At 71.0% G+C, this 55559-nt stretch carries 52 protein-coding genes (1 of these 52 running past the window's edge); 35 read left to right on the top strand and 17 right to left on the bottom strand.

Annotated elements, in window-relative coordinates; translation table 11 throughout:
- Positions 1-59 precede the first annotated feature (59 nt).
- The 4 genes from dgoD to QWG60_RS03605 are packed head-to-tail and all read left to right on the top strand — an operon-like array spanning position 60 to position 3709.
- A complete protein-coding gene (gene dgoD / locus QWG60_RS03590) occupies positions 60-1208 on the top strand; it encodes a galactonate dehydratase (protein WP_146907836.1) in 1149 nt (382 codons plus the stop codon).
- A gap of 11 nt (positions 1209-1219) precedes the next feature.
- The gene (locus QWG60_RS03595; RefSeq protein ID WP_146907838.1) at positions 1220-2200 is read left to right on the top strand and encodes a 2-dehydro-3-deoxygalactonokinase; all 981 of its coding nucleotides are present in this window, start codon (positions 1220-1222) and stop codon (positions 2198-2200) included.
- Between the two features lie 16 nt (positions 2201-2216).
- A complete protein-coding gene (locus QWG60_RS03600; protein WP_146907840.1) occupies positions 2217-2822 on the top strand; it encodes a 2-dehydro-3-deoxy-6-phosphogalactonate aldolase in 606 nt (201 codons plus the stop codon).
- Positions 2819-3709: an SMP-30/gluconolactonase/LRE family protein gene (locus tag QWG60_RS03605; RefSeq protein WP_146907842.1), complete on the top strand. Its 891-nt coding sequence runs from the start codon at positions 2819-2821 to the stop codon at positions 3707-3709. Before QWG60_RS03600 ends, QWG60_RS03605 begins: the two co-directional genes overlap by 4 nt.
- A 6-nt stretch (positions 3710-3715) precedes the next feature.
- Here QWG60_RS03605 and QWG60_RS03610 read toward each other — a convergent pair whose 3' ends face one another.
- Positions 3716-4579, bottom strand: a complete 864-nt coding sequence (locus tag QWG60_RS03610) for a MurR/RpiR family transcriptional regulator (RefSeq protein WP_146907844.1) — start codon at positions 4577-4579, stop codon at positions 3716-3718.
- 229 nt (positions 4580-4808) lie between these two features.
- On the opposite strand from QWG60_RS03610, the gene zwf reads away from it, so the two are divergent.
- The 4 genes from zwf (at position 4809) to QWG60_RS03630 (ending at position 8434) form a co-directional block, all read left to right on the top strand.
- The gene (gene zwf, locus QWG60_RS03615) at positions 4809-6317 is read left to right on the top strand and encodes a glucose-6-phosphate dehydrogenase (protein ID WP_046079260.1); all 1509 of its coding nucleotides are present in this window, start codon (positions 4809-4811) and stop codon (positions 6315-6317) included.
- A gap of 26 nt (positions 6318-6343) precedes the next feature.
- Positions 6344-7009: a 6-phosphogluconolactonase gene (gene pgl / locus QWG60_RS03620; RefSeq protein WP_046079259.1), complete on the top strand. Its 666-nt coding sequence runs from the start codon at positions 6344-6346 to the stop codon at positions 7007-7009.
- A 29-nt stretch (positions 7010-7038) separates the two neighbouring features.
- Positions 7039-7701 (top strand): bifunctional 4-hydroxy-2-oxoglutarate aldolase/2-dehydro-3-deoxy-phosphogluconate aldolase, encoded by a 663-nt coding sequence (locus tag QWG60_RS03625; RefSeq protein WP_026068526.1) that lies wholly within the window; start codon positions 7039-7041, stop codon positions 7699-7701.
- A gap of 289 nt (positions 7702-7990) precedes the next feature.
- On the top strand, positions 7991-8434 hold the full coding sequence (locus QWG60_RS03630) for a hypothetical protein (RefSeq protein WP_146907846.1): 444 nt from the start codon (positions 7991-7993) through the stop codon (positions 8432-8434).
- Positions 8435-8540: 106 nt separating this feature from the next.
- Here the strand turns inward: QWG60_RS03630 and QWG60_RS03635 are convergent, their stop codons facing one another.
- Genes QWG60_RS03635 through ptsP form a run of 3 tightly spaced genes read right to left on the bottom strand, consistent with a single transcriptional unit; the run spans position 8541 to position 14169 of the window.
- Positions 8541-10307: a PTS fructose-like transporter subunit IIB gene (locus tag QWG60_RS03635; protein WP_146907848.1), complete on the bottom strand. Its 1767-nt coding sequence runs from the start codon at positions 10305-10307 to the stop codon at positions 8541-8543.
- Positions 10304-11278: a 1-phosphofructokinase gene (gene pfkB, locus QWG60_RS03640; protein WP_046079256.1), complete on the bottom strand. Its 975-nt coding sequence runs from the start codon at positions 11276-11278 to the stop codon at positions 10304-10306. Before pfkB ends, QWG60_RS03635 begins: the two co-directional genes overlap by 4 nt.
- Positions 11278-14169, bottom strand: a complete 2892-nt coding sequence (gene ptsP / locus QWG60_RS03645) for a phosphoenolpyruvate--protein phosphotransferase (RefSeq protein WP_146907850.1) — start codon at positions 14167-14169, stop codon at positions 11278-11280. The genes pfkB and ptsP overlap by 1 nt, the downstream gene beginning before the upstream one ends.
- Before the next feature lie 216 nt (positions 14170-14385).
- Here ptsP and cra point away from each other — a divergent pair, with 216 nt between their 5' ends.
- Positions 14386-15393, top strand: a complete 1008-nt coding sequence (cra, locus tag QWG60_RS03650) for a catabolite repressor/activator (protein WP_146907852.1) — start codon at positions 14386-14388, stop codon at positions 15391-15393.
- 16 nt (positions 15394-15409) lie between these two features.
- Here the strand turns inward: cra and QWG60_RS03655 are convergent, their stop codons facing one another.
- The 5 genes from QWG60_RS03655 to edd all read right to left on the bottom strand — a co-directional run bounded on the left by QWG60_RS03655 (position 15410) and on the right by edd (position 21359).
- Positions 15410-16366 carry a carbohydrate kinase family protein gene (locus QWG60_RS03655; protein WP_146907854.1) on the bottom strand — a complete coding sequence of 319 codons (957 nt, stop codon included), beginning with the start codon at positions 16364-16366 and terminating at the stop codon, positions 15410-15412.
- Positions 16367-16397: 31 nt separating this feature from the next.
- Entirely contained in the window at positions 16398-17273 is an 876-nt protein-coding gene (locus tag QWG60_RS03660) for an aldo/keto reductase (RefSeq protein WP_146907856.1), read from the bottom strand.
- Positions 17270-18259, bottom strand: coding sequence for a D-hexose-6-phosphate mutarotase (locus tag QWG60_RS03665; protein WP_107182236.1), 990 nt, complete (start codon positions 18257-18259; stop codon positions 17270-17272). Before QWG60_RS03665 ends, QWG60_RS03660 begins: the two co-directional genes overlap by 4 nt.
- A 42-nt stretch (positions 18260-18301) precedes the next feature.
- Complete coding sequence (glk, locus tag QWG60_RS03670) at positions 18302-19270, bottom strand: glucokinase (RefSeq protein ID WP_146907858.1); 969 nt, start codon at positions 19268-19270, stop codon at positions 18302-18304.
- Positions 19271-19472: 202 nt separating this feature from the next.
- Positions 19473-21359 carry a phosphogluconate dehydratase gene (edd, locus tag QWG60_RS03675; RefSeq protein WP_146907860.1) on the bottom strand — a complete coding sequence of 629 codons (1887 nt, stop codon included), beginning with the start codon at positions 21357-21359 and terminating at the stop codon, positions 19473-19475.
- A gap of 232 nt (positions 21360-21591) precedes the next feature.
- Between edd and QWG60_RS03680 the strand changes: the two genes are divergently transcribed.
- From QWG60_RS03680 to lpxL, 12 genes are all read left to right on the top strand, one after another.
- A complete protein-coding gene (locus QWG60_RS03680; RefSeq protein ID WP_146907862.1) occupies positions 21592-22737 on the top strand; it encodes a GNAT family N-acetyltransferase in 1146 nt (381 codons plus the stop codon).
- Between the two features lie 91 nt (positions 22738-22828).
- Positions 22829-23125 (top strand): cell division protein FtsB, encoded by a 297-nt coding sequence (ftsB, locus tag QWG60_RS03685; protein ID WP_035598959.1) that lies wholly within the window; start codon positions 22829-22831, stop codon positions 23123-23125.
- Entirely contained in the window at positions 23122-23850 is a 729-nt protein-coding gene (ispD, locus tag QWG60_RS03690; protein ID WP_146907864.1) for a 2-C-methyl-D-erythritol 4-phosphate cytidylyltransferase, read from the top strand. Before ftsB ends, ispD begins: the two co-directional genes overlap by 4 nt.
- Complete coding sequence (gene ispF, locus QWG60_RS03695) at positions 23850-24335, top strand: 2-C-methyl-D-erythritol 2,4-cyclodiphosphate synthase (protein ID WP_046080395.1); 486 nt, start codon at positions 23850-23852, stop codon at positions 24333-24335. The genes ispD and ispF overlap by 1 nt, the downstream gene beginning before the upstream one ends.
- Positions 24328-25482: a tRNA pseudouridine(13) synthase TruD gene (gene truD, locus QWG60_RS03700; RefSeq protein ID WP_046079246.1), complete on the top strand. Its 1155-nt coding sequence runs from the start codon at positions 24328-24330 to the stop codon at positions 25480-25482. Before ispF ends, truD begins: the two co-directional genes overlap by 8 nt.
- Positions 25457-26203, top strand: a complete 747-nt coding sequence (gene surE / locus QWG60_RS03705; RefSeq protein ID WP_046079245.1) for a 5'/3'-nucleotidase SurE — start codon at positions 25457-25459, stop codon at positions 26201-26203. Before truD ends, surE begins: the two co-directional genes overlap by 26 nt.
- Positions 26190-26882: a protein-L-isoaspartate(D-aspartate) O-methyltransferase gene (locus QWG60_RS03710; RefSeq protein ID WP_146907866.1), complete on the top strand. Its 693-nt coding sequence runs from the start codon at positions 26190-26192 to the stop codon at positions 26880-26882. Before surE ends, QWG60_RS03710 begins: the two co-directional genes overlap by 14 nt.
- Before the next feature lie 120 nt (positions 26883-27002).
- Complete coding sequence (locus QWG60_RS03715; RefSeq protein WP_035598972.1) at positions 27003-27980, top strand: DUF368 domain-containing protein; 978 nt, start codon at positions 27003-27005, stop codon at positions 27978-27980.
- The gene (locus QWG60_RS03720; protein WP_046079242.1) at positions 27973-29073 is read left to right on the top strand and encodes a peptidoglycan DD-metalloendopeptidase family protein; all 1101 of its coding nucleotides are present in this window, start codon (positions 27973-27975) and stop codon (positions 29071-29073) included. Before QWG60_RS03715 ends, QWG60_RS03720 begins: the two co-directional genes overlap by 8 nt.
- Before the next feature lie 117 nt (positions 29074-29190).
- Positions 29191-30174, top strand: coding sequence for an RNA polymerase sigma factor RpoS (gene rpoS, locus QWG60_RS03725; RefSeq protein ID WP_035598977.1), 984 nt, complete (start codon positions 29191-29193; stop codon positions 30172-30174).
- Between the two features lie 197 nt (positions 30175-30371).
- A complete protein-coding gene (gene alr, locus QWG60_RS03730; protein ID WP_146907868.1) occupies positions 30372-31472 on the top strand; it encodes an alanine racemase in 1101 nt (366 codons plus the stop codon).
- Between the two features lie 19 nt (positions 31473-31491).
- Positions 31492-32412: an LpxL/LpxP family Kdo(2)-lipid IV(A) lauroyl/palmitoleoyl acyltransferase gene (gene lpxL / locus QWG60_RS03735; RefSeq protein WP_146907870.1), complete on the top strand. Its 921-nt coding sequence runs from the start codon at positions 31492-31494 to the stop codon at positions 32410-32412.
- Here lpxL and QWG60_RS03740 read toward each other — a convergent pair.
- The 5 genes from QWG60_RS03740 to QWG60_RS03760 all read right to left on the bottom strand — a co-directional run bounded on the left by QWG60_RS03740 (position 32406) and on the right by QWG60_RS03760 (position 38039).
- Positions 32406-33743 (bottom strand): DUF2254 domain-containing protein, encoded by a 1338-nt coding sequence (locus QWG60_RS03740; protein ID WP_046079239.1) that lies wholly within the window; start codon positions 33741-33743, stop codon positions 32406-32408. The two genes, lpxL and QWG60_RS03740, sit on opposite strands and share 7 nt — an antisense overlap.
- A 167-nt stretch (positions 33744-33910) precedes the next feature.
- On the bottom strand, positions 33911-35572 hold the full coding sequence (gene ettA, locus QWG60_RS03745) for an energy-dependent translational throttle protein EttA (RefSeq protein ID WP_046079238.1): 1662 nt from the start codon (positions 35570-35572) through the stop codon (positions 33911-33913).
- 212 nt (positions 35573-35784) lie between these two features.
- Positions 35785-35997 carry a PA3496 family putative envelope integrity protein gene (locus QWG60_RS03750; protein ID WP_046079237.1) on the bottom strand — a complete coding sequence of 71 codons (213 nt, stop codon included), beginning with the start codon at positions 35995-35997 and terminating at the stop codon, positions 35785-35787.
- Positions 35998-36187: 190 nt separating this feature from the next.
- Complete coding sequence (locus QWG60_RS03755; protein ID WP_107182245.1) at positions 36188-36622, bottom strand: PAS domain-containing protein; 435 nt, start codon at positions 36620-36622, stop codon at positions 36188-36190.
- Positions 36623-36725: 103 nt separating this feature from the next.
- Positions 36726-38039 (bottom strand): MFS transporter, encoded by a 1314-nt coding sequence (locus QWG60_RS03760; RefSeq protein ID WP_107182246.1) that lies wholly within the window; start codon positions 38037-38039, stop codon positions 36726-36728.
- 54 nt (positions 38040-38093) lie between these two features.
- Here QWG60_RS03760 and QWG60_RS03765 point away from each other — a divergent pair, with 54 nt between their 5' ends.
- On the top strand, positions 38094-38363 hold the full coding sequence (locus QWG60_RS03765) for a SelT/SelW/SelH family protein (RefSeq protein WP_035598998.1): 270 nt from the start codon (positions 38094-38096) through the stop codon (positions 38361-38363).
- Between the two features lie 40 nt (positions 38364-38403).
- Positions 38404-39294 (top strand): DMT family transporter, encoded by an 891-nt coding sequence (locus QWG60_RS03770; protein WP_107182247.1) that lies wholly within the window; start codon positions 38404-38406, stop codon positions 39292-39294.
- Here QWG60_RS03770 and QWG60_RS03775 read toward each other — a convergent pair.
- Positions 39291-39965, bottom strand: a complete 675-nt coding sequence (locus tag QWG60_RS03775) for an arylesterase (protein WP_181454245.1) — start codon at positions 39963-39965, stop codon at positions 39291-39293. The genes QWG60_RS03770 and QWG60_RS03775 overlap by 4 nt on opposite strands.
- A gap of 10 nt (positions 39966-39975) precedes the next feature.
- Here QWG60_RS03775 and QWG60_RS03780 point away from each other — a divergent pair, with 10 nt between their 5' ends.
- The 6 genes from QWG60_RS03780 to QWG60_RS03805 all read left to right on the top strand — a co-directional run bounded on the left by QWG60_RS03780 (position 39976) and on the right by QWG60_RS03805 (position 48768).
- The gene (locus QWG60_RS03780; protein WP_186810045.1) at positions 39976-40692 is read left to right on the top strand and encodes an ABC transporter ATP-binding protein; all 717 of its coding nucleotides are present in this window, start codon (positions 39976-39978) and stop codon (positions 40690-40692) included.
- Complete coding sequence (locus QWG60_RS03785) at positions 40692-43229, top strand: ABC transporter permease (protein WP_186810046.1); 2538 nt, start codon at positions 40692-40694, stop codon at positions 43227-43229. The genes QWG60_RS03780 and QWG60_RS03785 overlap by 1 nt, the downstream gene beginning before the upstream one ends.
- 10 nt (positions 43230-43239) lie before the next feature.
- Complete coding sequence (locus QWG60_RS03790) at positions 43240-44664, top strand: polyphosphate:AMP phosphotransferase (RefSeq protein WP_146907876.1); 1425 nt, start codon at positions 43240-43242, stop codon at positions 44662-44664.
- 37 nt (positions 44665-44701) lie between these two features.
- Positions 44702-46162 carry a hypothetical protein gene (locus tag QWG60_RS03795; RefSeq protein ID WP_146907878.1) on the top strand — a complete coding sequence of 487 codons (1461 nt, stop codon included), beginning with the start codon at positions 44702-44704 and terminating at the stop codon, positions 46160-46162.
- 147 nt (positions 46163-46309) lie between these two features.
- Positions 46310-47575 (top strand): serine hydroxymethyltransferase, encoded by a 1266-nt coding sequence (gene glyA / locus QWG60_RS03800; protein WP_046079231.1) that lies wholly within the window; start codon positions 46310-46312, stop codon positions 47573-47575.
- Positions 47576-47769: 194 nt separating this feature from the next.
- Positions 47770-48768 carry an OmpA/MotB family protein gene (locus tag QWG60_RS03805; RefSeq protein ID WP_146907880.1) on the top strand — a complete coding sequence of 333 codons (999 nt, stop codon included), beginning with the start codon at positions 47770-47772 and terminating at the stop codon, positions 48766-48768.
- 11 nt (positions 48769-48779) lie between these two features.
- Here QWG60_RS03805 and QWG60_RS03810 read toward each other — a convergent pair whose 3' ends face one another.
- The gene (locus QWG60_RS03810) at positions 48780-49325 is read right to left on the bottom strand and encodes a FlgO family outer membrane protein (RefSeq protein ID WP_146907882.1); all 546 of its coding nucleotides are present in this window, start codon (positions 49323-49325) and stop codon (positions 48780-48782) included.
- Positions 49326-49488: 163 nt separating this feature from the next.
- On the opposite strand from QWG60_RS03810, the gene QWG60_RS03815 reads away from it, so the two are divergent.
- The 5 genes from QWG60_RS03815 (at position 49489) to QWG60_RS03835 (ending at position 54644) form a co-directional block, all read left to right on the top strand.
- A complete protein-coding gene (locus tag QWG60_RS03815) occupies positions 49489-50898 on the top strand; it encodes an MBL fold metallo-hydrolase RNA specificity domain-containing protein (RefSeq protein ID WP_046079227.1) in 1410 nt (469 codons plus the stop codon).
- A 219-nt stretch (positions 50899-51117) separates the two neighbouring features.
- On the top strand, positions 51118-51987 hold the full coding sequence (locus QWG60_RS03820) for an MBL fold metallo-hydrolase (protein WP_046079226.1): 870 nt from the start codon (positions 51118-51120) through the stop codon (positions 51985-51987).
- 34 nt (positions 51988-52021) lie between these two features.
- Entirely contained in the window at positions 52022-53782 is a 1761-nt protein-coding gene (locus QWG60_RS03825; protein WP_146907884.1) for a SulP family inorganic anion transporter, read from the top strand.
- Between the two features lie 2 nt (positions 53783-53784).
- Positions 53785-54246 carry a YeeE/YedE family protein gene (locus QWG60_RS03830; RefSeq protein WP_146907899.1) on the top strand — a complete coding sequence of 154 codons (462 nt, stop codon included), beginning with the start codon at positions 53785-53787 and terminating at the stop codon, positions 54244-54246.
- Positions 54243-54644, top strand: a complete 402-nt coding sequence (locus tag QWG60_RS03835; RefSeq protein WP_186810044.1) for a DUF6691 family protein — start codon at positions 54243-54245, stop codon at positions 54642-54644. The genes QWG60_RS03830 and QWG60_RS03835 overlap by 4 nt, the downstream gene beginning before the upstream one ends.
- A gap of 24 nt (positions 54645-54668) precedes the next feature.
- Here the strand turns inward: QWG60_RS03835 and dsbG are convergent, their stop codons facing one another.
- A complete protein-coding gene (gene dsbG, locus QWG60_RS03840) occupies positions 54669-55433 on the bottom strand; it encodes a thiol:disulfide interchange protein DsbG (protein WP_146907886.1) in 765 nt (254 codons plus the stop codon).
- Between the two features lie 122 nt (positions 55434-55555).
- On the opposite strand from dsbG, the gene nrdR reads away from it, so the two are divergent.
- Positions 55556-55559, top strand: partial view of a transcriptional regulator NrdR gene (gene nrdR, locus QWG60_RS03845; protein WP_016856619.1) — the beginning only. It continues 482 nt past the right edge of the window; 4 of the gene's 486 nt are visible here — the first part of the coding sequence; it begins with the start codon at positions 55556-55558; its stop codon lies off the right edge, out of view.

Consider the following 55559-nt stretch of genomic DNA (forward strand, 5'->3'; position numbering starts at 1 on the left):
GGTCGCCCTGCGGCGGCCGTTCACGCTTGACCGTTCATGTTTTCAGAAAGGAGCCATCCATGAAGATCACCCGACTCAAGACCTGGCAGGTGCCGCCGCGCTGGCTGTTTCTCAAGATCGAGACCGACGAGGGCGTCTACGGCTGGGGTGAGCCGGTCATCGAAGGCCGTGCCGCCACCGTCGAGGCCGCGGTCCACGAGCTGTCCGACTATCTGATCGGCCAGGACCCGCACCGCATCGAGCACCTGTGGAACACGATGTACCGCGCCGGCTTCTACCGCGGCGGGCCGATCCTGATGAGCGCCATCGCCGGCATCGACCAGGCGCTGTGGGACCTCAAGGGCCGCGACCTGGGCGTGCCCGTGCACCAGCTGCTGGGCGGCGCCGTGCGCGACAGGATGCGCATGTACGCCTGGACCGGCGGCGACCGGCCGAGTGACGTGGGCGAGGGCGCCAAGGCGCTGGTCGATCAGGGCTTCACCGCCTTCAAGATGAACGGCACCCCGGAGCTGCAGATCGTCGACAGCCATCGCAAGGTCGACGAGGCCGTGGCGCGGGTCTCCGAGGCCCGCGAGGCGGTGGGTCCGGACGTCGGCATCGGCATCGACTTCCACGGCCGCGTGCACCGGCCCATGGCCAAGGCGCTGCTGCGCGAGCTGGAGCCCTTCCACCCGATGTTCGTCGAGGAGCCGGTAGCCCCCGAGCACCTGCCCAGCCTCAAGCACATCGCCGGCGGGCTCGGCTATCCGCTGGCCACCGGCGAGCGCCTGCATACCCGCTTCGAGTTCCGCGATCTGCTGGCCGACGGCATGATCGACATCGTCCAGCCCGACCTGTCCCACTGCGGCGGCATCAGCGAGGGCCTGAAGATCGCCGCCCTGGCCTCCGCCCACGACGTGGCCATGGCCCCGCACTGCCCGCTCGGCCCGCTGACGCTGGCCACCTCGCTGCACGTGGATGCGGTCAGCCACAACGCCTTCATCCAGGAACAGAGCATGGGCATCCACTACAACAAGGACAACGACGTGCTCGACTACCTGGTCGACAAGTCGGCGCTCAGCATCGAGGACGGCTTCTGCGCCATTCCCCAGGGGCCGGGGCTGGGCGTGGAGATCGACGAGGCCTTCGTCGAGGAGCGCGCCAAGGTGGGCCATCGCTGGCGCAACCCGGTGTGGACCCATGACGACGGCTCCATCGCCGAATGGTAAGCGAGGCCGAGATGAGTGAATCGATTTCCACGCGGCTGGCCTGGGTCGCCGTCGACTGGGGCTCCAGCAACCTGCGCGCCTGGGCCATGGACGCGGGCGGCGCGGTGCTGGCCGAGGCCGAGGCCGCCCGCGGCATGCTGGGCCTGGCCCCGGCCGACTATGAGCCGGCGCTGCTGGCCGTCATCGGCGACTGGCTGCCGGCCGAGGGCCGCATCACGGTGCTGGTATGCGGCATGGCCGGGGCTCGCCAGGGCTGGCGCGAGGCGCCGTACCGGCCGGTGCCCACCGCGCTCGACGCCCTGGCCGAGGGCGCGGTGAGCCCGGCCGTCGAGGACGCACGCCTCGACGTGCGTCTGCTGCCCGGCCTGTGCCAGGGCGCGGACGCCGGCGGCTTCGACGTGATGCGCGGCGAGGAGACCCAGCTCGCCGGCCTGGCGGCCCTCGAGTCCGGCGTTTCCGGCCTCGTCTGCCTGCCCGGCACCCATGCCAAGTGGGCGACCCTCGACAGCGGCCGGGTCGAGCGTTTCCACACCTACATGACCGGCGAGCTCTATCGCCTGCTGGCCGAACGCTCCGTGCTGGCCCACTCGCTCTCCGAGGACGACCTCGAGGACTCGGCCTGCCGCGAGGCCTTCAGCGCCGCGGTGGCCGAGGCCGCCGCCGCGCCCGAGGCCTTCACCCGGACGCTGTTCGGGCTGCGCGCCATGGACCTGCTCGACGACGCCCTGCCGGATGGCGAGGCCCGCGGCGCCGTGCTGGCGGCCCGGCTCTCCGGGCTCGCCATCGGCCTGGAGCTGGCCGGCGCCTGTGGCGAGCTGGCCGCAGGCCAGAGCGTGCGGCTGATCGGCGTCGAGGCGCTGTGCCGCCGCTACGCCCTGGCGCTCTCGGCGCTGGGCCACTCAAGCGAGATCATCGCCAACCGGCGCGCGGTGCTGGCCGGCCTCGGGCTGGCTCACGCCGCCCTCGCGCACGATGCCCTTGACCATGACTGAACAGGAGTCTTGTCCCATGTCCCTTCCGCTGATCGGTATCCTGCGCGGCATCACCCCCGACGAGGTGGTCGAGGTCGGCGAGGCGCTGCTCGCCGCCGGCCTCGACCGCCTCGAGGTGCCGCTGAACTCCCCCGAGCCGCTGGAGAGCATCCGTCGCCTGGCCGAGGCGCTGGGCGATCGCGCCGCTGTGGGCGCCGGCACCGTGCTGACGCCCGAGCAGGTGCGCGACGTGCATGCCGTCGGCGGCCGGCTGATCGTGTCGCCCAACTGCCGCCCAGCGGTGATCGAGGAGACCCGCCGGCTGGGCATGGCGTCCTATCCCGGCATCGTCACGCCTTCCGAGGCCTTCGATGCCCTGGATGCGGGCGCCACGGCGCTCAAGCTGTTCCCGGCGGTGCAGGTCGGCCTCGAAGGGATGAAGGCGGTGCGCGCGGTGCTGCCGGCGGGGACCGAGCTCTATGCCGTGGGCGGCATCGGCGTCGACAACTTCGCCCAGTGGCGGGCCGCCGGCGTCGACGGCGCCGGGCTCGGCAGCGCCCTCTACCAGCCCGGCCTCGGCGCCGAAGAGGTCGGCGAGCGGGCGCGCAAGCTGGTCGAGGCCTGGCGGGCGGCGCAGCCATGAGCGGGGCGCGAGTGACTGGGGGCGTGCGCACGGCGGTGGCCAGCGGCTGCGAGCTGGGCGAGGGGCCCCAGTGGCACGCGGCGTCCGGCCGCCTGGTGTGGTGCGACATCCTCGGCAAGCGGCTGCACTGGCTGGAGGTGGAAAGCGGCGAGACCGGCGTGATCGACCTCGATCACATGGCCTCGCTGGCCGCGCCGCTGGACGACGGCGGAATGCTGGTGGTGGGCGAGGACCGTCTGAGCCGTCTGGATCTCGCTAGTGGCGCGATTGAGCGGCTGATGGGTTTCGAGGGCGACAACGCCGTCACCCGCAGCAACGACGCGCGGGTGGATCGTCACGGCAGCCTGTGGCTGTCGAGCATGGGCAAGGGCGCCGAAAGCGGCGCCGGCAGCCTCTACCGGCTGCATCGCGGCGAGCTTTCGCGGCTCAGGAGCGGGCTGACGATTCCCAACGCGATCTGCTTCTCGCCGCAGGGGGAGTTTGCCCACTTCGCCGACACGGCCCGCGGCATCGTCTATCGTTGGGCGCTGGACGCCGAAGGCTGGCCGGTCGGCGAGCCCGAGCCCTGGGTGGACGTCACTCAGCGCGAGGGCAATCCCGACGGCGCGGTGATCGACGCCGAAGGTGCCATGTGGCTGGCGCTGTGGGGCGCCGGCAAGGTGGTGCGCCTGGACCGCGAGGGCCGCGAGATCGGCGCCATTGTCCTTCCTACCTCCCAGCCCTCCTGCCCGGCCTTCGGCGGCCCGGGGCTGGCCTCGCTCTACATCACCACCGCCCGCGAGGGCATGAGCGCCGAGCAGCGGGCCCGCGAGCCCGGGGCCGGCGACCTGTTCGTCGCCGAGCTTGCGGTGCGGGGGCTCGCCGAGCCGACGCTGCGGCTCGGCTGAGCCCTCTCAGCCTGCGTCGCCCATCGGATAGCGGGTCTCGCGCAGGCTGTCCTTGATCTTCTTCAGATGGGGCAGGAAGTCCTCGCCGCGGCGCAGGGTCACGCCGGTGGCCAGCACGTCGATCAGCGCCAGCTGGATCATGCGCGAGGTCATCGGCATGTAGTGGTCGGTGTCCTCCGGCGCCGAGACCGCCAGGGTCTCGGTGCACTCGGCCGCCAGCGGCGAGTCCGGCGCGGTGATGCCCAGCACCACGGCACCGTTGTTGCGCGCCACCTGGGCGATGTCCACCAGCTCCCGGGTGCGCCCGGTGTAGGACAGGATCACCACCACGTCGCCGGTGTGGCAGGCGGCGGCGATCATGCGCTGCATCAGCACGTCGATATAGGCCGACACCGGGATATTGAAGCGGAAGAACTTGTGCTGGGCGTCCTGGGCCACGGCGCCCGAGGCGCCCAGGCCGAAGAAGTGCAGCTGCTTGGCCTGGGTCAGATAGTCGACCACGCGCTCGACCCGGGCCGGGTCGATCTCGCGTCGGGCGACGTCCAGGGCGGCGATGGTGGCGCCGAAGATCTTGCCGGTGTACTCGCCCGCCGCGTCGCCGGGTTCCACCGCCTGGCTGACATAGGGCGTGCCGCCGGCCAGACTCTGTGCCAGCTTGATCTTGAAGTCCGGATAGCCCTTGGCGTCGAAGCTGCGGCAGAAGCGGTTGACCGTGGGCTCGCTGACCGAGGCCGCATGGGCCAGGCTGGCGATGCTCATGCTGGTGGCGGCGGTCGGGTCGGCGAGGATGACGTCGGCGACCTTGCGTTCGGATCGGTTGAGCTCATCGAGGCGACGGCGAATGCGGTCCAGCAGATCGTGACTGACCATGCGCGGGGGAGTCTCCGTGAGGCGGTTGCGGCGTCGTTCGCCGCCGGTGTGTCGATATGATGTGGTGATTTAACTACATTATGTCCACTATCCTAGCGCGCGCGGGCGGGTAACGGCCAGCCGTGACCGCTCGGACCTCTCCATATTTAGTAGTAAATTTACAGAAGTTTTTGGAGATGGTCGGCGCAATAGGCTATTATTTTGTTAATTTAACCAGATGAGGGTGGTCATGAGCCAACACAAGCGGCCCCAGGAAGGACGCTCCTTCGGCGACCTCGGCACGGCAATCGATCTGGCCCTGTTCGGCGCGCTGGGCGATCTGGCCCAGCGCAAGCTCTTCCCGGCGCTCTTCCACCTGGAGCGCGAGGGGCTGCTCGATCCTTCCACGCGACTGTTGGGGCTGGCCCGACAGGAACTGGATGTCGACGCCTTCAAGGCGCGGGTCGAGAAGTCCTTGAAGACCTACGTCAAGGCCGAGGAACTCGATCGCGAGGTGCTGGGACGCTTCATGGCACGGCTCGACTTCCTGCAGCTCGACTTCACCCAGCCCGAAGGTTACGCCGCCATCCGCGAGTGGCGCCAGGGCGCCGAGCAGCCGATGGTGGTCTACCTGTCGGTGGGCGCCAAGATCTACGGTGACATCTGCCGCAACCTGGACGCCAGCGGCAGCCTCGACGCCTCGAGCCGCGTGGTGGTGGAGAAGCCGATCGGCTACGACCTGGAATCCTCGGCCGAGGTCAACGATGCCATCGGTTCGGTGTTTCCCGAGTCGAGCATCTACCGCATCGACCACTATCTGGGCAAGGAAACGGTCCAGAACCTGATCGCGCTGCGCTTCGCCAACCCGCTGTTCGGCACCCAGTGGAACCAGAACCATATCTCCCACGTGGAGATCACGGTGGCCGAGAAGGTCGGCATCGAGGGGCGCTGGGGCTACTTCGACGAGGCCGGCCAGCTGCGCGACATGGTGCAGAACCACCTGCTGCAGCTGGTCTGCCTGATCGCCATGGACCCGCCGGCCAACCTCGACGCCGACGCCATCCGCGACGAGAAGGTCAAGGTGCTCAAGGCGCTCAAGCCGTTCACCGACGAGATGCTGGGGCGCGACGTGGTCCGCGGCCAGTACATCGGCGGCACCATCGACGGCCAGACCGTGCCGGGCTACCTCGACGAGGAAGGCGCCAACACCTCGAGCCACACCGAGACCTTCGTGGCCATGAAGACCGAGGTGGCCAACTGGCGCTGGGCGGGCGTGCCGTTCTACATCCGCACCGGCAAGCGCATGCCGGCCAAGATGTCGCAGATCGTCATCCACTTCCGTCAGCAGCCGCACTACATCTTCGATCCGGACCAGCGCGACCTGGCCGCCAACAAGCTGGTGATCCGGCTGCAGCCGGAGGAGGGCATCGCGCTGGAGGTGCTGACCAAGGACAGCGGCCTGGACAAGGGCATGCGTCTGCGCCGCGGCCCGCTGCACCTGGACTTCAACAGTGCCTTCCCCAAGGCGCGGATTCCGGACGCCTACGAGCGTCTGCTGCTCGAGGTGATGAAGGGCCAGCAGTACCTGTTCGTGCGCCGCGACGAGGTCGAGCATGCCTGGCAGTGGTGCGACAGCCTGATCGAGGCCTGGAACGACCGCGCCGAGGCACCGCGCCGCTATCCGGCCGGCTCCTGGGGCCCGGTGGCCTCCATCGCCATGATCACCCAGGACGGCCGCAGCTGGTATGAAGACTACTGAGACCGGCAGGAACGAGGACGATTGAGATGAGCCAATCCCGTGAGCAACTGGCCCGGCAGCTTGCCGAGGCCGTGGCCGAGGCCCTTCGGGCCGACCTGGCCGAGCGCGAGCGCGCCCTGCTGGTGGTGTCCGGCGGCTCCACCCCGGTGCCGTTCTTCGAGGCCCTGGCCGCCATGGACCTGCCCTGGTCCCGGGTCGACGTGACCCTGGCCGACGAGCGCTGGGTCGCCGAGGACGCCGACGACAGCAACGCCCGCCTGGTGCGCGCCCACCTGATGCAGGGGCCGGCCGCCGCGGCCACCTTCGTGCCGCTGACCAGCGCCGCCGCCACGCCCGAGGAGGGCGTGACCGAGGTCAGCGAGCGCCTCGCGGCGCTGACCTGGCCGGCCAGCGTGGTGATCCTGGGCATGGGCGGCGACGGTCACACCGCCTCGCTGTTCCCGGACAGCCAGGAGCTCGGCCTGGCGCTGTCCACCGCCGATTCGGTGGTGGCGGTGCGCACGCCGAGCCAGCCCCAGCCGCGCATCACCCTGAGCGCCGATCGGTTGCACCGCTGCCCGCGTCACTTCCTGCACATCACCGGCGAGGAGAAGCGCACGGTGCTCGGCCGTGCGCTGGCCGGCGACGACACCCGGGCGCTGCCGATCCGCGCCTTCCTGGCCGGCCCGCTCGGCATCTACTGGGCGCCCTGAGCCCCGGACCCCTTTCTGGAGCCATGACCATGACCATCGACAAACAGCTGCCTTCCACCCGCACCACCGAGATCGACAGCATCTGCCTCAAGGCCGAGGTGATCCCGGTGCTCGCCATCCAGCGTGTGGAAGATGCCGTGCCGCTGGCCACCGCCCTGGTCGAAGGCGGCCTCAGCGTGCTCGAGGTGACCCTGCGCACCGACTGCGCGCTGGAGGCCACCCGCCGCATCAAGGAAGCGCTGCCTCAGGCCAGCGTCGGCATCGGTACCGTGCTGACCCCGGCGCAGTATCGCCAGGCCGAGCAGGTCGGCGCCGACTTCGTAGTGACCCCGGGCACCACCGAGGCGCTCTATCGCTACGGCGTGGAAAGCCCGGTGCCGATGCTGCCCGGCGTGGCCACCGTCTCCGAGCTGATGATCGGCTGGCAGTACGGCTATCGCCGCTTCAAGTTCTTCCCCGCCGAGGCCAGCGGTGGCGTCAAGGCGCTCAAGGCCTTCGCCGGCCCGATCCCCGAGGCGCGCTTCTGCCCGACCGGCGGCATCAGCCTGGACAACGCCGGCGACTACCTGTCCCAGCCCAACGTGATGTGCGTGGGCGGCTCCTGGCTGACGCCGAAGTCGCTGGTCGAGGCCGAGGACTGGAACGCCATCCGTCGGCTGGCCCAGGAGGCCGCGGAGCGCTTCCACCACTGATTCTTTCGATCGACCCATCGGGTTCTCTCTCGACAGCCGTTGGCTGTCCTTGCGCCCCGGCCTTCATGGCCGGGGCTTTTTTGTGGCCTGCACCACGGACGATCAGGAGCGGGCGTGCCGCGTCCACGGCGGTGCGCTGCTCGTGCTCCCGGGGTATCGACATACGTCTTGGTCACGTGAAATCAGTGTGATGAAGAAGTTGGAAAAAGTTGGCCCGCTCCTTGCTTGGTCTGGGTGACGTCGCTTGCGTCGCGGCGCCCGTCCCTTCGACAACACGAGGAAGCGACCCATGAACGATATCGCCCCGCTTACCCTGCTCGCCCAGGATCGGCTGACCCTCGCCAGTGGCCTCGAGAGTCGGGATCTCGAGCGCTACCGCCGGCTCGCCCGGGCGCTGGCCAAGCGTCATGCCGACATCAGCCGCGTGGTGGCGCACCTCGGCGTCGAGTGCGAGCAGCAGCTCGAGGCCCTGACCGAGGCCGCCGAGCGCATGGAGCTGACCGCCTGCGTCAGCCGCGAGGAAGTGCCCGCGATTCCCCCGGTCGAGGCCATGGGCGTCGACCAGGCGCTGAAGGAGGCGCTGGACGCCGCCGACGAGGCCAGCCGCCTGTCGCGCCTGCTGCTGGACACCAACGCCACGCCGGAGCTCGAGACGGCGCTGCTGGCCTTCGCCCGTCACAAGCAGACCGAGTGCAGCATGCTGCGGGAGTGTCTGGCGGTACATGTGAAGTAGTTTTTCCCGGTGCAAACGAGGACGCCCCCGACAGGCCGTACAGCGGCCTGTCGGGGGCGTCCGTCGTTGTGAAGGTGGAAGGTGCGGGCGTTGTATCAGCCGGGCCTCAGGCGCCGGCCTCGACCGCCACCGCCTGGCCGCCGCGCTTGATCGCCGCGTAGCCGAGGCCGGTGATCAGCGAGCCGATGACGATCGCCGCCAGGTACAGCAGCGCCGGCGTGATGGCGTTGGGGATCAGCAGCACGAAGATGCCGCCGTGGGGCGCCATCAGCTTGGCGCCGAACAGCATCGACAGCGCACCGGTCACCGCGCCGCCGACCATGCTGACCGGGATCACCCGCAGCGGGTCCTTGGCGGCGAAGGGAATGGCGCCCTCGCTGATGAAGCAGAAGCCCAGCACGAAGGAGGCCTTGCCCGCCTCGCGCTCGGGCTCCGAGAACTTCGACTTGGCGACGAAGCTCGAGATGCCCATGCCGATCGCCGGCACCATGCCCGCGGCCATGATCGCCGCCATGGGGGCGTAGGTCTCGGAAGCCAGCAGGCCGACGCCGAAGGTGTAGGCGGCCTTGTTCACCGGCCCGCCCATGTCGAAGCACATCATGGCGCCCAGCAGTCCGCCCAACAGCAGGGCATTGGTGGAGCCCATGTTCTCGAGGAAGTCGGTCAGCCCGGAGAGGATCGCCGCCACCGGCTCGCCGACGATGTAGATCATCACCAGGCCGGTCACCAGGCTCGCCACCAGCGGGATGATCAGGATCGGCTTGAGCGACTCGACGCTGGCCGGCAGCTTGACGTAGCGGGTCACCGCCTTGGCCACGTAGCCGGCGAGGAAGCCGGCCAGGATGCCGCCGATGAAGCCGGCGCCGATCTCGGAGGCCAGCATGCCGCCGATCATGCCCGGGGCGATGCCGGGGCGGTCGGCGATGGAATAGGCGATGTAGCCGGCCAGCACCGGCACCATCAGCGCGAAGGCCGTGCCGCCGCCGATCTGCATCAGCGCCGCGGGCAGGGTGCCTTCCTCCTGGAAGGCCTCGATGCCGAACACGAACGACAGCGCGATCAAGAGACCGCCGGCGACCACCATCGGCAGCATGAAGGACACCCCGGTCAGCAGGTGCTTGTAGACGCCCTTCTCCTTGAGGCTCTTCCTGGCCTCGCCGCCGCCTGCCGCCGGGGCGCTGCCGTCTTCCACCGCGGCCTCGGCCAGCGCCGCCTCGATGGTCGGCTTCGGCTGCTTCAGCGCGCTGCCGGTGGAGGTGCGATAGATCCGCTTGCCGGCGAAGCGGGTCGGGTCGACCTCGATGTCGCAGGCCAGGATCACCACCTCGGCGTCACGGATCTCCGCCTCGGTCAGCTGGTCCTGGGCGCCCACCGAGCCCTGGGTCTCGACGCGGATGGGATGGCCCAGCGCCTTGCCGGCCTCGGCCAGGGCTTCCGCCGCCATGAAGGTGTGCGCGACCCCGGTGGGGCAGGCGGTGACGGCGACGATGGACTGGCCGCCGGCTGTGGCAGCCGCCGCCCCGGTTCTGGAAACAGGCGTGGCATGGGTCTCGCCACCGGGCACGAAGGCCTCGGCCTCGCGCCGGGCGCGCTCGAGGAAGCCGCCCGGGTCGGGCAGCGCCTGGTCGATGGTCGCACGGAACAGCGGCTTGCCCTTGAAGCGCTGCGGGTCCGGCACGTGGTCGGCGGCGACGACGATCAGGTCGGCGGCCGCGATGGCCTCGGCGGAGACCGGCTGCACCGGCTCCAGCTCGCCGTGCATCTCCACGGTGGTCTGCCAGCCCAGCCGCTCGGCGGCCTGCTCGAGGCGCCGGGCGGCGAGGAAGGTGGTGGCCATGCCGCTGGGGCAGGCGGTGATGAGGATGGCGTTCATGCGAGGGCTCCCCCGGCGTCGTCGCCGCCAAGGCGGTGGACGCGCGTCTGTTGTTGGAGTGACGGGAAATCGGCGGCGCGGGCGTCGCCCACGCCGACATGGCGGACCGCCTCGGCGGACAGCGCGGTGGCCAGGCGCAGTGCCGCGTCGGGCGCGTGCCCTTCGAGCACGCCGTGCAGCAGCGCGGCCAGCAGGGTGTCGCCGGCGCACACGGTGCTGGCCACGGTCATGGCCGGCGGCAGCGCCTGCCAGGCGCCGCGGCGGCTGACCCACAGCACGCCCTCGGCGCCGGCGGAGAGCACCGCCTCCTCGATGCCGGCCGCATGCAGCCGGCGGGCGGCGTCGAGGCGAGCCGCCTCGCTGTCGAGGGGCATGCCGGCCCAGGCGGCGAGCTCCTGCTCGTTGGGCTTGACCGCGGTGGGGCCGGCGGCGATGGCGGCCTCGAGGGCCGGGCCGCTGGTATCGACCCACACCGGCAGGCCGGCGCCGCGCAGCCGCGCGATCAGCTCGGCCAGCGCCTCGGGCGTGACGCCGGGCGGCAGGCTGCCGGCGATCACCACCGCCTCGGGGCAGCGGGCGTCATCGGCGGCCAGTGCCTCGAGGCGGTCGAGCAGGGCCTGCCAGGCGGCCTCGTCGATGGTCGGCCCCGGGCCGTTGACGTCGGTGACCCGGCCGTCGGCCTCGGCCAGCTTGGCGTTGATGCGGGTCTCGCCGGGCACGCGCAGGAAGGCATCCTCGAGCCCCTCGGCCTCGAAGGCGCGCAGGAAGGGGCCGTCGTTGTCGGCGCCGAGGAAGCCCGAGACGCGGACGTCGTGGCCGAGGGCGGAAAGCACCCGGGCCACGTTGACGCCCTTGCCGGCAGCTTCCAGTTGGGTCGCGGTCGTGCGGTTGACCTCGCCGGGCGCCAGCCGCTCCAGCGACACCGAGAGGTCCAGGGCGGGATTCAGGGTCAGGGTCAGCAGGCGAGCCATCAGCGGGCCTCCAGGGCGTCGCGGACCGCCTCGCCGGTGGCCTGGGCCAGCGCCAGCGTGGCCTGGGCGCGGGCCTCTTCGAGGTCGAACTCGCGCAGCCGCGCCTTGACCAGCGGCACCTGGCGGGCGCTGACTGAGAGCTCGTCGACGCCGAGGCCGACCAGCACCGGCACCGCGGTGGCATCACTGGCCAGCTCGCCGCACACCCCGACCCACTTGCCCTCGGCGTGGGCCGCGGCCACGGTCATCTCGATCAGCCTGAGCACCGACGGGTGCAGGCCGTCGGCCTGGGCCGAGAGCTCGGGATGGTCGCGGTCGATGGCCAGGGTGTACTGGGTCAGGTCGTTGGTCCCGACCGAGAAGAAGTCGACCTCGGCGGCCAGGGTCGACGCCAGCAGGGCGCTGGAGGGCACCTCGATCATCACCCCGAGCTGGACGTCGTCGCTGCGCTCGCCGGCGGGGATCTCCTCGAACAGCCGGTCGAGGATGGCGCGGGCGGCGCGGAACTCGGCCACGTCCTTGACCATCGGCAGCATGATGCGCAGCGGCCGGGCGTCGCGTTTCGGCTCGGCCGAGGGCGCGGCGGCCATCAGCAGTGCCTTGAGCTGGGTCTCGAGCACCTCGGGTTTGGTCAACGCCAGGCGAATGCCGCGCAGGCCGAGGAAGGGGTTGCTCTCCTGGGGCACCGGCCAGTAGGGCAGCGGCTTGTCGCCGCCCACGTCCAGGGTGCGGGCCACCAGCGGGCGGCCGTCGAGGGCGTCGAGAGCCTCGCGGTATTCGCCGATCTGGGTCTCCAGGCCGGGCATCTCGGCGTGGGCCATGAACACGAACTCGGTGCGCAGCAGGCCGACGCCCTCGGCGCCGCGCTCCACGGCATCGGCGGCGTGGGCGGTGTTGCCGAGGTTCGAGGCCACCTCGACGCGATGGCCGTCGCGGGTCCGGGCCGGCTCGAAGCGGGCCTCCCAGGCCTCGGCCTCGCGGCGGCGGCGCTCGGCCAGGCGCTGTTCGGCGGCCTGGCGGCGCTCGGCGGCGGGGGCCGGGGTCACGCGGCCGCGTTCGCCGTCGAGGATCAGCTCGGTGCCGCTGGCAAGCGTCAGGATGCGCTCGCCGGCGCCGACCACGGCGGGGATGCCCAGCGCCCGGGCCAGGATGGCGCTGTGGGCGGTGGCGCCGCCGCGGGCGGTCAGCAGGCCGCGCACGCGGCTGGTGTCGAGGCGAGCCACGTCGGACGGGCCGATGTCGTCGGTGACCAGGATGTAGGGATGATCCGGCGGCTCGGGCATCTCGACCCGGCACAGGATGCCCAGCACGCGGCGGCCCACGTCGCGCAGGTCGGCGGCGCGTTCGGCGAGCAGCTTGTCGGCCAGGCGCTCCTGGGCCTGGGCGGCGGTGTCGATGGCCTCCCACCAGGCGGCCTCGGCGGAGGCGCCCTCGTCGATGCCCTCGCGGGCGGCCTGGTGGAGCTCGGGATCGCCGAGCATCTCCTCGTGCATCGACAGGATCTGCGACACCTCGCCGCCGCGGGCGTGCTGGATCAGCGCCTCGAGCTGCTCGCCGCCCTCGCGGATGGCGTCGTCGAGCCGACGGCGCTCGGCGGCGGGGTCGGCGGCGCGGGCCGGGTAGTCGAAGCTCGGTGTGGTCAGCACGAAGGCCGGGGCGATGGCCAGGCCCGGCGAGGCGGCCACCGCGGGGTGGGCGACGTCGTCGGCCAGCGGCTCCAGCGCCGGGGCATCCTCGGGCTCTGTCGCCACCGGCTCGCGATAGGCGTCGAAGGGCTCGACGTGTTCGCCGAGGCCGTCTTCCACGGCCCGGCAGACGGCGTCCAGCGCGGCCTCGGCGCCGTCGCCCTCGGCGGTGAAGATCAGCTGCTGGCCGCGGCGGGCGCCGAGGTTGATGACCTTGGTCAGGCTGGCGGCCGAGACGGCCTCGCTGCCGCCCTCGGCCAGGCGCACGCGCACCGCGATGCCCTGGGCGCGGGCGACCTGGATCAGCTGCTTGGCCGGGCGGGCGTGCAGGCCGTGGGCGTTGAGCACCGTGACCAGGCGCTGGCGGGCGGCGGCGGATTCGCCGGCCAGCCGCGCCAGCAGGGCGTCGGCGTCGAGGCGGTGCAGGGTCTCGGGGGCGTCGCTGTCGAGCAGCGCCAGGATGCGCTCGAGCAGGCCGCGGTGGGCCTGGCCCTGGGCCGCGAGGCAGAACACGCCCTGTACCGGGGCGCCGTCGGCCTGCAGCGGCTCGGCCGGGGTGGCCAGCGCCAGCGCCGGCACGCCGACGCCGCGGTCGCTGGTCACCAGCCACAGGCCGCGGCCCAGGGCGCGCGGGGCGGTCTCGGCCACGGCGGCGACGAAGGCGGCGTCGACGCACTCGGCCTGCCGCAGGCGGGCGGCGCCGGCCAGCGCCAGCTCGCCATGGTCGCGGGCGGGGAAGCCCAGGCACAGGGTCTCGGCGTCCAGCCGGGCCTCGACCACCGCCTTCGACAGTAGCTCGGCGATCTCGGCGGCGCGCTCGGCGCCGGCCAGGCGTTCGGCGATGCCGTCCTGATCCAGCACGTGGGTCAGCTGGCGCAGGATGTCGAGGTGCTCGTCGCTCTGGGCGGCGATGGTCACCAGCACGTGGACGCGCTGGCCGTCGTGCCACTCGATGCCCTCGGGGAACTGCAGCACGCGCACGCCGGTGGCGCGCACGTGCTCGCGGCTCTCCGGGGTGCCGTGGGGAATGGCGATGGCGTTGCCGAGGAAGGTCGAGGACTGGGCCTCCCGGGCATGGAGGCCGTCGCGATACTCGGGGGCGACCAGGCCGGCGGCGTGCAGCGATTCGGCGGCCTGATCCAGCGCGTCGCGCCAGTGCTCGGCGCGACAGCCGAGCAGGACGTCATCCTGGCGTAGGGTCAACATCGATGTCTCCGGTTCGTCGGGAGCGACGCCGGGCCATTCCATGGTTCCCGGGGCGTTGCGGTGGCTTGTGCGGGCAAGGTGAATCGTGTCACCTTCGATGACACGAATGCTGGAACGCTTCATCCGGCTTGGCAAGTCCAGATGTCTACGACTTTGGCAGGGGATGGTGGCGCGGCACTCCCGCGTAGAATGCCTCGTCCAGTCTAGGGGGAATCCATGACGCTCGCGGAAATCGCTCGTCTGGCCGGCGTGTCACGCACCACGGCCAGCTATGTCATCAACGGCCAGGCCGAGAAACGGCGCATCAGCCAGGACACCGTCGACCGGGTGATGGCGGTGGTCGAACACCATCGCTATCGGGTCGATCCCCAGGCGGCCGCGCTGCGCCGCGGCTCCAGCCGCACCCTGGGGCTGATCGTGCCGGACCTGGAGAACGTGACCTACGCGCGGCTGGCCAAGCGCCTGGAGCGCGGCGCCCGGGAGGCGGGCTACCAGCTGCTGATCGCCGGCTCCGACGACCGGCCGGAGGTCGAGCGCGACCTGGCGCTGGCGCTGCGCGCGCGGCGCTGCGAGGTGCTGATCACCGCCAGTAGCCTGCCGATGGACGATCCCTTCTACGCCGAGCTGCAGGCCGAGGGGCTGCCGGTGGTGGCCGTCGACCGCGGCTTCGATGCCGAGCGCTTCGCCAGCGTGGTCAGCAACGACGCCGAGGCCGCCGAGCGGCTCGCCGCCTCGGTGCTGTCGCCCGAGACGTCGCGGGCGGTGTGGCTGGATGCGGTGCCCTGGCTGTCGATCACCCGGGAGCGGCGTGGCGGCTTCCAGCGGGCCCTGGCGGGCCGCGAGGCGGCGGCCCTCATCCTCTCCGGCGAGCGCTACGACCGCGCCGAGGGTGCCCGGCTGATGCGCCGGGTCATCGACGAGCACGGCCTGCCGGAGGCGCTGGTCACGGCCTCCTATTCGCTGTTCGACGGCGTGCTCGACACCCTGCTCGAGGCCGGCGGGTTGCCGGACTCGCTGCGCCTGGCGACCTTCGGCGACAGCCGGCTGCTGGAGTTCCTGCCGGTGGCAGTCAACTCCGCCGAGCAGGACCACGACCGCATGGCCGAGGCGACGCTGGAGAGCGCGCTGGCGGCCGCCCGAGGCGAGGGGGCCCCGGGCCGGCGGGCGGTGCCGCGGCGGATGCGCTGGCGCGCGGGAGAAGCGGGGGAGAGCGCCGCCTCCTGAGGAGGCGGCGACGCGATCAGGCCGAGGCGAGGTCGTCCCGGGTCGGCAGGGCGACGTAGCTGCCCGGGCGGGTCACGGCGTGGGCGCCGCAGCGGCAGGCGAAGGCCAGGGCGTCTTCCAGGCGCTCGGCGTCCTGGTGCCAGCCCTCGGCGAAGCCCTGCTCGGACAAGGCGGCCAGCAGCCCGCCGATAAAGGCGTCTCCTCCCGCCGTCGTGTCGACGGGATTGACCTTCGGCGGGGCGACCGCCAGCGACAGTCCGGCGCCCAGGGCGCGCACGTCGCCGCCGCCGTCGGTGATCACCGCCAGCTTGACGCCGGCCGCCAGGCGCTCGGCCAGCCAGTCGTCCTCGGGATGATCGCCGCGCAGGTCGTCGACTTCCTCGCGGGACAGCTTGAGCAGGTCGGCGCTGTCGAGCAGCCGGGTGACCAGGGCGCTGTCGGCAAGCCCCTCGGCCCAGAGATTGTGGCGCAGGTTGGCGTCGACGCTGACCAGGCAGCCGGCCCGGGCCGCCATCTCGGCCATCGCCAGGGTGGTCTCGGCGATCTCCGGGTCGGTCAGGCTGTTGCTGCACAGGTGCAGGATCGCCGGTTCGGCGAACACCCCGGCCGGCAGGTGCTCCAGGCGATAGAGCAGGTCGGCGGCGGGCGGTCGGTAGAAGTCGAAGGTGCGCTCGCCCTCGGCGTCGCGGGAGACGAAGGCCAGCGCGGTGCGTGCCTCGCGGGTGCGCGTCACGCCGGAGACATCGACGCCCTGGGCCGAGAGCTCGGCGGCCAGGAAGTCGCCGAAGTGGTCCTCGCCGAGCATGCCGAGGAAGCGGCTGGGCACGCCGAGGCGTGCGCAGGCCACGGCGACGTTGGCCGGAGCGCCGCCGGCATAGGGCGTGAAGGTCTCAGGCGTGCGGTCGTCGGCGTCGCCCAGGCGGCTGGAGAGCATGTCGACGAGGGCTTCACCGAAGGCGATAACGGGCAGCATGGTAAGGATCCTTGTGATGAAGGGGGCGGGCTCAGGCCACCTCGTGGCCGCGGGCGGCCTCGAGCAGCGCGAACCAGGTCGGACGCGACAGCTCGAGCGAGGCGTCCCGGTACAGCGTCTCGATGCGCTCGGGCTTGAGGCTGCCGATCACCGGCAGTGGCCGCCCGGGCAGGGCGCGCAGCCAGGCCAGGGCCAGTCCGGCGGGGCTGACGCCGTGGGCCTCGGCCTGGGAACGCAGCAGCGCGGCCGCCGGGCCGTCCAGCGCCCGTCCGCCGCCCAGCGGCGACCAGGCCATGGGGGCCTGGCCGTCGCCGATCACGGCATCGTAGAGGCCGTTGAACAGCGGCGCGCTATGGTCGAGCGACAGCTGCAGCTGGTGGGCCGACAGGCGACCGTGCATGCCGGCCTGCAGCCGGCGCCAGGCCTCCGGCAGGAAGTTGGAGACGCCGGCGGCGCCGATCTTGCCGGCCGCGATGGCGTCGTCCAGGGCGCGACCGGTGGCCTCGGCGTCCATCAGCGGGTCGGGGCGATGCAGCAGGAAGTGGTCCAGCCGCTCCACGCCCAGCCGCTCGAGGGAGGCGTCGATGGCCCGGGTCACGTAGGCCGGCGAGCTGTCGTAGTGCTTGACGGCGAACGTCGAGCCGTCGCGCTCGGGCGTGACGATATCGGTCTTGGTCACCACCCGCACTTGGCGGGTGAGCCCGGGGCGGGCGCGCAGCGCGTCGCCGAACAGGCGCTCGCCGGCGCGGTCGCCGTAGATGTCGGCATGGTCGAACCAGGTCAGGCCCTGATCGAGGCGCGCCTCGATCCAGTCGGCCAGTTGTTCGGCGGCGTGCAGCTCCGGCGCCTGGTGCAGGTTCATCATGCCCAGGGCGAAGGGTGCCTCGAAGGTCGCGGCGTGGCTCATGCGTCGGTCTCGAGCGAGAGGGTGGTGCCCAGCAGGTGCTGGGCGCCGGGCACCAGCCACACCGGGTCGAGCCGGGTGTTGGCCGACTCGACGCACAGGAAGTGGCCGGCCGCGGCGGCGGAGGTATCGGCCGGGCGTTCGTCGCCGGGATGCCAGATCACCGCGGAGTCGCTGCCCTGGCGGGCGATGCGCAGGCGGCGGTGGCCGTCGTCCAGCGTCAGCTCGGCGTTGGTGTGGTAGATGCGGTCGAGGCCGCCGCGCACGCCCAGCTCGCCCTGCTGCTCGCGCTCGGCGAAGTCGGCGAGCTTGTCCAGGTAGCGGGCGCCGGCCAGCCCCTCGACGCGGCAGGCCTGCACGTCGGCCACCGCCAGATAGCTGTGCAGGGCGCCGGTGATCTTGACCGGGGTCTCGCCGCGGTGCTCGGTGATCAGCTCCACGTGCAGGCGGTTGGCGTTGGCCTGGATCACCGCCCGCGGCACCAGCTGGGAGTGCAGACGCTCCAGCGGCGAGAGGTGCAGCTCGACGCCTTCCTCGTGCTCGTCCACGGCGTCGAGGCGCCAGTCGGCCTTGCGCGCCGGGCCGTGCATCGGGCCGGAACGGTCCTCGGACTCGTCGGCGGTGTTCTCGTCGGCGAACCACGGCCAGCACAGCGGAATGCCGCCGCGGATGGCCCCGGGCAGCGCCTGGGGCGTGGGCGTGACCCATAGCCAGCCGCCGGCCACCAGGGCCTCCTCGTCTTCGCCGCTCGTAGCGTCCGGCGATGCGGAAGCGCCTGCGGCTTGCGCGTCGTCGGGCGCATTAGAAGTCGAGCCTTCAGCGGTCGCGTCTTCGGGCGCGGGTAAAAAGTGAAGCACCTGGGCGCCCTGAAGCGACACCACGAGCTCACCCCAGGCCTCATTGGCCAGCCACACCTCGCGGCCGGCCCATTCGGCGCGGCGCTGTCCGTCGGTGGCGTCCAGCAGGGCGCGCAGGGATGCGGGAATCATGCGATCTCCTCCATACGGGCCGATCGACGCCTCTGCGTCGAGCTATTCGACCTCTTCATTGTGCAGGGCCTCGGCGGCGCCCAGCAGTCCCGTCCAGGGCGCGGTGACCACCTGGACCGGAATGTCGGCGTTGTAGCCGTTCATGCGGCCCTTGTCGGCGAAGGCCTCGCGGAAGCGGCTCTGCGGCAGCCAGTCGAGCAGCCGCGGCAGGATGCCGCCGCACAGGTAGACCCCGCCCCGGGCTCCGAGGGTGAGCGCGGCGTCGCCGCTGACGTCGCCGAGGATCTTCAGAAAGCGCAGCAGGGTATCACGCGCCACGGCGTCTCCGCTCGCGGCCGCCTCGGTGACCTCGGCGGGTGAGTCGCAGGCCGGGTTGGCGCCCTTCAGCGAGCAGTGGGCCAGATAGAGGTCGAGCAGTCCCTGGCCGCACAGCAGCCGTTCCACGGAGATGCGGCCGTAGCGGTTGCGGAAGTGGCGCAGCAGGTTCTGCTCGCGCTCGTCGGTGGGCGCGAAGGTCACGTGGCCGCCCTCGGTGGGCAGCGGAATCCAGGCGTGACGACCGGGGAAGACGCCGGCCACGCCGAGCCCGGTGCCGGGGCCGATCACCAGCCGGGCGGCGTGGGGCACTGCCTCGCCGGGCTGCACCTCGACCAGCTCGTCCTCGGCCACGTGGGGCACGCCCAGGGCCTGGGCGGTGAAGTCGTTGATCGGCTTGAACAGCTCGAGCCCCAAGGCGTCCTTCACCTCGGCGCGGGTGAATGACCAGGGATTGTTGGTCATCTTGATCCGCTCGCCGTGGGTCGGGCAAGCGAAGGCCAGGCAGGCCTCGCGCGGGGCGTCGTCGCCCGTGGCGCCGACCCGTTCCAGGTAGTCGCGTATTGCCTCGACCAGGCCGGGGTAGTCGGCGCAGGGCAGGCTCAGGATGTCGTGGGGCTCGAAGCCCCCCGGGGTCACCAGGGCGAAGCGGGCGTTGGTGCCCCCGAGATCGCCGATCAGTGCGGGTCGGGTCATCTTTAATTTGTCCCTTCTGGCCGTCAGGGCTGTTGCAGATGGTGAATCGCTCGCAGCTGCTCCGGCGACAGGTCTACGAGGGGGCGCTGTGAACCCCTCCCTGGGCGCTACCGACGCCATCCATGGCGTAGGACCCCCTCTACGACCAGTCCCCGGCGCTTCTCGCTATGCGCAACGGCGATATCGCTGCTCTGGCAGCTCCTCAGGCGTCCTCGTCGTGGATCTGGCCGGCCTGGCGGGCCAGGTCGTCGGCCTCGAAGCCGCCAAACACCCCGGCGCCTTCCTCGCCGCGCATGGCCAGGTGGCGGAAGCCGCCGAACAGCTCGCGGCCCAGGCCGACGTGGTAGTGGTCCAGCTCGGCCACGCGCTGCTCGCGGTCGGCCCAGGTCGCGGCGTCGACCTGGGCCTCGAGGGTGCCGGCGTTGGCGTCGAGGCGCACGATATCACCATCGCGCAGCCTGGACAGCGGGCCGCCGTCCAGCGCCTCGGGGCTGATGTGGATGGCGGCCGGGACCTTGCCGGAGGCGCCGGACATGCGCCCGTCGGTGACCAGCGCCACCTTGTGGCCGCGGTCCTGGAGCACGCCGAGGAAGGGGGTCAGCTTGTGCAGTTCCGGCATGCCGTTGGCCTTGGGGCCTTGGAAACGCACCACGGCGACCACGTCGCGGTCCAGCTCGCCGGCGTCGAAGGCCGCCTTGAGTTCGTTCTGATCCTCGAAGATGCGCGCCGGGGCCTCGATCAGGCGATGCTCTTCCTGCACCGCGGAGACCTTGATCACGCCGCGGCCCAGGTTGCCGTCGAGCACGGTGAGGCCGCCGGTGGGCGCGAAGGGCTCGGCCACGCCGCGCAGGACCTCGGTGTCGAGGCTGGCCTCGGGGCCCTCGCGCCACACCAGCTTGCCGTCTTCCAGGAACGGCTCCTGGGTGTAGGCGGTCATGTCGGTGCCGAAGGCGGTGGGGATGTCGCTGTGGATCAGGCCGGCATTGATCAGCTCGCGGAACAGGTAGCTCATGCCGCCGGCGGCCTGGAAGTGGTTGATGTCCGCCTGGCCGTTGGGGTAGACCTTCATCAGGCTCGGCGTCACCGCGGAGAGGTCGGTGAAGTCGTCCCAGGTCAGGGTGATGCCGGCCGCGGCGGCCATGGCCACCAGGTGCATGGTGTGGTTGGTGGAGCCGCCGGAGGCCAGCAGGCCGACCACGGCGTTGACGATGGCGCGCTCGTCGATCTGCTGATAGAAGGGGCGGTAGCTGCCGCCGGGCTCGGTGTTGCGGATCGCCTGCTCGGTGGCGAAGCGGGTCAGCGCCTCGCGCATCTCGGTGCCCGGGTTGACGAAGGAGGTGCCCGGCAGGTGCAGGCCCATCATCTCCATCATCAGCTGGTTGGAGTTGGCGGTGCCGTAGAAGGTGCAGGTGCCCGGGCTGTGGTAGGACTCGGACTCCGCCTGCAGCAGGTCCTCGCGGCTGGCCTTGCCCTCGGCGAACAGCTGGCGCACGCGGGCCTTTTCCTTGTTGGGAAGGCCGCTCGGCATGGGGCCGGCGGGCACGAACATGGCCGGCAGGTGGCCGAAGCGCGCCGCGGCGATGAACAGCCCCGGCACGATCTTGTCGCACACGCCCAGATAGAGCGCGGCGTCGAACATGTTGTGCGACAGCCCCACGGCGGTGGCCATGGCGATCACGTCGCGGGAGAACAGCGACAGCTCCATGCCCGGCTGGCCCTGGGTGACGCCGTCGCACATGGCCGGCACGCCGCCGGCGAACTGGGCGGTGGAGCCCATGTCGCGGGCCGCGGCCTTGATGGTCTCGGGGAAGGTCTCGAACGGCTGATGGGCCGAGAGCATGTCATTGTAGGCCGAGATGATGCCCAGGTTCGCCGAGTTCATCAGCTTAAGCGAATCCTTGTCCTGACTGCCGCAGGCGGCGAAGCCGTGGGCCAGGTTGCCGCAGGAGAGCTCGCCGCGGTGGACGCCGCGCCGGTGCTGATCGGCCATGCGCTGCTCGTAGAGGGCGCGGCGCTCGGCGCTGCGCTCACGGATGCGCTGGGTGACCTGCTGGACGGTGGCGTTGAGTGGCGTGGAAGCTTGAGCCATGGAGCACCTCGGCAACGAAAGGGGTGTGATTTCGTAAGTTTAACAAAAGTATCGCCCAAAAGCCGGGGGCGGACCGGGGTATACGGCTATAGTTGTAATTAATTTACCATGACGAGCGTGTGAAGGCGCCCTCGTCGTGAGGGAAAAGACAGGGCGTCCGGCGTGCTGTCAGGATGTCATCTAGGGTAGGTGCTGCGCCGGCCATCGTCAGCCGGCCCGGCCGGGAGAGTTCATGAGTCGATTGCGTGTCGTCGAACAAGCCGCCGTGGCGGAAGTGCCGGCCGGTGACTGGAACGCCCTGGTGGGCGACGATCACCCCTTCCTGCGCCACGAGTTCCTGCACGCCCTGGAGGCCAGCGGTGCGGCGAGCGAGGCGAGCGGCTGGTCGCCGCGGCATCTGACGCTGTGGCGCGACGAGGCGCTGGTCGGGCTGCTGCCGCACTACCACAAGCATCATTCCTATGGGGAGTACGTCTTCGACTGGGCCTGGGCCGATGCCTGGGAGCGCGCAGGCGGGCGCTACTATCCCAAGGGGCTCAGCGCGATTCCGTTCACCCCGGCACCGGGGCCGCGGCTGGCGCTGGCCGACGACGTCGACCCGCTCGAGGCGCGTCGACGCCTGGCCGAGCGCTGGGAAGCATCGACGCTGTCGAGCTGGCACCTGCTGTTCGCCGAGGAGGGCGAGGTCGCCGCCTGGCGCGAGGCACGGCCCGAGCTGATCGCCCGTGCCGGGGTGCAGTTCCAGTGGCAGGACCGGGGCTATGGCGACTTCGAGGGTTTCCTCGCCGCCCTGACCTCCAAGCGGCGCAAGGCCATTCGCCGCGAGCGTCGCCGGGTCGCCGAGCAGGGGCTGACCCTGCATCGGCTTGAGGGCGAGGCAATCGGCGAGGCCGATCTGGCGCACTTCTACCGCTGCTACCAGATCACCTACCTGGAACGCGGCCAGCAGGGCTATCTCAACCGCGACTTCTTCATGCGGCTGCGCCGCGACCTGCCCGAGGCGCTGGTGCTGATCCAGGCGCGTCTCGAGGGTCGGCCGGTGGCCGCGGCCCTGTGCCTGCAGGGAAACCGCACGCTCTATGGCCGCTACTGGGGCAGCGAGATCGAGGCCGACGGCCTGCACTTCGAGGCCTGCTACTACCAGGGCCTCGAGCATTGCCTGGCCCGGGGGCTGATTCGCTTTGACCCCGGCACCCAGGGCGAACACAAGCTGGCCCGGGGCTTCGCGCCGCGGCGTCTGACCTCGCTGCATCATGTCGCCGATCCGCGGCTACGTGCCGGGGTGGCGCGCTTCTGCGCCGAGGAGGCCGAGCACGTGGCGGCTTACGTCGCGGCCGCCGAGCGGGCGCTGCCGTTCCGCCTCGACGACGGCGGCTGACGCCCGTCAGGTGCCGGGGCTTTGATGGATGAGGCGGCCCGGGGAAGATGGCATACTACGCCCTCGAATTCCCTGGTGACGGACCCTCTACATGCTCAAGTGGCTGGCCATCGTGCTCATCGCCCTGCAGGCGCTGTTGCAGTATCGCCTGTGGCTCGGCGAGGGCGGACTGCGCGAGCTGGCCGAGGTGCGCCAGCGAGTGGACCGCCTGGAGGCCGAGAATGCGCCGCTGCGGGCGCGCAACGAGCGCCTCGCCGCCGAGGTGGTCGATCTCAAGAACGGCCTCGATGCCATCGAGGAGCGCGCGCGCAGCGATATCGGCATGGTGCGCCGCGACGAGCAGTTCTTCTGGGTGCCCGACGCCGAGCCGGCCGGGGAGGCGCCGTGAGCGAGCGCCTCTGGCTGGTGGTGCCCGCCGCGGGCCGCGGCCGGCGCATGGGCGCCGCCCTGCCCAAGCAGTATCTGCCCCTGGCCGGCCTCACCGTGCTGGCCCGTACCCTGGCGCGGCTCCACGAGGCCTTCCCCGAGGCGCGGCTTTGCCTGTGCCTGGACCCTGATGACGAACGCTTCGACCCGGCCGCAGTGCCCTTCGCCGACTGGCGGCGGGTGCCCGGCGGCGCCGAGCGCGTCGACTCGGTGACCAACGCCCTGGCCGCCATCGCCGGCGAGGCCGGCGCGGACGATACGGTGCTGGTCCATGACGTGGCCCGGCCCTGCGTGCGGGCCGAGGACCTGCGTCGGCTGGCGTCGGCGGTGGCCGACGACGCGGTGGGCGGGCTGCTGGCCGCGCCGGTGGCCGACACCATGAAGCGCGACGACGGCACCGGCCGGGTCGGCGGCACCGAGCCCCGTGACGGCCTGTGGCACGCCCTGACGCCCCAGGGCTTCGGCTACGGGGTGCTGCGCCGAGCGCTTGCCGAGGCCGCCGAACGCGGCGTCGCCGTCACCGACGAGGCCTCCGCGGTGGAGGCGCTGGGCCTCTCGCCGCGCCTGGTCAGCGGGCGCCGCGACAATCTCAAGATCACCCATCCGGAGGATCTGGCGCTGGCCGAGGCCATCCTCGCCGCCCAGAAAGCGCCTGCTCCCTCCGCCGACAGGAACGACTGCGCATGATGCGAATCGGCCACGGCTTCGACGTCCACCGCTTCGGCGAGGGCGACCACCTGCGGATCGGCGGCGTCGCCATTCCCTTCGACCGCGGCTTCGTCGCCCACTCCGACGGCGACGTGCTGCTGCATGCGATCTGCGATGCCCTGCTCGGCGCCTGCGCGCTGGGCGACATCGGCCGCCACTTCCCCGACACCGATCCGGCCTGGGCCGGCGCCGACAGCCGCGAACTGCTGCGCCGGGTGGTGGCGCAGGTGCGCGCGGCGGGCTACCGGGTCGGCAACCTGGACGCCACGGTGATGGCCCAGGCGCCCAAGCTCTCGCCCCACGTCGAGGCCATGGCCGAGGCCATCGCCGCCGACCTGGCGGTGGCGCGCGGCGCCGTCAACGTCAAGGCGACCACCACCGAGCGGTTAGGCTTCACCGGCCGCGGCGAGGGCATCGCCGCCGAGGCGGTGGTGCTGCTGACGGGAGAGAGCGCCGATGTCTGAGGGAACGCACGAGGCGACGTCCCCACAGCAGGCGGCGGCGATCGTCTGGCCGCCTAGCTGGCCGCGGGTACTGGACGCGCACTTCGGCGCGCCGCGCCCCGGCGGCTACCGCGCCACGCCGGAGGACTTCCAGGTCGAGGAGCAGCTCGGCTTCGAGCCGGAAGGGCAGGGCGAGCACCTGTGGCTGTGGCTCGAGAAGCGCGACCTGACCACCGCCATGGTCGCTCGCCGCCTGGCCAGGGCCTGCGAGGTCACCCAGCGCGATGTCGGCTACGCCGGCATGAAGGATCGCCATGCGGTGACCCGCCAGTGGTTCTCGGTGCACCTGCCCGGCCGCGAGGCGCCGGACGATCTCGAGGCGCGGCTGGCCGACCTGCCACTGACGCTGCTCGAGGTGACCCGGCATCCGCGCAAGCTCAAGCGCGGGGTACACGCCGCCAACCGCTTCCGGCTGCGCGTCACCGGCGAGGCGCTGACCGACCCGCACCTCGCCGAGCGCTGGGCCTGGCTGTGCCACCACGGCGCGGCCAACTACTTCGGCCCGCAGCGCTTCGGCGCCGACGGGCGCAATATCCACCGCGCGGCCGGCGTGCTGGCCCGGGGCTGGCGCAAGCGCGACGACCGCGAGGGCATGCTGCTCTCCGCGGCGCGCAGCTACCTGTTCAACGAGCTGCTGGCCGCGCGCATCGAGGCGGGCGACTGGGCGACGCCGCTGCCCGGCGAGGCGGTGATTCTCGACGGCTCGTCGAGCCAGTTCGTGGCCGAGACCGTCGACGACTCGCTGATCGCGCGCGCCGAGCGGCTCGACCTGCACCCCAGCGGCGTGCTCTGGGGGCAGGGCCGTTCGGTGGCCCAGGGCGAGGCCCTGGCCCGCGAGCAGGCGCTGGCCGAGGCGCATCCCGCGCTGTGCGACGGCCTCGTGCGCGCCGGGGTGAAGACCGCCCGCCGGCCGCTGCGCCTGCGCCTGGCCGCCCCGCGACTGGCGCCCGGCGAGGGTGAGGCCTGGTTCTCCTTCACGCTGCCCCGGGGGGCCTTCGCCACCGCCGTGCTGCGCGAGCTGATCGCCCACCCGACCCTGAGTTTCCACCCGCCCCGTCAGGGGCCCGAGCAAGGAGCCGCGGATGCGTCGACTGCTGCTGTCCAATGATGACGGGGTGCATGCCCCGGGCCTGCGTGCCCTGCATGACGCCCTGGCCCCCCACGCGCGGCTGCGCGTGGTGGCCCCCGACCGCGACAAGAGCGGTGCCAGCAATTCCCTGACCCTGACTCGCCCCCTGGCGCTGTCGACCCTGGACAACGGCTTCTACAGCGTCGACGGCACCCCGGCGGACTGCGTCTACCTGGGCGTCAACGGGGTCTGGGAGGAACGCCCGGACCTGGTGATCTCGGGCATCAACCACGGCGGCAACCTGGGCGACGACGTGCTCTATTCGGGCACCGTGGCCGCCGCCATGGAGGGCCGCAACCTGGGCATGTCGGCGATCGCCATGTCGCTGGTCGGCCACCGCTACTTCGAGACCGCCGGCCGGGTGGCGGCGAGCCTGGTCGGGGCCGCCGACCGGCTCTCGCTGCCGCCGCGCAGCCTGCTCAACGTCAACGTGCCGGACCTGCCCTGGGAGGAGATCCGCGGCCTCAAGGTGACGCGCCAGGGCTACCGGGGCCCGGCGGCCGAGCCGCTGGAGGTGCTCGACCCGCGCGGGCGCAAGCGCTACTGGATCGCCGCCGCGGGCGAGAGCGCCGACGACGGTCCGGATACCGATTTCGCCGCCGTGGAGGCCGGCTTCGTGTCCATCACGCCGCTGCAGCTCGATCTGACCCGGCATGCGGCGCGCGACGACGTGCAGGAATGGCTGGATGCACTCACCTGACTCTCGCCGCCGGCTGCGTCCGGAGCTGTTGAAGGGCGTCGGCATGACCTCGCAGCGCACCCGCGACCGCATGGTCGAGCGTCTGGCCCGCCAGGGCATCGCCGACCGGCGGGTGCTGGAGACCATGGCCGAGGAACCGCGCCACCTGTTCCTCGACGAGGCGCTGTCTCACCGCGCCTACGAGGACACCTCGCTGCCCATCGGCCACGGCCAGACGCTGTCGCAGCCGTGGATCGTGGCGCGTATGACCGAGCTGGTGCGCGAGGAGGCGCCGACGAGGGTGCTGGAGGTCGGTACCGGCTCCGGCTATCAGACCCTGATACTGGCGCGGCTGGTGACGGAACTCTGGTCGGTGGAGCGGATCAATGCCCTGCATCGTCGCGCCGGCGAGCAGCTGCGGCTGCTGAGCGTGCACAACGCCCACCTGCGGCTGGCCGACGGCGGCCACGGCTGGCCCGAGGCCGCGCCTTTCGAGGTCATCCTGCTGACTGCCTGCGCCGGCTCGCTGCCCGAGCCGCTGCTGGCCCAGCTGGCCGACGGTGGGGTGATGATCGCACCGCTGGCCGAGCGTGACGGCCGGCAGTGGCTGGTGCGGGTACGCCGTCAGGGGGAGCGCTTCGAGAAGGAGCGCCTGGAGCCGGTGCGCTTCGTGCCGCTGCTGGAAGGAGTGATCCGCTAGGCCCGGATCGGGTCGGCAGGCGCCAGGGAAGGCGTCGGGGCCGCGAAAGCGCTGATCTATGTCGTGAGCGTTCACGGTGAGTCGCCATATATCAGTGTTTTCTCAGGGAGTAACAGGTTCTTGAAGCGTCAACTAGGTCTCTTGTTCAGGGGCGCCGGCATGGGCGCCGCCGATGCGGTGCCCGGTGTCTCCGGCGGCACCATCGCCTTTATCACCGGCATCTACGAGGAGCTGCTGCTGACCGTGCGTCGCTTCGGCCCAAGCGCCTTCGGCGCCTGGCGCCAGGGCGGCATGGCCGGGCTGATCGCCCATCTCAACCTCGGCTTCCTGGTGCCGCTGCTGGCCGGCATCGCCGCCAGCCTGATCAGCGTCGCCCACCTGGTGGTGTGGCTGATGGAGGATCACCCGCTGCTGCTCAACGGCTTCTTCTTCGGCCTGGTGGCGGCCTCCGCGCTGGTGGTCGGCCGGCATCCCGCCGACTGGCGATTCTGGCACCTGCTGCCGCTGGCCATCGGGCTGCTGCTGGCCCAGCTGCTGCCGGCGCTGATGCCGCTGATCGGGCGGCTCGGCAGCCCCGAGCTCATGCTGGTGGTCGGCGGTGCCATCGCCATCAGCGCCATGCTGCTGCCCGGGGTCTCGGGCAGTTTCCTGCTGCTGACCATGGGTCTGTATGGCAAGGTGATGGATGCGATCCGCGATGTCGACCTGGGGGCGATCCTGCTGTTCGGCGGCGGCTGCCTGATCGGGCTGTTCGCCTTCTCGCGGCTGCTGTGCTGGTTGCTGCTGCGCTTTCACACCGCCACCCTGCAGCTGCTGGTGGGGTTCATCCTCGGCTCGCTGCCGGTGCTGTGGCCCTGGCGCGAGCTGGTGAGCTACCAGCTCGGGCCGGACGGCCAGATGATTCCCCTCGACTACCGTTACCTGACGCCGTCGGCGTTCACCGAGGTGACCGGCGATCCCGCACACCTGCTGGGAGTGGCGGCGCTGATGCTGGCCGGCGCCGCCCTGGTGTGGAGCATCGGCAGGACCCAGAATGGCGATCAGACCGTTGCCCCGGGCGGGCGACACGAGAACAAGGAGGAAGGTTCCGATGCATAAGGTTTTGCTCATTTCAGGGCTGGCCCTGACCCTGGCGGGCTGCGCCGCCTCCCAGGAAGCCCCGCCGCCGGTGCAGGTCCAGGACCTGTCGTCCAGCCGGTCGGCCGAGCGCCCGGCCAGCTATACCGTCGAGGCCGGCGATACCCTCTACGGTATCGCCTGGCGCCACGACATGGACTACCGCGATCTGGCGCGTCTCAACCGCATCGAGCCGCCCTACAACATCCAGCCGGGCCAGCAGCTGACGCTGGGCGGCAGCGCCAGCGCCGGTAGCAGCAGCGCCAGTGCATCCGGCGGGGCGGTCAGCGCCGCGGCGGCCGGCGGCGCCGTGGCGACCGGCCTCGGCGGCGAGAGCCAGGACGACGGGTCGCTGGACTGGCTGTTGCCTGACGGCAGCACCGAGCGCAGCGGCGACCAGGCGCAGGCCGGGGAGGCCGCCGCCGGAGACGAGGCGGGCAGTGACGGTCCGGGGCCGGTTTACGATCCCGAGAGCCCGGGCGCCGACGGTACCCTGAGCGAGAGCGACCAGGCCGAGCGCCGCAGCCGCGAGGAGCGTGAGCAGGCGACGGCGGAAGGCGAGGCCCAGGCCGCTTCCGACGCCGGGGCGACCCAGACCGCCGAGAGCGAGTCCGAGGCCGAGTCGCAGGCCGATGCCGGCACCCGGGTGGCCGGCGAGCCGGAGGCCGAATCCCGCGAGTCGCGCAGCTACACGCCGGTGGATGAGGTGCCCTGGCAGTGGCCCGTCGACGGCGAGGTGGTCGGGACCTTCGGCGAGGGAGGCAGCATCACCGCCGGCATTGATATCGATGGGCAAAAGGGGCAACCTGTCAAGGCGGCCGGGCCAGGCATCGTGGTCTACGCGGGCAGTGGCGTACGCGGGTACGGCAACCTGATCCTGCTCAAGCACAACGATGAGTTCCTGAGCGCCTATGCCCACAACGACAGCCTGAGGGTCAAGGAAAACGACGTTGTCGAGACCGGTGAGGTGATCGCCACCATGGGCGACAGCGACGCCGAGGATGTCAGGCTGCACTTCGAGGTGCGCAAGGACGGCCAGCCTCAGGATCCGCTGGAGTTTCTGCCCAAGCGTTGAATGAAAAGGGTCGCCAAGCCGCTCGTGTCAGCAAAGCAACACAATACAATGACAACCTCTGACATCGATCGTTTCGAGCATGACACGGTGCTCGATACAACCATGGGGTAACAATCGATGAGCATGCTTGAACGGGACCTGAACGAGGTGGACATGGAGTCGGCAGAGGAGGCCGGTGAGCAGGAGGTCGAACTCGAGACCGCCGCGCCCGATGATGCGGACGCGGCCTTCGAGAAGGCGCTGAGCCGCGAGGACCGCCACTATCACCACAGCCTCGATGCTACCCAGATCTACCTCAACGAGATCGGCTTCTCGCCGCTGCTGACGCCGGAGGAGGAGGTCTTCTACGGCCGCCTCGCCCGCAAGGGCGACCCCGCCGGCCGCTCGCGGATGATCGAGTCCAACCTGCGCCTGGTGGTCAAGATCGCACGGCGCTACCTGAATCGCGGCCTGACCCTGCTCGACCTGATCGAGGAGGGTAACCTGGGGCTGATCCGCGCCGTGGAGAAGTTCGACCCCGAACGCGGCTTCCGCTTCTCCACCTACGCCACCTGGTGGATTCGCCAGACCATCGAGCGGGCGCTGATGAACCAGACCCGCACGATCCGCCTGCCGATCCACGTGGTCAAGGAGCTCAACATCTACCTGCGGGCGGCCCGCGAGCTGACCCAGAAGCTCGACCACGAGGCCACCGCCGAGGAGATCGCCGAACACCTCGACAAGCCGGTGGAGACCGTCAAGAAGATGATGGGGCTCAACGAGCGTGTCTCGTCGGTGGACTATCCCGTGGGGGCGGAGAGCGACAAGCCGCTGATCGAGACGCTGACCGACGACAACGAGCTGGGGCCGGAATCGAATCTGGTGGACGGCGACGTCAAGCAGCACGTCGACGACTGGCTGGCCGAGCTCACCGACAAGCAGTGCGAGGTGGTGGTGCGCCGCTTCGGGTTGCGCGGTCACGAGGCCTCGACCCTCGAGCAGGTCGGCGAGGAGATCGGCCTGACCCGTGAGCGGGTGCGCCAGATCCAGGTCGAAGCGTTGAAGAAGCTGCGCCGCATGCTCGACAAGCAGGGGCTCGACCTCGACGCCATCTTCGAGTGAGCCACCCCTCGAGCCGAAAGCCAGGACCCGCGTCCTGGCTTTCTTCGTTATGACATGTCGATAGTCATATCAACTGCCATTGTGTTGATAAGCATTGATTTTTGCTGGATTTTTGCATTAATTCGGTGTTTGTGGCCGTGAAAACGGCGCCGGTTTGCAAAATAATGGAGGTTTTGCCCTTCCCGGAGACGCCTCGCATGGCAAGACCGCTACGCGCCGATATCGACCTGGACGCCCTGCGTCACAACTACCGCCTGGCCCGCGAGCTGGCACCTCACAGCCAGGCCGTGGCGGTGCTCAAGGCCGATGCCTACGGTCATGGCCTGATCGCCTGCGCGCGGGCCCTGGAGGGGCTGGCACCGGCCTTCGCCGTGGCCTGCATCGAGGAGGCCGAGGCTCTGCGAGAGGGCGGTATCACGGCGCCCGTGGTGCTGCTGGAGGGCATCTTCGAGACCAGCGAGCTCGAGCGCGTCGAGGCCCTGGGCCTGTGGGTGGCGGTGCACAGCGACTGGCAGCTGGACGCCCTGCTGGCGCGTCGCCCGGCGCGGCCCACCCCGGTGTGGCTGAAGGTGGATTCCGGCATGCACCGGCTGGGCTTCCCTCCCGAGCGGGCCGAGGCGGCCTGGCGACGCCTCCGCGAAGCCCCCGAGTGCGTCACCGACCTGCACCTGATGAGCCACTTCGCCACCGCCGATGCCGTCGATACCGCCTACTTTCGCCGCCAGTCGGCGCTGCTGGCCGAGCTTGCCGAGCGGCTCGGCGCGCCCACCTGCCTGGCCAATTCCCCGGCGACCCTGGCCCGCGCCGAGGCCCACGGCGCCTGGAATCGCCCCGGCGTGATGCTCTACGGCAGCGACCCCCTCGAGGCGGCCAACGCCGCCAGCCGGCGGCTTCGCCCGGTGATGACCCTGCATTCGGAGATCATCGCCGTGCGCGAGCTCGAGGCGGGCGAGCCGGTGGGCTACGGCGGCCGCTGGACGGCGCCGCGGCCCTCGCGCGTCGGCGTCGTGGCCTGCGGCTATGGCGACGGCTACGACCGCCACGCCGTGGACGGCACGCCGGTGCTGGTCGACGGCCGCCGCGCCGCCATCGCCGGCAAGGTGTCCATGGACATGCTGATCGTCGACCTGACCGAGCTGCCCGAGGCCGATATCGGCAGCGAGGTGGTGCTGTGGGGGCGGGCGTCGAACGGCGAGGTGCTGTCGGTGGACGAAGTGGCCCGCCACTGCGACACCATCAGCTATACGCTGCTCACCGGGGTGCTGCCCCGGGTGCCGAGGCGCTATCATGGGGGCTGAACCCGAGTAAGAGCGCCCCATGTCCAAGGACGAGACCGCCACACCGACCTCCTTCGCCCATCCCCGTTACTGGCCGACCTGGCTGTCCATCGGTGCCATGCGTGTCGCCGCCTGGCTACCCTGGCGACTCAAGCTGTGGATCGGCCGGGCCATCGGCCAGGCCGCCTGGCGCTTTGCCGGTCGGCGGCGGCACATCACCGAGACCAACATCCGACTGTGCTTCCCGGAGCTGGACGAGGACCAGCGTGCTCGTCTGGTGCGCGAGGCCTTCATCGCCAATGGCATCGGCATCCTGGAGACGGCCACCGGCTGGTGTCGCGATCCCGAGCACCTGCGCCACCGCGTGACCTTCAAGGGGCAGGAGCACATGGCGCGCGCCCAGGCCCAGGGCAAGGGCGTGCTGATCATCGGCATCCACTTCTCGACCCTGGATCTGGGCGGGGCCCTGCATTCGCTGTTCTTCTCCGCCGACGCGGTCTATCGTCCCCACGACAATCCGCTGTTCGAGCGCTTCATGACCCGCGCCCGCTCGCGGATCTTCGGCCGCGCCATCGACCGCCACGACCTGCGCGGCGTGGTGCGCCGGCTCAAGGCCGGCCACAACGTCTGGTATTCGCCGGATCAGGACTTCGGCCGCGACGCCAGCGTCTTCGCGCCCTTCTTCGGCGTCGAGGCGGCGACCGTCAAGCTGACCGCCAAGATCGCTCGCATGACCGGGGCGCCGGTCATGCCGCTGGTCTTCCACCGCAATCCCGACGACCGCACCTATACCCTGGAGTACCTGCCGGCGCTGGAAGGCTTCCCCAGCGGCGACGAAGTGGCCGACGCCACCCAGGTCAACGCCGTCATCGAGGCCGCCATCCGCCGTCATCCCGAGCAGTACCTGTGGCTGCACCGCCGCTTCAAGACCCGTCCCAGGGGCGAGCCGAAGCTCTACTGACCCGCGCCACCCTTCGGCGGCAGCTCGCGGGGCAGCGCCAGCCGGTGTCGTCCCCGGGTCAGCCGGTCGCCGACGAAGGCCCGGTCCATGGGATGGTCGGAGATGCGCTCGAGCCGTGCCACGACGCGCTCGGCCATGGCCTGCAGGGCGCTGAGCCGCGTGCCGTCGGCCTCGAGTGACAGCACCTTCAGCGCCTTGAGCAGCCCCAGCAGCACGCTCTGATCGTCGCCGCCGTAGTGCAGCAGCGGCACGAACAGTCGATGCAGCAGGCTGTCGAGGCCTTCCAGCGGCCAGGTCACCCGCAGCCGTTGCTGCTCGTCGAGCAGGGCGTTGGTCGGCTGCCAGGCCAGATGATGGCGCAGCAGGTCGGTCAGGCGATGCAGGCACAGCCGCGCCGTGCCCGGGTCGTTGATGCCCGGCGACAGGGCCTTGATCGCCACCTCCATCAGCTGCGTCATGCCGTGCACGTAGTGTTCGCTCACCGACTCGCCGTCCAGCCGTACCAGGCACTCCTGCAGCGCCTCCTCCCAGGCCGCGTCCGGTGCCTCCTCGGCCTCCAGCATGGCCACGGGGGCGCCCTCGATCAGATAGTCGCCGAAGCGAAAGCTCAGGTGCAGCCGGCCGTTCACGCCTGCCGCCAGCCTCGCCATGGCGGCGAGATCGGCACTCTGGACATAGCCTTCCTGGCGCATCCGGATCTCGTGGCAGGGCGGTCGCGGCAGCGGTCGCGCGTCCATGCATCGCCAGCGCTCTCCCCGCTGACGCGCCTGCTGGCGATGCATGGCCCGGAGCGTGGTGTCATGCAGATCACGGATCACGGCGTCGATCTGGACCGATTGCGAGGCGTTGTGGATGAAATAGACGAACAACCCCAGGCAGTGTACGACCAGGATGCAGGCCAGATAGACGGCGGGCGCCATCCAGCCCCGGGCGTCGTCCGGGGCCATCAGCAGCAGGAGCAGCAGCAGGATGGTGCCGAGGTAGTGGCCCAGTACCCACTGGTGGCGACGCTCGCTGATCAGCCCGAACACCAGCTTGTGGGAGAAGTTGCCGCCGGCCTGGGAGAGGATCGACATGACCATGGAGAAGCTGAACACCATCAGCGAGATCATGCCGCCGAGCAGCGCGGTCATCAGCCCGCGGGCGCCGTCGGGCAGCGGCGGAATCCAGGCCTCGAGGCCATCGGGAAAGCCGACGTCGAGGGTGGTGCTGAGCAGGATCATGAGGCCCAGCAGGCCGTAGCTCGCGGCGGCCAGGGTCGGCAGGTAGGCGATGCTGCTGGCGAAGCGCCGGAACAGCTGAACGGGGTGAAGCAGAAGCGTCGGTGACATGGCCGGTCCTCGCGCGGCCAGGATGACGGCATTCGCGGCGCCGCGCTCCGCCACATCTTCTTATGGCGGCTTAGGCCGCCGCTGTCCAGCGGCCGGGGCCAACGCAAAAACCCCACGACCAGTCGGCCGTGGGGTTGTCGTCCCGCTTCCAGCGCTAGGCTGTCAGCTTAGGCATCAATCCTTTTGTACTTCATGCGATGCGGGGTCTCGTCGCCGACGCGCTTCTTGTGATCCGCCTCGTACTCGGTGTAGTTGCCCTCGAAGAACTCCACGTGCGACTCGCCCTCGAAGGCGAGGATGTGCGTGGCGATGCGGTCGAGGAACCAGCGGTCGTGGGAGATCACCAGGGCGCAGCCGGGGAAGGCCAGCAGGGCTTCTTCCAGGGCACGCAGGGTCTCGATGTCCAGGTCGTTGGACGGCTCATCGAGCAGCAGCACGTTGGCGCCCTGCTTCAGCGTCTGGGCCAGCTGCAGGCGACCGCGCTCACCGCCGGACAGGTCCGACAGGCGCTTCTGCTGGTCGTTGCCCTTGAAGTTGAAGCGGCCGACGTAGGCCCGCGAGGACACCTCGTAGCCGTTGATGTTGAGGATGTCCTGGCCGTCGGACACCGCTTCCCAGACCGTCTGCTTGTTGTCCAGGGCGTCGCGCAGCTGCTCGACGTAGGCGATGTCGACGGTATCGCCCTTGACCACCTCGCCGGTGTCCGGCTGCTCGGTGCCGTTGATCAGCTTGAACAGGGTCGACTTGCCGGCGCCGTTGCCGCCGACGATGCCGACGATGGCGCCGGGCGGAATCGCGAAGTCCAGGTTCTCGTACAGCAGCTTGTCATCGAAGGCCTTGGACACGCCGTGGAACTCGATGACCTTGTCGCCCAGGCGCGGACCGGGCGGAATGTAGATCTCGTTGGTCTCGTTGCGCTGCTGGAAGTCGCCGGACTGCATCTCCTCGAAGCGGTTGAGGCGTGCCTTGCTCTTGGCCTGACGGCCCTTGGCGTTGGAGCGCACCCACTCGAGCTCGTGCTTGATGGCCTTCTGGCGCGAGGCTTCCTGCTTGGCTTCCCGCTCCAGGCGCTGCTCCTTGGCCTCGAGCCACTGGGAGTAGTTGCCTTCGAAGGGGATGCCCTCGCCGCGGTCGAGCTCGAGGATCCAGCCGGCCACGTTGTCGAGGAAGTAGCGGTCGTGGGTGATCGCTACCACGGTGCCGCTGTAGTCGTGCAGGAAGCGCTCGAGCCAGGCCACGGACTCGGCGTCCAAGTGGTTGGTCGGCTCGTCGAGCAGCAGCATGTCGGGGCTGGAGAGCAGCAGGCGGCACAGCGCCACGCGGCGACGCTCGCCACCGGAGAGGTGACCTACCTGGGCCTCCCAGGGCGGCAGGCGCAGGGCCTCGGCGGCCACCTCGAGCTTGCGCTCCAGGTTATGGGCGTCGGCGGCCTCGATGATGTTCTCGAGGCGGGCCTGTTCGGCGGCCAGGGCGTCGAAGTCGGCGTCCGGCTCGGCGTAGGCGGCATAGACGCCGTCGAGCTTCTCCTGGGCCTCCTTGATGGCGCCCAGTGCCTCTTCCACGGTCTCGCGGACGTTCTTCTCGTCGTCGAGTTCCGGCTCCTGGGGCAGGTAGCCGACGTTGATGCCCGGCATCGGGCGGGCCTCGCCCTCGAACTCGGTGTCGACGCCGGCCATGATGCGCAGCAGGGTCGACTTGCCCGCGCCGTTGAGGCCGAGCACGCCGATCTTGGCGCCGGGGAAAAAGGACAGCGAGATGTCCTTGAGAATCTGTTTCTTGGGCGGAACGACCTTGCCCACCCGATTCATGGTGTAGACGTATTGCGCCATGGAAGCTCACTAATGTTTTGAAAAGCAGGATGCGGAGTGCGGGTTGGAGGTTCTGATAGCAGAATCCGCTGGACCACGATGATAGAGCCCGGGCGGAGTAATGGCTAGGTGTGAGGGGAACGGTGCGAGGGGCGAGGGGCGAGACGAAAGGTGCGAGGAACCCCTTGGCGCATGTCCTTGGCCATCGTCTTTCTGTCGCCGCCCCTCGACCCTCACTCCTCCTCGTCGAGGTCCCAGTCGTCGTCGATGGTGCGCCTCAGGCGGCGCTCCTCCAGCAGCGCCTCCAGCCGGCGTCTGGCCTGCAGCTGTTCGGCACGGCTCGCCGGTCGGGCACGGCGATCGTCGTCATCGTTGACGGCCTCGTCGGGGGCGTCGTCATAGGCGTCGTCGTGAAGGGGTGCTTCGTGATAGCTGTTCTGGCGCATGCGAGGTCCTCCCATGGCCGGCCGCGAAGGGCGGCGAAACGGATCCGAACCCCGCGTTGCGCGAGGCCCCAGGTCGCCGTTGCGGGCACCTGACGGCTATATAAGGCGAGACGGGAGGCGATGCAAGTCCCCCGCGCGACATGGCGTGTCGCGCGGGGCGGGAAGGGGAACCGAGAGAGCGTTCGGCGGTTCAGGACAGGCCGTGTTCGGCCTTGAGACGCGCCAGCTCGTGCTGGGCCTCGACGCGGGCGGTGACGTCCTTCTGCACGCCGATGAAGTAGGTGAGGTTGTCCTGCTCGTCGAACACCGGGGTGATCGACAGCTCGTTGTAGAACAGGGTGCCGTCCTTCTTGTAGTTGCGCAGCACCTCGCGGCAGGGGCGGCCCTCGGCGAGCGCCTGACGGATCTCCGCCAGCCCCGGCTGGTCGCGATCGTCGTTCTGCAGGAAGCGGCAGTCGCGGTAGAGGATCTCGTCGGCGCTGTAGCCGGTCAGGCGCTCGAAGCCCTGGTTGACGTAGATCAGGATGTTCTCGTCGCCTTCCTGTTCGGCGACGACGATGCCGTCCTCGGAGGCATCGACCATGCGTTCGAGCAGGTCGGGGCTGATCATGGCGGGGCGTTTCATCGAGGCATTCCTGTCGCGAGATCGTGATGGACCGCGCCGCGTGCGCGGTCCCGTTGCGAAGTATCATGGCCAGCCGCCGGCCGGATTTCAACGCCGGCTACCCTCATTCGACCTCCGGCAGGCGCTGAGTGCTGGCCGCCGCGGCCAGCGCGGTCGCGGCCAGCGCCAGCAGCAGGGCGCCGCTGCCGAGCCACTGGGCCAGGGCGCCGACCAGCCCGCCGACGATCAGCATCAGTACGCCGGTCAGGGTGTTGGAGAGTGCCACGTAGAGCGCGCGATCCTCGGCGCCGGCCAGGTCGACGACGTAGGTCTTGCGTCCCAGCCGGGCCCCGGCGTGGACGATCACCAGCAGCGCGTAGAGCCCGGCGTAGGGCCAGACGCTGGTGGTCCAGGCCTGGGGCAGCCAGGCCAGCAGCGCGCCGGCCGCGCAGCACACGGCGGTGCCGAGGGCGGCGAGACGCATCACCCGGCGGCTGGAGTCGTCGGCGCGCTTGCCCCAGATCGGGCTGGCCAGCATGCCGGCGAGGCCGGAGACGATCACCAGCACGCCCAGGTCGCCGAGTTCGTCGCCGCTCTGGCGCTGGCCCAGCAGGGCGACGTAGGGCAGTGCCAGGGCGCTCGACAGCAGCAGCGCCCGGGACAGGTTGAAGTGGCGGAAGGCACGGTCCTGGCGCAGCAGGCGCAGGCCCTCGCGCAGCGTCGAAGCGATGCTGTCGCCGCCTTCCGAGGCGCCGGGCACCTCGTGGATGCGCACGGCGCACAGCGCATTCACGGCCCAGCCCAGGGCGGCCACCCCCAGCAGCGCGGCCAGGGCGAGCTCGCCGGGGCGGTCACCGAAGGCCATCAGCACCACGCCGGCGGCCAGGGTGGCGGCGCCGGCCAGGCTGCCGCTCCAGCCCATCAGGGTGCCCCGGCGCTGCTTGGCGATGGTCTTGCCCAGCACGTCCTTGGTGGCGATCGACGACAGGCCCCGGGCCAGTGACAGCACCACCAGCACGGCGAGCACCAGGGCGCCGCCTAGCCCGCCCCGGCCGAACAGCGCCAGCAGGGCCAGGGCGGCCGCGGCCAGCGCCTGGAGCAGGGCGCCGGCCACCCATACGCCCTTGCGCTCGGGGCGGCCGCGGATGACGCCGGCCACGAACACCTGGGGCAGCAGGGCGCCGGCCTCGCGGATCGGCACCAGCAGACCGACCATCCAGATCGGCGCGCCGATGGCGCCGAGCAGCCAGGGCAGTACCAGCCGGGCACTGGCCAGCTCGTCGGCGAGCTTGTTGCCCAGCGATGCCGCCAGATGCAGGAAGAAGTTGCGCGGCTGCTCCTGGCAGGCCTCGTCGGGGATGTCCTTGCACATCCGGCTGTCCTCGTCGCCGGTCAGCCGCTCGTAGAGGCGGGTCTGGCTGATCTCGGGGGCGGCCATGGTGGCTCCTCGCTGGTAGGATGAAGCGCTCATTGTTGCGACAGGAAGGGCATCGTGTCACGTATTCGCATTCACTACTGTACCCAGTGCCAATGGCTGCTGCGCAGTGCCTGGTACGCCCAGGAGCTGCTCTCGACCTTCGGTGAGGACCTCGAGGAGGTCAGCCTGGTGCCGTCCCACGGCGGCTACTTCGAGATCTTCTGCGACGAGCAGAGCCTGTGGGAGCGCAAGCGAGATGGCGGTTTCCCCGACAGCAAGACGCTGAAGCAGCGCGTGCGCGACCGCCTCGACCCGACGCGGGAGCTGGGACACATCGATCGCTGAGTCGGCCGTCTGCCGGCTCGATACCTAGCAGGGAGAGCTTATGACAACGGATCGTCGCGCCATGCTCTACGGGCTGGGCGCCGTGGCGCTCTGGTCCACGGTGGCCACCGCCTTCAAGGTGGCGCTCGAGCGGATGACGCCGCTGGAGCTGATGTGGCTCGCGGCGCTGGTGTCCTGGGCGCTGATCGGCGCGCTGGTGGTGCGCCGGGGCCTGCTCGGCGAGGCGCTGAAGCGCGGCTGGCGCACCGCGGCCTGGGCGGGGCTGATGAATCCGGTGGCCTATTACCTGGTGCTGTTCGCCGCCTATGACCGTCTGCCGGGGCAGGAGGCGATGGCGCTGAACTACACCTGGGCGCTGGCCATGGCGCTGCTGGCGGTGCCGATCCTCGGCCAGCGGCTTACGCTCGTGGACGCGCTGGCCGGGCTGGTGGCCTATTCGGGGGTGTGGGTGATCGCCACCCGTGGCGCGGTGCTCGACGTGGCCTTCGCCGACCCGCTGGGCGTGGGGCTGGCGCTGGTCTCGACGCTGATCTGGGCGCTCTACTGGCTGCTCAACGTGCGCGACCGGCGCCCGCCGCTGGTGGCCCAGTGGCAGAACTTCAGCGTCGGGGTGCCGGTACTGACCGGGCTGTTGCTGTTCGGGCCGGGTTTCCGGTGGCACGGCCTCGACGGGCTCGCCGCCGGGGTCTACGTGGGCCTGTTCGAGATGGGCATCGCCTTCGTGCTGTGGCAGCTGGCGGTGGGCACGGTGTCGCGCACCGCCAAGGTCTCCAACCTGATCTTCCTGTCGCCGCCGGTGTCGCTGATGCTGCTCTACCTGGTCGTCGGCGAGCCGATCCTGCCCTCGACCCTGGTGGGGCTGGTGCTGATCCTCGGCGGACTGGCGCTGCAGCAGTGGCAGAAGGCGCCGGCTGCGCCGGGCGACGCCTAGTCTCTCCGTACGGCCAGCGCCACGCCTTCCTCTTCCAGCAGCGGCGCCAGCGCCGGCCAGACGTTGTCGAGCAGCGCGGGCTGGGCGGCCGCCGTGGGATGGATGCCGTCGTCCTGCATCAGCGAGTCGTCCAGCGCCACGCCCTCCAGCAGGAAGGGCACCAGCGCCACCTCGAAGCGGTCGGCGAGCTCGTCGTAGACCCCGGTGAAGGCGTCGCGGTAGGCCGGCCCGTAGTTGGGCGGAATGTCGATGCCGAGCAGCAGCACCTCGGCGTCGGCGGCCCGGCTCTGCTCGATCATGCCGGCCAGGTTGGCGCGCATCTGCTGCGGCGGCAGGCCGCGCAGGCCGTCGTTGCCGCCCAGTTCCAGCACCACCAGGTCGGGGGCGTGCTCCTCGAGCAGCGCCGGCAGCCGCGTCGCGCCGCCGCCGCTGGTCTCGCCGCTGATGCTGGCGTTGATCACCCGGGCCTTTCCCTCCAGCCGCCGGGCCAGCAAACTGACCCAACCGGCCTCGCGCTCGATGCCGTAGGCGGCGCTCAGGCTGTCGCCCATCACCAGCACCCGCGGGCGCTCGGCGGCCGCCGCCGGGACGGCCACCAGCACCAGCAGCGTCCACAGCAGGCACGCCGTCAGGACGCCTTGGGCTCGACCAACAGGGATGCGCTTTCTCATGACCGACCTCATGTCCGACTCCTCGCCAGCAAACCTTCATCCTATGCTACGCGCCGCCCACCTGACCAAGCGGGTGGAGAGCGGCGAGCGTTCGCTGACCATTCTGAGTGATCTTGCCCTCGAGGTGTTCCCCGGCGAGACGCTGGCCATCCTCGGCCAGAGCGGGGCGGGCAAGTCGACCCTGCTCGGCCTGCTGGCCGGGCTCGACGCACCGAGCGGCGGCGAGCTCGAGCTGTTCGGCGAATCCCTCGGCGACCTCGACGAGGACGGCCGCGCCGGGCTTCGCGCCGGGCGGGTCGGCTTCGTGTTCCAGAACTTCCAGCTGCTGCCGACGCTGACCGCGCTGGAGAACGTGCTGCTGCCGCTGGAGCTGGCCCCGGACGGCGACGCCGAGGCCCGCGCCCGCGAATGGCTCGGCCGGGTGGGGCTCGGCGAGCGCCTCGATCACCTGCCCAAGCAGCTTTCCGGCGGCGAGCAGCAGCGCGTGGCCCTGGCCCGCGCCTTCGTCACCGGCGCCGAGCTGGTGTTCGCCGACGAGCCCACCGGCAACCTCGACCCGGCCACCGGCGAGCGCATCATCGACAGCCTGTTCGCTCTCAATCGCGAGGCCGGTACCACCCTGGTGCTGGTCACCCACGATCTGGCCCTGGCGCGGCGCTGCGATCGCTGCCTGCGGCTCGTCGACGGGCGACTCGAGGCGATCGCGCGCGAGGAGGCCGAGGCATGATGCGCCACGCCGTAGCACTGTCGTGGAAGGGGCTCAGGCGCGACCTGCGCGCCGGCGACGTGCGCGCGCTGTTCCTGGCGCTGACCCTGGCGGTGGCCGCCGCCACCATGATCGGCTTCTTCCTCGACCGCCTGGAGCGCGGCCTGACCCGCCAGGCCGGCCAGCTGCTGGGCGGCGACGTGGTGCTCGAGCAGTCGCGGCCCTTCGATCCCGAGCTGCGCCGCGCCTTCGAGGACGCCGGCCTCGCGCTCTCCGATCAGGTCGACATGGTGTCGATGGTCAGCGCCGGCGAGGCCTTCCAGCCGGTGGGCGTGAAGGCGGTCGACGATGCCTACCCCCACTATGGCGAGTCCGTGGTCGACCGCGGCTCGGGCCCTGAGGCGCTGCCCCGCGGGCCCGAGCGCGGCGGCGCCTGGGTCGCCCCGCGCCTGGCGCAGCTGCTCGACCTCGAGCTCGGCGACACCCTGCGCCTGGGCCAGGCCGAGCTCGAGGTGAGCGGGGTGATCGAGCGCGAGGCCGATCCCTCGGCCGGCTTCTCCAGCTTCAACCCGCGGCTGATGGTGCACGTCGACGATCTCGAGGCCACCGGGCTGATCCAGCCCGGCTCGCGCATCGAGTACGAGCTGCTGGCCGCCGGCCCGCCCGAGGCGGTGGAGGCGATCACGCCTCGGCTCGAGCGCCTGCGCGCCGAGGGCGTGGAGGTGCAGGATGTGCGCCGCGACCGGCCGCGGCTCGGCAGCGCGCTGTCCCGGGCCGACCGTTACCTGAGCCTGGCCGGGCTCGCTGCGGTGCTGCTGGCCGGCGTGGCGGTGGCCATGGCCACCCGGCGCTACGTGGAACGCCACCTGGACACCGCGGCGCTGCTGCGCTGCTTCGGGGCCCGCCAGGCCGAGCTGGTGCGGCTGTTCGCCCTGCAGCTGCTGTGGCTGGCGCTGGCGGCCTCGGCACTGGGCGCGCTGCTGGGGCTGGCCGGCCAGGCGCTGCTGCTGGCGCTGCTCGGCCGGCTGCTGGCGGTGGAGCTGCCACCGCCGGGACCGATGCCGCTGGCGCTCGGCGTGCTGACCGCGCTGGCGGTGCTGGCCGGCTTCGCCGGGCCGACCCTGCTGCGCCTGCGGCGGGTCAGCGCGCTCAAGGTGCTGCGCCGCGAGCTGGACCCGCTGCCGGCCTCCGCCTGGTGGGTGGTGGGGGCGGCGGCGCTGGTGTTCGGCGCGCTGCTGTGGCTCTACTCCGGCGATCCGATCCTGTCGCTGTCCTTGCTGCTCGGCGGCGGCCTGGCGCTGGCGGTGCTGTGGGGCCTGGGTGGGCTGCTGCTCGGCGGCGTGCTGGCGCTGTGCTCGCGGCTGCCGGCGCGCGGCGGGGCCGGATACCTGCAGGCGCTGCGCCTGGGCGGGCGCCAGCTGGCCCGGCGCCGCGCCGCCAGCCTCGGCCAGCTGCTGGCGTTCTCGGTGGCGCTGTTCGCCATGGCGATGATCGCCCTGGTGCGCGGCGACCTGCTCGACGCCTGGCGCGAGCAGCTGCCCGAGAACACGCCCAACCAGTTCGCCATCAACATCCAGCCCGGCGAGCGCGACGCCTTCGCCGCGGCCCTGAACGAGGGCGCCGAATCGCGCAGCGATCTTTACCCCATGGTGCGCGGCCGGCTCACCGCCATCGACGGTGCCGAGCCCCGCGAGGCGGTGCCGGCGGAGGCGCGCGGCGACAACGCGCTGCGCCGCGAGCTCAACCTGACCTGGCGCGCCGACCCGCCGGAGGGCAACCGGCTGGTGGCGGGGGAGTGGTTCGACGCCGAGGCGGCGACGGGCGGCGAGGCCGCGACGCCGGTGCCGATCTCGCTGGAGAGCGGGCTGGCCGGACGGCTGGGGCTCGAGCTCGGCGACGTGCTGACCTTCACCGTCGGCAGCGCCACCATCGACGGCGAGATCACCAGCCTGCGCGACCTGGACTGGGACAGCTTCCGGCCCAATTTCTACGTGATCTTCCCGCCGGGCGTGCTGGAGCGCTTCGGCCACAGCTATATCACCGCCTTCCATCTGGCGCCCGACGAGCGCGCGCTGCCGGGCCGGCTGGTGCGCGACTTTCCCGGCGTCACCCTGCTCGACGTGGAGGCGATCCTCGAGCGGGTCCGCGAGGTGCTGTCGCAGGTCACCCGGGCCGTGGAACTGGTGCTGGTGCTGGTGCTGCTGGCCGGGATCAGCGTGCTGCACGCCGCCCTGGCCGCCAGCCTGCCGGTGCGCGCCCATGAGGCCGGGCTGCTGCGGGTGTTCGGCGCCGGCGACCGGCTGCTGCGGCGGGTGCAGGGCGCCGAGTTCGCGCTGCTGGGGCTGGCCAGCGGCCTGCTGGCCGCGGCGCTGACCGAGCTGGCCGCGGCCGGGCTCTACGGCGGCTGGCTCGACCTGACGCCGCGCTGGCATCCGGCGCTGTGGCTGGCGCTGCCGCTGGGCGGGGCGCTGCTGGTCGGCGCCATCGGCCAGTGGCTGTCGCGGGGCATCCGGCGCCGGGCGCCGGCGGAGAGCCTGGGGCTGCTGGGCGAGGCATGAGGATGACGGAATGAAGGAATCGCTGCGCTATGCGCTGCTCGAGGCCCAGCTGGAGCTGGCCCGCCAGGCCTCGCGCTCGGTGGTGCTGGTGGTCACCGGCCACGCCGCCGCCGGCAAGACGGCGCTGATCAACGAGCTCAACCATCGCCTCGAGAATCGCCTGACCGAGGTGCACGCCCTGGCGCCGAGCAGCGAGGAGCGCGAGCGTCCCTACTGGTGGCGCTACTGGCGTCGCCTGCCGGCCCGCGGGCGGGTCGGCGTGTTCGTCCACGGCTGGTACGGCGATGCGCTGTTCGCCCGTACCGAGCAGCGCCTGGGGGAGGGCGCCTTCCACGACCGCCTGGCCGAGATCCGTGCCTTCGAGGCCGAGCTGGCCGCCGAGAACGTGGCGATCGTCAAGCTGTGGCTGGACATCGACCGCGACGTCCAGGGGCGCCACCTGAAGGCGCTGTGGCACGACCCCGAGCGGGCCTGGCAGGTCAAGGATCACGACTGGCAGCGCCATCTCCAGTACCACGCTCTGGATGCCCTGGGCCGCGAGATGCGCGAGGCCACCGAGGCCGATCATGCGCCCTGGCTCCGCCTGGCCGGGGGCCCCGAGGAGACGCCGATCAAGGCCCTGGCCCAGAGGCTGGTGGCGGCCATGGCCGGCCCGCTGCCCGATGTCGAGTCGCCGCTCACCACGCCCACGGCGGGCATCGGGGCGCCGCCGCGGCTGTCGGACCTCGACGCCGCGTCGCCCGAGGCCATGGACAAGGCCACCTATCGGGAACGCCTCAAGGAGGCCCAGGCCCGATTGGCCGGCAACGCCCGCGAGATCCAGCGTCGGCGGATTCCCGTGGTACTGGCCTTCGAGGGCCAGGACGCCGCCGGCAAGGGCGGCTGTATCCATCGCCTGACCTCGGCGCTCGACGCTCGCCAGTATCGCGTCCATCGCATCGCCGCGCCCAGCGAGGAGGAGCGCGCCCACCCCTGGGCCTGGCGCTTCTGGCAGCGGTTGCCGCTGGATGGCCGGGTGGCGATCTTCGATCGCTCCTGGTACGGCCGGGTGCTGGTGGAATGCGTCGAGGGCCTGGCCGAGCCGGCCGCCTGGCGCCGCGGCTATGACGAGATCCGCCGCTTCGAGCGCCAGCTGCTGGCCCATGGCGCGGTACTCGGCAAGCTGTTCCTGGCGGTCGACAAGGACGAGCAGCTGCGCCGCTTCCGTGCGCGCGCCGAGACGCCCCACAAGCGCCACAAGCTGACCGAGGAGGACTGGCGCAATCGCGAGCGCTGGGACGACTACCGGCGGGCGATCGACGACATCTTTGTGCATACTCATGACGTCGACGGGGGCTGGGCCCTGATCGACGCCAATGACAAGCGCCGCGCCCGGCTGGCGGTGCTGGACCACGTCAACCGCCTGCTCGAGGCGCGTCTCGCCGAACCGCGCTGACGCCCCCCAGGCGCGATCACCAGGGAGGTGAACCCCCATGCGCAAGTCCTTGATGCGTAACGTCCTGATGCGCAAGTCCCTGATACGTCAGGCTCCGTCACGAGGCGCCGTGCTCGCCGCGTTTCTCGCCGTGCTGCCCTGCGGCCTGGCCCAGGCCGATGCCGAGCGCCTCGAGGCCGACCTGCGCGAGCGCTTTGCCGCCGCCGGCGAGTTCTCGATCGGCGAGGTCTCCGACAGCCTGCTCGGCGGCGAGACCCGCGCCGAGGACCTGAGCCTGGTCGACGTCGACGGCTCGCGACTGGACGTGGCCCGCTATGTGGTCGAGGGCGACTACGAGGACCCCGAGGCGATCGTGATGGAGGGCCTGCGGCTCGAGCGCACTGGCCGCGATGCGGGCGTGCTGACCGCCGACCGGCTGCGCCTCGACGGCCCCGGCGGGCCGCTGCCCTGGCACGAGGGCCGGCTGGGCGATGCGGCCTTCGAGGCCGACGCTCTGAGCGCCGAAGGGCTGCGCCTGGCGCTCGAGTCGGGGCTGATCACCTCCGCCGACGGCAAGAAGACCCTGAGCCCGCAGGTGTCGACGAGCGGCTGGCTGACGGCGCAGCGGCTCGAGGCCGAGGGGCTCACGGCGACCGGCGTCGGCCGCCTGGAGATGAGCGGCATCGAGGGCCACGCCGAGAGGCTGGAGGATCTGGGGGCGGGAGACCTCACCCTGGCCTCGCTGAGCCTCGAGGGCCTGAGCCACCCGCCGGGCGATCCCGAGGCGGCGACCCTGGATCGCTTCGAGCTGAACGACATGTCGATCGTCGCCGATCATCTGGTGGCCGATCTGGCACGCTTGAGCGTCGACGGCGACATGCACGACGGCGAGGGCCGTGCCCGGCTCGAGGCCCTCGAGCTGGACCTGGCGCGGATGATCGAGCTGGCCCCGGCCGAGGAGCGCACCCGGCTGCGTCTGGCCAGCAACGTGCTCACCGGCGGCAGCGGGCAGCTGCGGCTGGACGCCGAGTTCGACGGCCGCTGGGAGGCGCTGGGCCAGAAGAGCCTGCTCTCCGGCGACGGCACGATCACCGCCGCCGACGCCTTCCGCTGGGCGTTCGACAGCGAGCTGCCGGTGCGCCTTCCCGAAGGCGTGGAGCCGGCCGCCTATCTGGCCGAGATGACCGACCTGAGCGGGGTGACCCTGCTCGGCGGGCGCATCGAGACCACCCTCGGCGACCTGGGGCTGTTCGGGCGCGTGCCGGCGGTGATGGCCGCCAGCCGCGGCGTGAGCGAGGCCGAGTTCCTCGATCAGGCGCGCACCCAGGCCAGGGGCTTCGGCACCATGCTCGGGCCCGAATTCGGCCAGCTGCTGGACGGCCTGGTGGACATGATGGCTGGCCGGGCCAGCGAGGTGACGGTGGCGTTGACCCTGCCGCCGGAGAGCGACGCGGACGTGCTCGCCGCCGACCCGCTGGGCCTGCCGAGCAAGCTCTCGATGGCCGTGGAGACGCGCTGAGCCGCGCGGCGCGGGAGCCTTCAGAATTACTGAAGCGCACATGAGAAATCATGGGGCGCCGCATGACGGGGTTTCATGTGAAAGCCGCCATACGCTGGGGTATGATGGCGGCCTTCGATTTCCCCGTTGATGCGAGGTTTCCCGCCGATGTTCAGCCGTGACATGCAGATTGCCGGTTTCGATGATGCCCTGTTCGATGCGATGCAGAAGGAAAGCACGCGTCAGGAAGCGCACATCGAGCTGATCGCTTCCGAGAACTATGCCAGCCCCCGCGTCATGGAGGCCCAGGGCAGCCAGCTGACCAATAAGTACGCGGAAGGCTATCCCGGCAAGCGCTACTACGGCGGCTGCGAGTACGTCGACGTGGTCGAGCAGCTGGCCATTGATTACGCCAAGGAACTGTTCGGCGCCACCTACGCCAACGTCCAGCCGCACTCCGGCTCCCAGGCCAACGGCGCCGTCTTCCAGGCGCTGGTCACCCCGGGCGACACCGTGCTGGGCATGAGCCTGGACGCCGGCGGTCACCTGACCCACGGCGCCAAGCCGAACTTCTCCGGCAAGCACTACAACGCCGTGCAGTACGGCATCGACGAGAACGGCCGCATCGACTACGACCAGGTCGCCCAGCTGGCGCGCGAGCACCAGCCGAAGATGATCATCGCCGGCTTCTCCGCCTACTCACAGATCATCGACTGGGCCAAGTTCCGCGAGATCGCCGACGAAGTGGGCGCCTACCTGCTGGTCGACATGGCCCACATCGCCGGCCTGGTGGCCGCCGGGGTCTACCCGAGCCCGCTGCCCCACGCCCACGTGGTCACCACCACCACTCACAAGACCCTGCGCGGCCCGCGCGGCGGCCTGATCCTCTCCAGCGCCAACGACGAGGCGGTCGAGAAGAAGCTGCAGGCCGCGGTCTTCCCGGGCATCCAGGGCGGTCCGCTGGAGCACGTCATCGCCGCCAAGGCGATCTGCTTCAAGGAAGCCATGGCGCCCGAGTTCAAGACCTACCAGGAGCAGGTGCTGAAGAACGCCAAGGCCATGGCCGGCGTGTTCATCGAGCGCGGCTTCGACATCGTCTCCGGCGGCACTGAGGATCATCTCTTCCTGCTGTCCCTGGTCAAGCAGGGCGTGACCGGCAAGGACGCGGACGCCGCCCTGGGCCGCGCCCACATCACCGTCAACAAGAACGCCGTGCCGAACGACCCGCAGAGCCCGTTCGTGACCTCCGGTCTGCGCATCGGTACCCCGGCGGTGACCACCCGCGGCTTCGGCGAGTCCGAGTGCGGCGAGCTGGCCGGCTGGATCTGCGACATCCTCGACGTGCTGGCCAAGGGCGAGGACACCTCCGCCATCGAGGCCGAGGTCAAGGGCAAGGTCGAGGCCGTCTGCGGCCGTCTGCCGGTCTATCGCTAAGCGCCTGACCCAGGTCTGACGCGCAAGCGTGCGCCCCGTCCCGGTTCTCCGGGGCGGGGCGCCTTGCGTCTGTGGCTTCGCCGTCTGGCGTTTCAGGCCCAATAGGCGGTCGCGAATCCCGCCTGTTCGACGCTTCGGCCGGGGTGGGCGGGCGTTAGGCTTGGCGCTCCGCCATACCATTGCCGAGTCGAGCCATGCAGCATCCCCGCGGCCTGTCCCGCCACGAGTCCCTCCTGCCGGATCATCACCACGACGAGAGCGGTCACGGCTGGATGGTCAGCTATATCGACGTGATGACCCTGCTGGTCGCGCTGTTCGTGCTGATGATCGCGCTGACGCATCGCACCGACGACACCGCGCCGGACGCGGACGAGACGGTGATCGCCGAGGTGGCCGGGGCCGACGGGGCGTCGCGTCGTCTCGGCGTGCCGCTGCCGGCGGAGCTGAGCCAGGCGTTGGCCGAACCGACGGCGCCAGCGAGGCGACCGGGCCTCGCACCGTCGGTGATCTCGGCGGCGCTGGGCGTGGCCGGCCTGCCATCCCGCGCCGCGCTGCCGGCACCGCCCGCGCTGCTGGCGCATCAGGCATCAGCCGACGCCGAGCCCGAGCCGATGCCGCGGCTGCCGATGCTGGCACTGCCCGAGGGCCTAGACCGTGAGGCGCCGCTGGCCGACTACATGGTGATCCTCACCGACCGGCTGCCCGCCGGCGTGGCGCCGGCCCCGGAGGCCGCCGAGACGCTGACCCTCGCCGCCCGCGAGGTCGCCGAGGCGGTGGCCGCCGCGCCCTATCTGCCGGACCTCGATGGCGTCGAGGTGTCCCGGGTGCCGGAGGGGGTGCGCCTGCGGGTCGAGGATCGGCTGCTGTTCCCCTCCGCCCAGGCCGATCTCACCGATGAGGGGCGTGCGCTGATCGCCGAACGGCTGCGCGAGGTGGTGGACAGCCAGCCCGGCGAGGTCGAGGTGCAGGGGCATACCGACAGCCGGCCGATCCAGACGCCGCGCTTCCCTTCCAACTGGTCGCTGTCCAGCGCCCGGGCCATTGCCATCGTCGAGGCGCTGATCGAGGACGGCGTCGACCCCGCGCGGCTGCGCGCCGTGGGGCTGGCCGACACCCGGCCGCTGGCCGGCAACGACACCGCCGAGGGCCGCGCCCGCAACCGCCGGGTCGAGGTGGTCATCCAGGCACGCTGATCGACGCGGGGCTACCAGCGCCCGAGCATGGCGCGTAGATCGTTGGTCAGCGGCAGACTGAGCTGGGTGGCGGCCAGGGCGTTGCCGTCGCCGACGCGCACGATGCGCAGGGTCAGGTAGAGCCGCTCTTCACCCACGGCATAGGTGCCCACCATCAGCGTGCGGGCGCCCTGGTCGATGCCCAGGCGCGGCGTCAGGCGCGACAGCATCAGCTCCCCGGTATGCTCCTCGACGTAGAGCCGGCCGCCCAGGCGGACCTCGCGCACCTGCAGCCCGGCCCGCGTGAGTTCGGCGGCAACGATCTCGCTGGCCAGCCGTCCCAGGGTCGAGGAACGGTTCAGGTCGTCGACGTCGACCATGGTCGTGGGAATCAGCGGGCCGTATTCGGCCAGGATCGGGTTAGCCTCGACCAGGGCCGCGGTCGCCGCTCCCAGCGTCTCGTCCAGCCGTTTCGGCGGCGGCGTCGGCGTGTCTGACAGGCTGGCGCAGGCGGTCAGGGCCAGGGCCAGGCCGAATGCGATGGCGGGGCGGAGCAGCGAGGTGGCGGATGCGTGCATGTGGGGAGGTTCCCTTGAGCGTGACCTGATGATCCCTGGCGGGCGAGGAGGCGGAGTCTGCGGTTCGCTATCGGCCGCGCCGACGATGACTTGAGCCAAGGCGCGTCGGGCGTGGCTTGGTTATGCTCGAAGAAGAGTCCCAGGGCGCGCAGGGGAGGTGGTCATGTCGAGCTTGACCTTTCTGGGGGCGGTGGGCGAGGTCACCGGCTCTCGCTATCTGCTCGAGGTGGACGGCGAGCCCCGCCCTCACCGGCTGCTGCTGGAATGCGGCCTGCACCAGGGGGGACGCGAGGCCGAAGGCGCCAATGCCGTGCCCTTCGGACGTCTGGCCGAGGAGCTCGAGTCGGTGGTGATCTCCCACGGCCATCTCGACCATGCCGGGCTGCTGCCGAAGCTGGTCCGCGAGGGCTATCGCGGGCCGATCCACTGCACCGCGGATACCGCCGAGCTGCTCGAGATCATGCTGGTCGACGCCGCCTTCGTGATGGCCAGGGACGTGGAGTGGGAGAACCGCTGGCGGGCGCGGGCCGGCAAGTCCGCCATCGAGCCGCTCTACGACGAGGACGACGTGGCCCGCACCCTGGCCCAGTGCGAGCCGCATCGTTACGGCCAGCCGGTGGCGTTGCCCGGCGGCGTCACCCTGGTGTTCCGCGATGCCGGCCACATCCTCGGCTCGGCGGTGGTCGAGCTGTCGATCCCCTCCGGTGGCCAGCGGCGGCGGCTGGTGTTCTCCGGCGACCTGGGCAACCCCGACTCGGTGCTGATGAAGGACCCGGAGAAGGTCCATGACGCCGATGTGGTGCTGATGGAGAGCACCTACGGCGATCGCGATCATCGCCCCCTCGACGACACCCTCGAGGAATTCCGCCGGGTGCTCGAGGAGGCCCACGTCGACGGCGGCAACGTGCTGATCCCGGCCTTCGCGGTGGGGCGCACCCAGGAGATCCTCTACCACCTGAGCGTGCTCTACCACAAGGGGCGCCTGCCCCAGCAGCTGGTGTTCCTCGACAGCCCCATGGCGATCCGCGTCACCGAGCTCTATGGGCGCAAGCGCAAGGCGCTCGACCCCGAGGACCTGAAGGTGCTCAACGTCGCCGCCCACGGCGACCCCGATCAGTACCTGCCGAACCTGCGCCTGACCCGCGACGTGGAGGAGTCGATGGCCATCAACCGCATCCACGGCGGGGCCATCATCATCGCCGGCTCGGGCATGTGTACCGGTGGGCGCATCGTCCATCACCTGCGCTACAACCTGGAACGTGAAAGCACTCACCTGGTGATCGTCGGCTTCCAGGCCGAGGGCACGCTGGGGCGCCAGCTGGTCGAGGGGGCCGAGCGGGTGCGGGTGCTGGGCGAGGATCTGGCGGTCAAGGCCCGGGTACACACCCTGGGCGGCTTCTCGGCCCATGCCGGCCAGCAGGAGCTGATCGGCTGGGCGGGCGCCTTCCACGATCGCCCCCGGTTCTTCCTGGTGCACGGCGAGCCCGGGGCCCAGCGGGCGCTGCAGGCGGCGCTGGCCGAAGCCGGCATCGAGGCCGAGATCGCGACCTACCGCCAGCGCATCGAACTCTGATTGCTCTCCGACTTTTCCAGCCAGGCTCCCATCTTGCCTTCATGGCGCACAGGTGCTGCGTCTGGCCTATGGCGCAGTGCTATCTGCCGGCGCGCTATATATAAAAAATAAGTCTAACGTTAGAACAAAATATCTTGTTATGCTGCGGCTATCGCCAACCGCCATCGGGACGCGCCGCGTCCGTCGCTCTTCACCCTCTGCTGCATACGGAGGCACCCCATGTCCCAGCAGCCCATCGTCACGGCCTTCTTCGACGAGCCCACCAACACCTTCAGCTACGTGGTCCGCGACCCGGACTCCACGTCCTGCGCCATCCTCGATTCGGTGCTCGACTTCGACTACGCCGCCGGCCACACCGACGTGCGTTCGGCCGATGCCATCATCGCCTTCATCGCGCGCGAGGGGCTCAGCGTCGAGTGGGTGCTCGAGACCCACGTCCACGCCGACCACCTCTCGGCGGCGCCCTACCTGCACCAGAAGCTCGGCGGCCGCACCGGCATCGGCGCGCGCATCGTCGAGGTGCAGGAGATCTTCGGCAAGGCCTTCAACGCCGGCACCGAGTTCGCCCGTGACGGCAGCCAGTTCGACCGCCTGTTCGAGGAGGGCGACACCTTCGCCATCGGCGGCCTCGAGGGCCGGGTGCTGCACACCCCGGGCCACACGCCGGCCTGCCTGACCTACGTGATCGGCGACGCGGCCTTCGTCGGCGACACCCTGTTCATGCCCGACTACGGCACCGCGCGCTGCGACTTCCCCGGCGGCGATGCCCGCACCCTCTATCGCTCCATCCAGAAGGTGCTGGCGCTGCCTGCCGAGACGCGGCTGTTCCTGTGCCACGACTACAAGGCGCCGGATCGCGAGGCGTTCCGGCACGAGACCAGCGTGGCCGAGCAGCGCGCGCATAACATCCACGTCCACGAGGGCGTCGGCGAGGACGACTTCGTGACCCTGCGCACCGAGCGCGATGCCACCCTGGGCATGCCGCGGCTGATCATCCCCTCGGTGCAGGTCAACATGCGCGCCGGCGAGATGCCGCCGGCCGAGGACAACGGCCAGGTCTACCTCAAGGTGCCGCTCAACCGTTTCTGATGTCGGGAGACCCTGTCATGAGCGCGAGACCACGATGACGCCCTCACGCTGGATTCCGCTGATCGGCTGGCTGCACGGCTACCGGCGCGACACCCTGGCCCGGGACCTGCTGGCGGCGGTGATCGTCACCCTGATGCTGGTGCCCCAGGCCCTGGCCTATGCGCTGCTGGCCGGCCTGCCGCCGGAGGTGGGGCTCTATGCCAGCATGCTGCCGCTGGTGCTCTACGCGATCTTCGGCACCAGCGCCACCCTGGCGGTGGGGCCGGTGGCGGTGGCCTCGCTGATGACCGCCTCGGCGCTGTCCGCCATCGCCCCGCCGGGCAGCGCCGAGTACGTGGGCGGTGCCCTGGTGCTGGCGGCGCTCTCCGGGGCGATGCTGGTGGCCATGGGGCTGCTGCGGCTGGGCTTTCTCGCCAACTTCCTGAGCCATCCGGTGATCTCGGGCTTCGTCACCGCCTCGGGGATCCTGATCGCCGCCAGTCAGCTGCGTCATCTGCTCGGCGTCGAGGCCTCGGGTCACACCCTGGTCGAGATGGTCATGGCGCTGGTCACCGCGCTGGGCGAGGTCAATCCGATCACGCTGGTGCTCGGCCTCGGCGTCTGGGGTTTCCTGGTGCTGTGTCGGCGCTATCTCAAGGGCGGGCTGCGACGCCTGGGGCTGTCGGCCACGGTCGCCGACCTCGTGGCCAAGGCCGCGCCGGTCTCGGCGGTGATCGTCACCACTCTGCTGGCCTGGGCGCTGGGGCTCGGCGAGCGCGGCGTGGCGCTGGTCGGCGAGGTGCCGGGCGGGCTGCCGTCGCTGGCGCTGCCGAGCCTCGAGCCGGGGCTGTGGTCGAGCCTGCTCGCTCCGGCGCTGCTGATCAGCCTGGTGGGCTTCGTGGAGTCGGTATCGGTGGCTCAGACCCTGGCCGCCAAGCGCCGCCAGCGCATCGATCCGAATCGGGAGCTGATCGCCCTGGGCCTGGCCAACCTCGGCGCCGGGGCCAGCGGCGGCTCGCCGGTCTCCGGCGGCTTCTCGCGCTCGGTGGTCAACTTCGAGGCCGGAGCCGCCACGCCGCTGGCCGGTGCCTTTACGGCGCTGGGCATCGCCGTGGCGACCCTGACCCTGACCGCGCCGCTGGCCTTCCTGCCGAAGGCCACGCTGGCCGCCACCATCATCGTCGCCGTGGGCACCCTGATCGATCTGCCCGCCATCCGCCGCACCTGGGCCTACTCCCGGGCCGATGGCGTGGCCATGCTGGCGACCCTGACGCTGACCCTGGTGCACGGCGTGGAGAGCGGCATCCTGGCCGGCGTGGCGCTGTCGCTGGGGCTGCATCTCTACCGCACCAGCCGGCCGCACAGCGCCGTGGTGGGGCGGGTGCCCGGCAGCGAGCACTTCCGCAACGTGCAGCGCTACGATGAGGTGGAGACCGACGAGCGCCTCGCCATCCTGCGCGTCGACGAGAGCCTCTACTTCGCCAACGCCCGCTATCTGGAGGACACGGTGATGGCGCTGGCGGCCCGCCAGCCGGGCCTCGAGCACATCGTGCTGGCCTGCCAGGCGGTCAATGGCATCGACGCCTCGGCGCTGGAGAGCCTGGAGGCGATCAACCGGCGGCTGAAGGACGCCGGGGTGGCGCTGCACCTGGCGGAGGTCAAGGGGCCGGTGATGGATCGCCTGGCGGCCACCGACTTCTGCCATGAGCTCGGCGGCCGGGTGTTCCTGAGCACCTTCGATGCCTGGCAGGCCCTGCACCAGGAGAATGCCGCGGCCAATATGGCGCCCGGCAGGATGACGGAAAAGGAGACATGACGGTGGACATGACGGCAAGCCTTCACGGCCTGATCGGCGGGGTGCTGATCGGCCTCTCGGCGACCTGGCTGATGATCACGCTGGGGCGCATCGCCGGGATCAGCGGCATCCTCGGCACCCTGATCACCGCGCGCCCCAGGGGCGACAGCGGCTGGCGGCTGGCCTTCCTGCTGGGGCTGGTCTCGGGGCCGGCGCTGGTGATCCTGGCCGGCGGCGGGCTCGGCAACGTGGCGGGCCGTGCCGGGGCGGTGATCGGCGCCCCCGCTGGCGGGGTGGCGACCATGCTGGTCGCCGGCCTGCTGGTGGGCGTGGGCACCGGCATCGGCAGCGGCTGCACCAGCGGCCACGGGGTGTGCGGCCTGGCCCGGCTGTCGCCGCGCTCGGTGGCGGCGACCCTGGTGTTCCTGGCGGTGGCGATCGTCACCGTGTTCGTGGTCCGGCACGTGATCGGAGGTGGCGCATGAGATCCGTGATGGCCTACATCGCCGGGCTGCTGTTCGGCCTGGGACTCGCGATCTCCGGCATGACCGATCCGGCGCGGGTGCTCGGCTTCCTCGACGTCGCCGGCGACTGGGACCCGACCCTGATGTTCGTGCTCGGCGGCGCCGTGGTGACCCACTTCGTCGGCTACCGGCTGGCCATGCGCCGCCCCCATCCGCTGTTCGCCAGCGCCTTCCAGCTGCCGACCCGGCGCGACCTGGACGGGCGGCTGCTCGGCGGCGCGGCATTGTTCGGCGTCGGCTGGGGGCTCTCCGGCTACTGCCCGGGGCCGGCCTTCGCCTCGGTGTCGGGCATCTCGCTGCCGCTGGCCGCCATGCTGGCGGCCATGGTCGTCGGCTGGTTTATCGCTCGGCGGGTGTAGGCGCGAATGTTGATGGCGCCGTGATCAGGGGCGCGGGCCGAGGATCTCGGTCAGTGCCTCGTCGCTCGGCATGCCCTGGGCGGTCTTCAGCAGGCCGCTGCTCTGAGGGTCGTTCGGGCGATAGACGATGCCCGGGGTGGCGACCAGGCCGAGGCCGTCCATCAGGTTGTGGTTCTCCTGCAGGGCCAGCTCCAACGGGCGGGGCAGGGCGTCGAGGATCTCGACCGTGTCGCCGCGCTCGTGGGCGGCCAGCGCCGCGGCGGGGTCGTCGGCGGCCAGCAGCGAGACCGCCTTGCGCGGGCTGTCGGCGGCGAGGATGCCGACCATCACGTGGCGCAGCTGGACCTTGCCGGCCTCCACCCAGGGGCGGGCGGCCTGCCAGAACCGGCGGCAGTAGGGGCAGTTGGGATCGGTGAACACGTAGACGATGCGCTCGGCGTCGTCGCGGCCGTCGGCGATCCAGGCGCTCTGCTCGAGCTCGCCCCAGGTCTCGGCGTCCTTTGGCGCGCGCACCAGGCGGTCCAGCGGCGCCCGGGAGAGGTTCTCGCCCTCGGCGTCGATCAGGTTGCCGATCACCGCATGCTGGCCGCCTTCGGTGACGAAGATCGTCATCGGCTGGCCCCCGGCGCTGGCGGCGTAGCCGGTCAGCCCGTCGGGCGCCTCGAAGCGGCCGTGTATCGTCAGACCCTCGGCCTCGAGGGCCTGGAGCGGGGCGGGGAGTTCGTCGGCGGACGCGACGAGGGGCAGCAGCAGGGCGGCCGGCAGCAGGCGGCGGGGCAGGGCGCGCATGGCGATCCTCCTTGAACGGGTGACCCTCTCCAGACAGCGATGCGCTCCCGGGGTTCGCTGGGGCTTCGGGGCCAAAACCGTTACAATGTGGCGACAATCGTCCTCGACCCGGAACCCTGCTTATGC

This window comes from Halomonas halophila (genome assembly GCF_030406665.1).
Lineage (GTDB): Bacteria > Pseudomonadota > Gammaproteobacteria > Pseudomonadales > Halomonadaceae > Halomonas > Halomonas halophila.

Bases quoted from the DNA above. Each gene is read 5' to 3' on its own strand.
- dgoD (WP_146907836.1), top strand. From the start codon at position 60: ATGAAGATCACCCGACTCAAGACCTGGCAGGTGCCGCCGCGCTGGCTG.
- QWG60_RS03595 (WP_146907838.1), top strand. From the start codon at position 1,220: ATGAGTGAATCGATTTCCACGCGGCTGGCCTGGGTCGCCGTCGACTGG.
- QWG60_RS03600 (WP_146907840.1), top strand. From the start codon at position 2,217: ATGTCCCTTCCGCTGATCGGTATCCTGCGCGGCATCACCCCCGACGAG.
- QWG60_RS03605 (WP_146907842.1), top strand. From the start codon at position 2,819: ATGAGCGGGGCGCGAGTGACTGGGGGCGTGCGCACGGCGGTGGCCAGC.
- QWG60_RS03610 (WP_146907844.1), bottom strand. From the start codon at position 4,579: ATGGTCAGTCACGATCTGCTGGACCGCATTCGCCGTCGCCTCGATGAG.
- zwf (WP_046079260.1), top strand. From the start codon at position 4,809: ATGAGCCAACACAAGCGGCCCCAGGAAGGACGCTCCTTCGGCGACCTC.
- pgl (WP_046079259.1), top strand. From the start codon at position 6,344: ATGAGCCAATCCCGTGAGCAACTGGCCCGGCAGCTTGCCGAGGCCGTG.
- QWG60_RS03625 (WP_026068526.1), top strand. From the start codon at position 7,039: ATGACCATCGACAAACAGCTGCCTTCCACCCGCACCACCGAGATCGAC.
- QWG60_RS03630 (WP_146907846.1), top strand. From the start codon at position 7,991: ATGAACGATATCGCCCCGCTTACCCTGCTCGCCCAGGATCGGCTGACC.
- QWG60_RS03635 (WP_146907848.1), bottom strand. From the start codon at position 10,307: ATGAACGCCATCCTCATCACCGCCTGCCCCAGCGGCATGGCCACCACC.
- pfkB (WP_046079256.1), bottom strand. From the start codon at position 11,278: ATGGCTCGCCTGCTGACCCTGACCCTGAATCCCGCCCTGGACCTCTCG.
- ptsP (WP_146907850.1), bottom strand. From the start codon at position 14,169: ATGTTGACCCTACGCCAGGATGACGTCCTGCTCGGCTGTCGCGCCGAG.
- cra (WP_146907852.1), top strand. From the start codon at position 14,386: ATGACGCTCGCGGAAATCGCTCGTCTGGCCGGCGTGTCACGCACCACG.
- QWG60_RS03655 (WP_146907854.1), bottom strand. From the start codon at position 16,366: ATGCTGCCCGTTATCGCCTTCGGTGAAGCCCTCGTCGACATGCTCTCC.
- QWG60_RS03660 (WP_146907856.1), bottom strand. From the start codon at position 17,273: ATGAGCCACGCCGCGACCTTCGAGGCACCCTTCGCCCTGGGCATGATG.
- QWG60_RS03665 (WP_107182236.1), bottom strand. From the start codon at position 18,259: ATGATTCCCGCATCCCTGCGCGCCCTGCTGGACGCCACCGACGGACAG.
- glk (WP_146907858.1), bottom strand. From the start codon at position 19,270: ATGACCCGACCCGCACTGATCGGCGATCTCGGGGGCACCAACGCCCGC.
- edd (WP_146907860.1), bottom strand. From the start codon at position 21,359: ATGGCTCAAGCTTCCACGCCACTCAACGCCACCGTCCAGCAGGTCACC.
- QWG60_RS03680 (WP_146907862.1), top strand. From the start codon at position 21,592: ATGAGTCGATTGCGTGTCGTCGAACAAGCCGCCGTGGCGGAAGTGCCG.
- ftsB (WP_035598959.1), top strand. From the start codon at position 22,829: ATGCTCAAGTGGCTGGCCATCGTGCTCATCGCCCTGCAGGCGCTGTTG.
- ispF (WP_046080395.1), top strand. From the start codon at position 23,850: ATGCGAATCGGCCACGGCTTCGACGTCCACCGCTTCGGCGAGGGCGAC.
- truD (WP_046079246.1), top strand. From the start codon at position 24,328: ATGTCTGAGGGAACGCACGAGGCGACGTCCCCACAGCAGGCGGCGGCG.
- surE (WP_046079245.1), top strand. From the start codon at position 25,457: ATGCGTCGACTGCTGCTGTCCAATGATGACGGGGTGCATGCCCCGGGC.
- QWG60_RS03710 (WP_146907866.1), top strand. From the start codon at position 26,190: ATGCACTCACCTGACTCTCGCCGCCGGCTGCGTCCGGAGCTGTTGAAG.
- QWG60_RS03720 (WP_046079242.1), top strand. From the start codon at position 27,973: ATGCATAAGGTTTTGCTCATTTCAGGGCTGGCCCTGACCCTGGCGGGC.
- rpoS (WP_035598977.1), top strand. From the start codon at position 29,191: ATGAGCATGCTTGAACGGGACCTGAACGAGGTGGACATGGAGTCGGCA.
- alr (WP_146907868.1), top strand. From the start codon at position 30,372: ATGGCAAGACCGCTACGCGCCGATATCGACCTGGACGCCCTGCGTCAC.
- lpxL (WP_146907870.1), top strand. From the start codon at position 31,492: ATGTCCAAGGACGAGACCGCCACACCGACCTCCTTCGCCCATCCCCGT.
- QWG60_RS03740 (WP_046079239.1), bottom strand. From the start codon at position 33,743: ATGTCACCGACGCTTCTGCTTCACCCCGTTCAGCTGTTCCGGCGCTTC.
- ettA (WP_046079238.1), bottom strand. From the start codon at position 35,572: ATGGCGCAATACGTCTACACCATGAATCGGGTGGGCAAGGTCGTTCCG.
- QWG60_RS03750 (WP_046079237.1), bottom strand. From the start codon at position 35,997: ATGCGCCAGAACAGCTATCACGAAGCACCCCTTCACGACGACGCCTAT.
- QWG60_RS03755 (WP_107182245.1), bottom strand. From the start codon at position 36,622: ATGAAACGCCCCGCCATGATCAGCCCCGACCTGCTCGAACGCATGGTC.
- QWG60_RS03760 (WP_107182246.1), bottom strand. From the start codon at position 38,039: ATGGCCGCCCCCGAGATCAGCCAGACCCGCCTCTACGAGCGGCTGACC.
- QWG60_RS03770 (WP_107182247.1), top strand. From the start codon at position 38,404: ATGACAACGGATCGTCGCGCCATGCTCTACGGGCTGGGCGCCGTGGCG.
- QWG60_RS03775 (WP_181454245.1), bottom strand. From the start codon at position 39,965: ATGAGAAAGCGCATCCCTGTTGGTCGAGCCCAAGGCGTCCTGACGGCG.
- QWG60_RS03780 (WP_186810045.1), top strand. From the start codon at position 39,976: ATGTCCGACTCCTCGCCAGCAAACCTTCATCCTATGCTACGCGCCGCC.
- QWG60_RS03785 (WP_186810046.1), top strand. From the start codon at position 40,692: ATGCGCCACGCCGTAGCACTGTCGTGGAAGGGGCTCAGGCGCGACCTG.
- QWG60_RS03790 (WP_146907876.1), top strand. From the start codon at position 43,240: ATGAAGGAATCGCTGCGCTATGCGCTGCTCGAGGCCCAGCTGGAGCTG.
- QWG60_RS03795 (WP_146907878.1), top strand. From the start codon at position 44,702: ATGCGCAAGTCCTTGATGCGTAACGTCCTGATGCGCAAGTCCCTGATA.
- glyA (WP_046079231.1), top strand. From the start codon at position 46,310: ATGTTCAGCCGTGACATGCAGATTGCCGGTTTCGATGATGCCCTGTTC.
- QWG60_RS03805 (WP_146907880.1), top strand. From the start codon at position 47,770: ATGCAGCATCCCCGCGGCCTGTCCCGCCACGAGTCCCTCCTGCCGGAT.
- QWG60_RS03810 (WP_146907882.1), bottom strand. From the start codon at position 49,325: ATGCACGCATCCGCCACCTCGCTGCTCCGCCCCGCCATCGCATTCGGC.
- QWG60_RS03815 (WP_046079227.1), top strand. From the start codon at position 49,489: ATGTCGAGCTTGACCTTTCTGGGGGCGGTGGGCGAGGTCACCGGCTCT.
- QWG60_RS03820 (WP_046079226.1), top strand. From the start codon at position 51,118: ATGTCCCAGCAGCCCATCGTCACGGCCTTCTTCGACGAGCCCACCAAC.
- QWG60_RS03825 (WP_146907884.1), top strand. From the start codon at position 52,022: ATGACGCCCTCACGCTGGATTCCGCTGATCGGCTGGCTGCACGGCTAC.
- QWG60_RS03835 (WP_186810044.1), top strand. From the start codon at position 54,243: ATGAGATCCGTGATGGCCTACATCGCCGGGCTGCTGTTCGGCCTGGGA.
- dsbG (WP_146907886.1), bottom strand. From the start codon at position 55,433: ATGCGCGCCCTGCCCCGCCGCCTGCTGCCGGCCGCCCTGCTGCTGCCC.